Consider the following 57,671-nt stretch of genomic DNA (forward strand, 5'->3'; position numbering starts at 1 on the left):
AGCGGGAAGAGGATGGATCGCTGACGGCAATCGAGGACTCCATTGTTTCGCAGGAGCCCGAAGTGCACATGGGCGGTCATGGCCTGTTTTCGACTGTGAAGGATTATTGCCTGTTTATCCGTGCCTGGCTTAACGATGGGCAGGGTGATCACGGAAGGATCCTGAAACCGGAAACGATTCGCTTCGCTGAAAAAAATGGCCTTGAAAATCTGAAAGTCAAAGCCCTTCCCGGCGTTATTCCAAGCATCTCTAACACCGCGGAGTTTTTCCCGGGCATGCCCAAGTCATGGGCGTTGAGTTTCATGATCAACGAACAAGACGCCCCCACCGGCCGACCTGCGGGCTCTTTGGCGTGGGCCGGATTGGCCAACCTTTACTATTGGATCGACCGCAAGAACGGCATCGGTGGTTTTTGGGCCACCCAGATATTGCCATTCGCCGATCCTGTTTCGGTCAATGCGTATCTGGATTTCGAAACGGCGGCCTACCGCCATCTGATCCACCAAGCCAGTAGCTGATTCGCCTTAAGTCCTATGAGAGCCCGCCACGGGCTCCAGGCGATGGTGCAAAAAACTGTTCCCTCTCTGAAAACCAACAAAAACAAAAACGGTGACTCATGGAGCTCTCCATACGTACTCCTGCGCGCGTTCGATCCTTGGTATGCGCGTTTGACACTTCAATGTTTGGTGCCGGCCTTGCGATGGCCATGCTGGCGGGCAACGCCCAGGCCGTCGATGTGGATGCCGGCGAATACGCTGCTGCGCTGCCAGCCGGCAGCAACATCGGCTTGCTTTACCTGCAACATGCGCAGCGGCGCTCGCTTTACAGTGATGGCCACAAGGTTGCGGTCAAAGCGGGGCTCGACTCGGATATCGGCATACTGCGAGTCGCAAATTACCAACAACTGGGTGACTACACCGTCAATTCGCAGTTCCTGTTGCCCTTCGGTCGCCTGGAAGGTACACGCGATAACGACTCGTTGGGACAAACCAGTGGCGTGGGTGATCTGATCCTGGCGTCTACCCTGTGGCTGGTGAATGACCCGGCAAAAAACCGTTACTGGGGTATTGCTCCCTACCTGTACGTGCCGACCGGTAACTATGACCGAAACGATGCACTCAACCTTGGCGAAAACCGTTGGAAGCTGATATTGCAAACGGGTTATGTGACCGGTCTGACTGAAAAACTGTCCCTGGACCTCACCGCTGATGTGACCTTGTTTGGCAAAAATGACGACTTCTCGAGTCAAGGTCTGACATTGCGCCAGAAACCGCAATGGCAAGCCCAGACCTACCTGAGGTACGCCGTGACACCCAAGCTGTCGGTGCATGTCGGTGCGTCTCAACTCTGGGGTGGTGAGACACGCCTTGACGGACAGGATCAGAACGATGAACCCGACACCAGTAAGTTCCGTGTCGGGGGATCCTACTGGCTGACCCCTGCCTTCCAGGCCTTGGTCAATTACGGCCAGGACGTCTCGGTCGACAACGGTTTCAAGGAAAAGCAGCGGGTTAACCTACGGCTGTTGTGGGTGTTCTGATCCGCAGCAAATGACTGGATTCCTGGGCACCGAGAGCGGCTTCGACACAGCTCTCGGTGCCCTTGTCCTTCGTCAAATCGCTAGCGCAGCCGGCGCCGCAAGGTTTGGGAGGGTAACTCGCTGAAACGCTTGCGATAGCACCCCGCAAATTCACCCAGATTCAAATATCCCCAGCGAAAGGCGACAGACGAAACGGTCGTGCCCGACTCCGGATCCGTCGCCAATAAATCGCGCCGCGCCCCCTGCAATCGCTGCTCGCGCAAGAATGCACCGGGCGTCATACCGCGAAATCGTGAGAAGGCACCACTCAATGCCCGCACACTGGTCCCGACCGCACTGGCAACCTCTGCCATCGTCGGCAGGCTCGCGGCATTGGCACTCATGAACTCTTCGGCGGCTCTGACGTAACGGGGTGCAATCCGATTCATGGGACTACTGAAATCAAACCCGGCTTGCGCGGCGCGGCCAGCCCACTCTTGCAGCAGATGAACGCAAAGACTTTGCTCCAGGTGAGCCCCCATACGCCCTTTAGCCATGTGTTCGGGTGCCTCCGCCACACAACGAACCGTGTACTCCAGCAGACTTAGCCAGCTCGAACCAACGCCGCCAATGACGCACTTGTGTCTCCAGAACTGATCATCGGGCACGAACCCAAACCACTGCTGTGCCATCTGCTCCAAAAGCCCATGAGGAATGGTCAGATTCAGCTGCAAGTGATCCGGGTCAAGGTCGATCCGGTAATCGACACGACTGCAATCGGCGATGAAGGATCCTCCCACAGCCGTATCTTCAGTGACAGAACGCTGCACCCAGTGCCGGGCATTGCCGCGAATGGTCGTGAGCAAAAGTGCATTCCCGGCTTCTGGCGAAAAATCATCGACGCACACCGCCACGCCATAGGCAAAACGACTCAGCGTCAACTCGCCAATCCTGGACGAATGCATGGTTGCGTGGGGCTTGATTGCATGCCCTTTTGGGGACACACGATAGGGCATATAAACGCGGCTCGACCAGTCGCTGATTTCATCCCATTCGGTTGAATAACTTTTATGGTGCTGGCGTATCGGCATGCCACTGGCATCGATTAACAACGCATGGTCGAGAAGCATAGAGACACCTGTTTTTATTTTTTTAGGTTCGGGTAAATACGCAGCGGTGATCTTGGCGTTACCAAACACACTCGACCATTCCGAGAAGCTGAGGTTGGTGGCCTCGCAGTCGTTTGTCAGGAGTGGTCATGATTATGCAGTTAGCACACGCCATACCAAGAGGGGATATCTTGTTTTTATCTTTTTATAACAACTACTTAAATAGCAGCCTGCCAAGGCGCGGGATGCCTTGGCAGGTTAATACGCTGCCAGGATGGCAGTCATTGGCAGTCATTGGCAGTCATTGGCAGTCACTGGCAGTCGTGCAGCGTGAGCGCCAGATACTAGACCAAACCTTGTACTTTCAGTCGTCTGTACAAAGTACGCTCGCTGATACCCAGGTGCTTGGCAAGCTCACTGCGGGTACCTATAAAAGTAGCAAGTGCCTGTTCCAGCGTGCTGCCATCGAAAGGATTGGAAGTAGAGGCCTGCGCGGCCATCACGACGGATGCCTGAGGTAAATGTATGGAGCGGATCACACCATCGTCAGCAAACAGGCTCGCTCTTTCTAGAACATTGCGTAGTTCACGGATGTTGCCCGGCCAGGCAAAACACTGCAATTGCATCAGAGCATCAGCTTCTATCGTCATCCGGCGCTTGCCGGTACTGGCACGCTGTAGAAATGAGTTCACCAGCAAACCAATGTCTTCAACTCGGTTGCGCAAGGGTGGTAACTGAATTGGAAAAGCGCTGATGCGGTAGTACAGGTCCTGCCTGAACTCACCTTTCTCCATCATTTTTTCCAGTGGTTTGTGGGTCGCAGCAATTAACCTGAAGTTAGCATGAAGGGTCTCAACACTGCCGACACGGCGATAAGTGCCCGACTCAATCAGGCGCAAGAGTTTTACCTGCATTGCCAGCGGAACATCGCCAATCTCATCGAGAAACAACGTGCCGCCTTGGGCCGTTTCAACCAAGCCAGGCTTACGTGCGGTGGCACCGGTGAATGCTCCTTTTTCATGGCCGAATAGCTCGCTCTCAAATAACGTTTCGGTCAAACCAGAACAATCAACGACTACAAAGGGTCCAGTGGCCCGCTCACTGGTTTCATGTACGGCGCGGGCGAACAGTTCTTTGCCCGTGCCGGATTCGCCTAGCAGCAGTACCGGCAGCATTGATGGTGCCACCCGCTGCAGCTCCGACAGGGCAAGGTTAAAGGCTGGTGAATGGCCAACCAACCCTTCGTTGCTGGGTCGCGCGGATGCGCCGCGAACCAGTGTGAGACGCTCCACATAGGCGGTAATAACACCGTGCTCGTCTAGAATCGGGCGCAATTCGACGTCGACATGCTCTGGACCACGAGGCGTATGGTGAATGTGCAAAACACGATCCGGTCCGCGCATTTCCTGCGCCTTTTTCATCGGACAGTTCTCCCCCGCCTGATCACAAGGTACATCGTAATGGTGTGAAACCTGATAACACTTATGGCCGATAAAGGGTTTGTCAGCGCTGCCGAACTGCCGCTGATAGGCGGTGTTGGCAGCCAGGATGTTGTAGTCCGGATCGAGCACGATCATCGGATGTGGTTCGTGCTCAAGAAACGAAACAAGTGACTGCACTTGATCCGGGTGCAAGAGTGCGTTGGTTGGGGTGGGCAGGATAGTCTTCATAGTGGTTCCTAAGAATCCATCCATCCTGTTGTGGCATCGCCACTTCTGTCAACAAGCACTGCCAATGGCAGTGACTGGTCAGGTGCAATGCAAATGGGTGGTCAAGTAGGGTGTAATTTCCCAACCAAACACCTCAGGTACGAAAGCACCTTCCGATACCTGGGAATCGAGGTTGAAAGCATCCGATTTACGCGTTGCAAGCCCTCCTGGCAGGGCAAGCGTATTAAAGTGAATCGCTCCAGCCCTACCACTTATGCCTGAGTCGTTAATCATGGATGAAGTCACTGACATGCCCTCGGATGATGTACCTGACCTTCAACCTATAGTGCAGCGCAAGTTGGGGCGCTGCTTGTTGCGCTTGCAACAATACGAACTGCTGCTGAAAGCCCTTGTCGCGCATGGCGAGCTGAGTGGTCCTGCGGACCGACTGCCTATCATCCGTGAACAAAATATCGCATGTGCCCAGAAAAAGACCATGGGCACGTTGATGGGGATGTTGACCGAAAGCTTTCTGACCCAGTCGCCCCAAAATGAAGAATCACAGACGCAAGCCGAAGCCGGTGACCAGATCTGGTTCAGCTATCGACACCAGTTGGAAATGTCAGGCGAGCGCTATGAGGCAACGAAGGCCGCTCTCAAGGAGCTCGTTGACCTGCGCAATGAACTGGTCCACCACTTCATTGAGCGTTTCAATCTCTGGACTGAATCAGGCTGCCAGGCGGCGGATGGTTTTCTGGAGGACAGCTACGAAACCATCAATCGGCATTGTCTGAATCTGCAATCCTGGGCCAAACACATGAGTGAGGCACGAGATAAACTGGCTTCGTTTATGCAGAGCCAAGCATTTGAAGATGTGTTCGACGGTATCCGGGTGGATGGCTCAGTCGATTGGCCCGGCAGTGGGATATGCAGCTGTTTACGTGAAGCGGAAACCAAGCTTGCCGAAAGTGGCTGGACTCGACTGGAAGCAGCCATCCGCTGGATTGGTGATACCTATCCAGAGCAGATGCCCAAGCGCTACGGTTGCAGCAGCTGGAGGCATGTCCTGCACGAATCACGGCAGTTCGAAATACGAAAATCCCAACCTGATAATGAACGTACTGCCGTCTGGTATCGCAGCAAGGTCAGTTGAATGGGAAGCTGCATCGCCCCTCCTCTTGTAAGCGCGCTGACTGACTGCTGCTGGCCGCTTTCTGCTTGTCGCGAGGGGCTGCTCCACAGTCAAAAGCCGTCACTGGGATGCGCCAGGAAAACGAGTTGATTCAACGGGAATGTGTGTATGCCGACACGATGGCTGATATCTTTCCCGCGCACCTGATCGCGTCCAATCGACGCTGATCCCATCAAGGAAGATGAAAACAATGAAAACAGTGCTCGGCGCCCTGCCCTTTATCTGCCTGAAACTACAGGCATTCGCTGGCGACAACCCCATCGGCTTCCCGGCCTCGACGTTGCCAGACAAGCAAAATGACCGCCCGCTCGAGTTGGCCCTCTGGCACCTGAATACAACAACTGCCCGCTGACAACCTGATCAGTGTGTTTCGCCAGTCGACCTCTCGTGGGCGCGAGCACATTGCTGATGAACTGAGTGTTGCAATGGCAACTCCGGGGTTTGCCCTCGATTCAGATCTGATTTAAACAACAAGGCCACATAAAAATGAAAATATTATTCATCGTCACGCTCGGAATTTTATCGCTAGTTCAAACATCACTGTCCTTCGCGGATAATGTTAACGGGAAAAATCTCTACTCACAGAGATGTATCATGTGCCACGGAACAGATCTCAAAGGAACAGGGCCACTGGCTAATAAAAGCAATCCCCCAACACCTGACCTTACAACCTCCATTTTCAAAAAACGATTAAATGATTATCCGGGCGTTATTGTGTCATCGATAATACTTCGTCCAAATGGAGACTTGATCCCAAGAACTTTGCAAGAGAATGGTGTAAAGCTATCGCCATTCTCCTGGAGGATTAAGGATCTGCGCGATATAAATCAATACATGAGTGGTGTGATTTCAAAAAGTCGATGATGTTGGAATGTGAGGTGGGCACAGAAACTCAAGAGCCACTTCAAACTTGAGGGCTTGTGGGGCAATGCCAGTGAGCCCGTCGACCTCTCGCGGTCGCATAGCTGATGACCAATCTCTGATTAATACAAGTTCGGGCGGCGCTTCGCATCCAGCAGTCGTGACAGACAAATAGCGGCCAGGAGCGGCCTTTCTCGCTCAGAATCGAACACCTGTACCTGCACATATCCGACTGGATCCAATCGGCATGTACTGGCAAGCGCAAAAAATGCTGACTAGAGGGTATTGAAACTTGTTGTTACAAGCAGGAATACGTATCATTAATATTCAAAATCAGGACGCAGGGAGAGCATTGTCCATACAATAAGGTCAAAAAAAATAATGCTGAAAATGCTCCTCGTGTACGTTCATCTGCTCGCCAGCTGTATTGCCCTCGGCAGGGTATTGCTAGCCGATCACAAGCTTTGGAGTTGGCGCAAGGAAGCGCTGGATCAGGCGAAGCTTGAGTATCTGGAAGAAACCAGGAAAATCGCCACCCTCGCGTTACTGGCCCTTTGGGGCAGTGGTCTGCTGTTGGTCCTTCAGGGGTATCTCCTCGAGGGTACTGCGTACTTGCTCAACCAGAAGCTCTGGGCCAAGGTGGCGGTTGTCGCACTGCTGACTCTGAACGGAGGTCTGTTGCATCGCGTCGGCTTCCCGTTGTTGCAAAAAGCCCCCTTCGTCTTGTTACCGGGCTCCGACCGCGGTCGCCTTGCACTCTTGGGGGCGTTCTCCATGAGTGGCTGGCTGTTCGCCGCTTTCCTGGGGGTGGCTCGAGCCTGGAATCATGTCATGCCATGCTTGCATGTGATGGGGGTTTTCACGGCATTCGCATTGCTGGCTTGTGCCGTGGCGCTTGTGGTCGCCAGCACGGCGGGCACGATACGTGGTGAGGAGCCTACGGTTTCATAGTGGGTGTAGCACAAACTCAAGCGTGGATAGCATGAGACCTCCCTCGGCACAGGAGTCCACCCAGGCATCCATGCTTGAAGTCGTGGATTGACTCAGTACTGACACCTGATCGCCACACGCAGACCACCTGGCTGATTGATGAACCTTTCAGCCAACGTCTTGACCCGCGACCCGTTAACCCTTTCGGAGTGAGGAGCGGACTCTGCTTAAGGCCTCCCTCGTTGGTGATCTCATCCGCATTATGTTTACCTCCCGACATCGGCAGGCCAACGTCACTTCACCTTCTCGATGTCACCGGGCTTCCAGCTCTTATCGATAGCGGGTTCCCTCGGACCGTAGAGTCGGATGATGGCGAAATAACCTTTGCCTGGCACAGTGGCGAGCCAGTTGGCTTGCTTGCCTTCGGGTACTTTGGGTCCGAGGTAGAGGTCGGTGCTGCCGTCGGCGTTCTGCACCGGCTTGTCACGCGAACCGAGCGAGGGGAACGGCTGGCCGTTGTCGAGACCGGAAGCATTGGCGGCATCGTAAAGCGTCACCGACCAGAACAAGGCGGCAGGAATGTTGGCCGGCAGGTTCAGGTGATAGCTGGTGTCACCCGACAAGGGCGTGCCCCCGCTGTCGGTGAAACTGATCATATATTTGGCACCCTTGCCTGGGGTTTGAGACATCATTCCCGGGCTTATCGAGTAGTAGTTGGTGAACATCCAGATTCGAGCATCGAGGGCCAGGTACGGATAGGCTCCGGCGACATTTTCCCAACTATCATTCTTCGACCCGCCCGGATTCGCGGGAGTACCGTCGGCGAAAGGATTAAGCCACTGGCGGTCTGGATAGACTCTATACGAGAGACCATTCGCCTTGTCTGAAAAGCCAATGACACGGCTCATCTCGTAGCCGGTCCTGGCGGCCCGATCGAGGATCTCGCGTGTTTTCTTATCCGGATTGAACGGTTGCCCCTTGACGATGCCGATCGCCGCCAGCATGCCGAGCCAGTCGGGACCGGCGAGGTTGGCGCCTTCACTGTCCACAAGCCGCTTGAGTTGATCGAAGGCATTGCCGTCGCTGCTCGGCAGCATGTTGACCGGGACGCCGGAGGCATCGGGGTATGTCATCGGTTTCGCCCCGGCCGCGCCGTTCATTGGATATATCTTTGTCTGTTCAAGATGCGTAACCGCCGGCGTCAGATTCTTCGGGTCTTTATAGAACCCGCGCAGAAAGACAAAGACATTGTTTGTGGCAGAGCGGTACACGTAATAGCCCTCCGGCACTTCGCCCTTGTAGCCGGGTGGCAAGAGGAGAAACTTGCCGCCCTTTCCCTCATCCGGTCCAAACAGACCAACGTCACCGAAGAACTTGCCACCATCGACCGGGATGGGACGCTGCCAGACATCCAGCAGGATGCCTTGCAACTCAGGCGGCGCTTCCATCACCATCGGTCCATCCCTTCCCAAGTCGATGTAGCTCATCGCGTAAAGGACATCGGAGTTGGGGGTCGTCACCAGGGTCTTGGCATCAAGTCTGCGCTTCCAGATCGGCAAGACGTTGTAGCCGGCGCCGAATGTCTTTTCCGAGCCCACCTGCATGCCGAGGGTGTTGATCAAAGGCAGCGCCCAGAGATACGTCTGCGTCGCCCGTTGAAAAAGCAATTCGTCGCGTAGTATCTGCGCGGTCTCCTGTGTGGGTCGGCCTTGCGTGAACGGCAGGTCGGCGAGTTTATTGAAGCTGGCTTCCTGAGCGCAGGCCTGCGTTGCCAATTCGCTCATTACTAACGCGCTCACGAGCGCAGCGACGATCGAGCTCTTTGGATTCATGGTTGCGTCCTCTGCCGTTTGATCACTTCACCGTCGCGATGGCCGGTGGCTGCCACGTGCCGTCGAGTATGGCTTTGTCGGCCCAATAGGCACGGATGTAGAGCGAGAATGGGCCGCTGGGGGCCGGCAGCCAATTGCTTTCCTTGTCCTTGCCGGGCGTCCTGGCGCCGGCATAGAGCGTCAGCGACCCGTCCGGGTTGTATTTGAGATTCTTGTTCTTCGTGCCCAGCGAATTGCGCGTTAGCGCGTTGGGATGAAACAGGTGGACGTCGTTGTATAGCGTGAGCGACCAGAAGCCCTTGACCGGTGGCAGCTGGCCCTTGCCAAAGGTGACGGCATAGGTGTTGTTTCCGTTGAGTTGCTTGCCCTGGCTATCGTTGTCCGTGTAGATGTATTTCGTCTCTTCCGGGCGGTTGTCGTACATGTTCGACTTGGCGGAGGCGGTCCGGTTGAGGTAGTCGGTTCCCCATTGGGCATTGTTCACCGGCGAATTCCAACCATTGCCGGCGGCACGACCGTTGTTGCTCCACCGCAGGAACGGCGAAATCATCTCGTGCTCAGCCCCGACAGCGGTTGCCTTGAGCGTCTGCATGATTGTCGGGTCCTTGGCGGCGGCGTCCAGCACACTGCCGATCCAGTTATAGAGGGCTTCCTCGCCTGGCAGCGGCGGCACGCTTTTCATCACCGCAGGTAGTTCGTCGAAGAAGGTTTGCGGGTTCACCCACGAGGCTTCCCCTTTGCCGGTGGTCTTCGGCGTGGGGAAATGCGGTAGCTTGCTCCAGTCCTTGGACTTCATCTTGCCGTCGAACTCCGACAACGGGTAGTAGACGATCTGGCTGATCACCGGCTGGACGGCCTTTTGGTCCTCAGCGCTGTCATCGATGAAGATACGCGGAACGACAAAGGCCAGCGACGTAGAGGAGCGCACCACTGCCGTAATGCCGGCTGGAGTTTCGCCCTTCCAGTTTGGGCCGACCATCATGTAGAAGCCGGGTTTGGTGCCGTAGGCCTTACCGATCTCGGAGAACTCGTCGGTGCGCGCGTCATAGTGGGCGTAGACCCAGAAACGATCACCGAAATCCGGGACCTGGAAGACGATGGGCTCTTTGTCCAGCGTCATGAAGCCGGCGCCGTACGCGACATCCTGGTTGGGGCAAGCGATGAAGGTTTGGTCCGGGCTGACGTACCCGGTCAACATTGCATTCCGGTTGAATGCGATCGGTATCACGCCGCCCATCAAGCCGGGTTCGGGGGCCTTCGAAAAAGCGTTGCCGCGGTTGGCCATGTTCACCAGCGGCCAGCCCCACAGGTAGGCCATGCGCCCCACCGATTGCACGTACGCCTCGGTCATGGCGGTGCCGCTCGCCGGGCCGGGCACTTCGCTGGCGGTTGCAGGGATCGCCACCTGCTGCGCCTGAGCGTTACCCGCCAGCATCAGGAAGGCTGCCCCGACGCCCAGTAAAACGGTTAAGGATCGACGATCAGTTTCCTTGACCCGATAATTTCCTCGGCTGGTAGCGCAAGGTTCAGTCGACATGTTCAACCTCCAAACCCCGTGAATACGTGAATGGATGCCGAAAGACATGCGGAAAAGAAGGGGTCAAACTTTGTGGCGACTGAACCCCTGCGACAGCACCGCGGCGGCACGCCGTTTGATTGTAGCAGCCCGGAATCAGACAACTTTGGTTATTCGGCCAGCCCTCCACGGGTGCAGCCGCTACCGTTCGCCTCGGGCCTGCCTATGGCGCAACTGCTTCCCATTCATTGCCTGACTGCTTTCGGCGCTCTTGCTCAAGACTCCGATGGGCATCTGCGGGTCGGATACAGCTCTTCACGACAGGCAACAATCGGCCAGAAGCGGTCGCTATCGATGCTCATAAAGAACCACATGCAGCCCGTCTATCAGAAAGGAAGGGGCCTATCCTGGACGACCCGTTTCATGACGAGCGTCGAGGTCAGCCGTTGCACGTTGGGTAACGTCGAGAGGCTCTCATCGTAAAGCCTCTGGAAGGCCGGCAGATCCTGGGTTACCACGTGCAGCAGGTAGTCCGGCTCCCCAAACAGACGCTGGGCATCGACCACTTGGGGTATTTCGACGAGCGCCGTCTCGAAAGCTTCTACAGCTTGCCTGTCACCCTCCCGAAGTGTGGCAAACACCATGGCGGAAAAGTTCAGGCCGAGTGCGCCGGGGTCCAGCCGTGCGCGATAACCCAGCAACACCCCAGACTCCTCCAGGGCCCTGACTCGCCGATGGCACGGGGAAAGGCTCAGGCCCACGCGCTCGGCCAGTTCGGTGACAGACAGGCGACCATCCTTTTGTAGCTCAGAAAGAATTTTTCGATCAATCCTGTCCATATAGAAGAATCTCCCAACCAGAGCCGTTCTGATGACCATCTTTGAAAGTAAATTCTAACAAGATTTCATTATTCTTCCTTCACTCATTCATTGCCGCGCAGCGCTCGAAACGATGCAGATGCGGCCTTTGATTCAAGGATTAAATAGCGTCATGACCATTAGCGTTTTCGTTGCGTTCTGGGCCGTATCGATTCTGTTCATCATCACGCCGGGCGCCGATTGGGCCTACGCGATTTCGGCAGGGTTGAAGCATCGAGTCGTCCTGCCCGCAGTGGGCGGTCTGTTATCCGGCCATTTGATCGCCACAATGATTGTTGCCGGCGGTGTGGGCACATTGGTCGCCAACCATCCTGTGGCCTTGTCGGGGCTTACGATTGCCGGAGCGGGTTACCTGCTTTGGTTGGGCGCCAACATGCTTGGCCGCCCTTCTACACCTCACGCGGATGAAACTCAGGCGTCGGGCTCATGGAAGCGCTGGGCGCTCAAGGGGCTTTGCGTGAGCGGATTGAATCCAAAAGTGTTTCTGCTGTTCCTGGCGCTCTTGCCTCAATTTGCCGACGCGACCGCTCCCTGGCCCGTACCGATGCAAATGATTGCGCTGGGACTCGTCCACACTGTCAGTTGTGGCGTGGTCTACCTGCTGGTCGGATTTGGCTCGCAAGTTATTCTTCGGGCGCGCCCTGCGGCCGCTCAAGGAGTCAGCCGGTTTTCTGGAGCCGCCATGATCATCATCGCGCTGGTGCTGCTGATCGAACAGACCCGCGGTTGATCCTTTATCAGCAATACATTTTACGGTTTAGCCACTGCTTCACTGCTAACAGGGAGCGCTTATGAAAAGCCCGAGAGAACGTGCCGCCGAAGGTCTCCAGGTCGGTGAACGGTTCACCATAGTCCGCTGTTTCACAGAGGATGATATTCGTCAGTTCGCGCAAATCTCTCGAGACTACAACCCCGTTCACTGCGATGCGCACTACGCGGAACTGCGCAGGTTCAAGGCGCCCATTGCCCATGGCCTTCTGACCGCCAGCCTCGTCACCGAAATTGGCGGGCAAATCGGCTGGCTGGCGACAGGGATGAGTTTCGAATTCAAACGACCGGTTTATCCAGGCGAGCCAGTCACCTGTCACTGGCTCATTGCTGACATCGATGGACGTGGTCATGCAAAAGCCGAAGTCCGGATTCTCAACGCGCAGGGAGTCACGGTGCTGGAGGCGACGACGACTGGGGTGCTACCCGGTCCCGAAGAACGGGAGCGCCTCAAGCAAATGCTGGCTGAGGGCGATATCACTAACGGAGCTGTCATGCCCATGACTTGATGTCCTGGAATGGTTGGCGCCTGGTGGTTTCTTCGTGTGACAGCCAAGAGCCGGTTGGTCAGCCCAAAAAGGACACCCGGAAACTCACCCGCGCACCAGATAGGCCCCTGAAGGAACCCGATAGCGCAGCTTCTTGCATTTACCGGGTGCAGGCTGATGCCCTGGCGGACGATCAGGAAACCAGATTCGGCATTTGCCCGGAGGCGGCATATGGCCGCGGGGAATCTCAACCTCAGCGTACGCCCGCTCTGGCCCGATATTAACCATTTGCAATTGTCCTTCGGACCCTACTCTGCCAGCCGTCGGTACATCCGATACCCGACCTGCCTCTGCGCCAGTGAAGTTGCGAGCGTCACGCCCGGTGTCCGCAGTGGATTGCTCAACAACCGCCTGCGCTGCGCGGCGCCTTTGGGTCTCCTCTACCAGCCCCTTCTGAACGGCGACCACGTCCGCGTTGGGTGAGGTTCCCGAAGATTGGGCCTGCTGCGCCGCCTGGATCAATTGGAAGTTGCGGTTGCGCAACTGGACGTTGTTGCCCACCCGCATGTTCGAGCGCGCCGCCAAGGTTTCAGCCTGCTGGTACTGCCCCTGCTGCAGACGCAACACACCGAGGTAATGCAGCGTCGCGGGATTGTTCGGCTGGATATGCAGGGCACGCTCAAGCGTGGCGGCGGCCTGGTCCAGTTGACCGTTTTCATACTGCCGCGAGGCTGTTTCGATCAGGGTGGTTGATGCGCTGTTGCTCTGCGCGGGCGCTCTTCGCTCGGCAGCGACAGAACAAAACGACGCGACAGCGCAGAACACCAGGATGAGGACCGGCAGAGAACTCTTGTTTGGCATCAGGGGGCGGACTCGACTGAACTCGGACGGCACTGCCGATACAGGGCCGCTATAGACCCGGTCAATACCCTGAAGTTCCGGTTGCAACGGCCGTCGCAACCGGTACTTTTTTTACCACCCCACGACTGAGACCCCGCTGGCTATTTAAGCAACGGCCCCTAGAACTTTTCCCTATTTACCGGTCTATGTGGATAGGCACATCCGCTCGGTAAGCACGCCCCCCCGCAGGCTACCCGCCGCCAGATGGCCACACGTCCGATTGTCCATCAGAGGTTGTCTTCGCTCATGAAATTCCATGTCCCACGGATGGTGCTCTTCGGCCTGTTCGCGTTCGCGGCAGTGGGCTCGGCATCCGCCACACAGATGAAGGATTCAACCCCTGTTTCTGCAACTCAAGCCCCAGCCATCCAGACGCCCGTCCAGGCCGCCGGCAACCCTTGGCCGACCTTGGCCAGTATGGCCGGCAAGCAGCCAGGGCCGTTGCTTGCCCATGACGACCGATACTGGCATGACGGCCATTGGCACGATCGTAGAGACGATTGGCGCCGAGACGACTGGCGCAGGGATCAGTGGCGCAGAGATCAGTGGCGTAGAGAGCAAGCTCGCCGGGAAGCCGAGCGCCGTCGTGATTGGGAGCGCCACCAGGATCGGGCCATGCGGCACCGTTACGAGGACGATCGCCGTTACTATCGTCGCTAGTGCGAAGCCCCGGAACAATCCGGGGCGCAAGCAACCCTTCGTGACAAGCCGCAATCGGCTGTGGATTCAACCGGTCGACGCAACAGACTGGCTGTTTGGCAGGACGAAGCGGTCACCCATGTTCCGCTGCCAACATTGACCTGAACTGAGAAATGATCTCTGAAGATAACCCGGCACCTTCGAACACTGCGCAGGTGAAGCTAACGGGCGCAGGGCCTGGGGCAGTTATAATGCGGTCCGCAACCACAGCGACTGGACTGCTTCGATAAAGCGTGCGCCCTTCATAACCTGCGGCATTCTGTTGTAAGAAGTCAGCGCTGTTCGAGGTATGAGGAACCGAGTCGAGAAGCCCGGCCCTCGCAAGTGCCAGCGTTCCCCCACAGATACCGGCAATTGTCGCCCCACTTGAGCGACTGGCATGAAGAAAGTCTCGAATATCCGGTGCTTCTGCACGTTCCCAGACCGTTCCTCCAATGACGACAACAACGTCCGGTTTCCAGTCCAGACATTGCTGCAAACTGCTATCGACAGTGACAGCCAATCCACCCTGCGAGCGGAACTGCCCCGTAGCACTAGCGAAAAATCTGACATCGATCCCGTAAAACGGGGACGCAGTTCCAGCAATGAAAGCATATTCCCAGTCCGCAAAACCGGGTGTCAGTATCAATCCTATGCGTGCCATCAGTCAGAATCCTCCATGAATGCCAATAACATATGGCGACAATAAACAGACATCAAGGGCTGCTTCGGGTCGATTGTGTTGAAAAAGTCGGCCATGGTTTCCACGGCAGAAAAGTACGCGCTTGAGATTGAAATCTTTACTTTAAGCAGAGGATTCCGGGCTCAGATTTCGCGTAGCTACGCGCAAAAAAGGCATTTTCAGCAGTCAGTACGCGGGCAGTCTGGAAGGACCGACTTTTTCAACACAATCGGTCGCAAGCAGCCCTTCGTGACAGGCCGCAATCGGCCACGAGGATACATTCTCCGCCTGGCTTGATCAGACTGTCCTCAGGCACCAGCCCTTCTCATGCCGATTGTCTGCGCCAGGTACCGGGTGATGTGCCGAACTGGCGTTTGAATGCGCGACTGAACGCCGCTTCGGATTCGTAGCCCACTGCAAAGCCGATTTGCGCCACATTACCGCGACCTTCGCGCAGGTGTTGAGCCGCCACGTGCATCCGCCAGAGCGTCAGGTATTGCATCGGTGGCTGCCCGACCAATGCCGTGAATCGCTCCGCGAATACCGAGCGCGACATGCCCACTTCAAGCGCCAGGGCTTCCGCCGTCCAGCCCTCGGTTGGACGGGCATGGAGCAGCGCCAGTGCGCGCCCGATATGCAGGTCTCGCAGACCCGCCAGCCACCCGCGCCGTTCAGGAGGGAGGTTCGCGACATACTGGCTGACGGCTTCGACGAACAGCAGTTCGGAGAGCTTGGCGATGACCGTTGCCGAGCCCACGCGCCCCGCCGCGATCTCACTGACGGCGAAACGGAATGAGCTTTCAATCCAGGCGCCCGAAGCCGTCGCGCGGACATCCAGCTTCAACAAGGATGGCAGCGACGAAAGCAACGGGCTGAACGGTGTTTCAGAGCCGAGAAATCCGCACAGTAGCTGTGTAGCCTCACCGCCCCCACCGCACTTGATGCGTGATATGCCGCCGACTTCCGGCGGCTGAATGACTTCGCGTGCCGACATGGGCGCAATGCCCAGATCACTGCCAAAGGTATGAACGTCGTTGCGAGGAAGCAGAATGAGTTCACCTGCCCGCACCTCGAGGGTGGCACCATCGTCGACTCGCAATTGCATGTGCCCCGCCGCGACAAAATGCGAGGCGATGATATGTCGAGGGGCGGCCAGGAACGGTTTGCAATCGTCGGCGGAGATTCTTCCGCTCAGACACCAGGGCGCAGTGAACTCCGCCTCGAGGAAGACCCCTCCAGACAGCCGGATCACCCGCAATACATCAGATAGCGCATCCAGCAATTGCCAGCCCTCCTTTCCGGAGTCCCGAGCATGTAATCAGGCGCACTGGTCATTCGCCGCCTGAACGGCGAGGCCTAGATTAGCACCAACGCGGACTCAGTGATCGAGACGATCCCCAGACTCTTCACCGATTGTCATTGACTCCCGCGCTAACCGTAATTGGCCCATTCCAACTCGACCACGCCAGCCGGAGATCAGTATGAACACCGCCGCTACCCTGCCCCGCCCGGACTCGGGCAACGCCGCCCGTTATGCGCAACTCGTCAGATCCTCGAAGAAAGCGGAATGGCAGATCGACCGCGACTTGCTGCAGGACCGCAGCTTCGACTTCTCGCGCAAATTCCTGCCCGACGGACTCTCGAGGATCGACCGCCTGACCTTCCTCGGCGCAGACGAGGCGCGCCTGCTCAGCCAGATTCAGGGTCGAACCTATGCGTACATTTTTGGCCTGGTCGAGCGCTTTATCAGTGCCAAGATGCTCGACCAGGGTCGGGCCCATGTATTTGACGATCAGCTCGCACTCGAAGCGCTGGTGCGTTTTTCCAACGACGAGATCAAACATCAGGAACTGTTCCGGCGCATCGAGACGATGATGGGAACTCGATTGCCGGCGGGATATCGTCAGGTTGCCGATCCGAACGATGTGGCCCGCGCGGTACTGGCGGCCAGCACCTGGGCGGTACTGGCGCTGACCTGTCATATCGAGCTGTTCGTTCAGACGCACTACGTACAGAGCATCGCCCCGCGCGAGGAGTTGTGCCCACTGTTCAAGGACGTCTTCAAGTTTCACTGGAAGGATGAAAGCCGCCACGTCGTACTCGATGAACTGGAGTGGGAGGCGGAGCACGCGAAACTCTCCCCGGCCGAGCGCGACCAGGCCGTGAACGATCTGATTGCCCTGGTGGCGGCCGTCGACGCGATCCTGCAGGCACAATCGGCAGCCGATGCCGACTACTTCATGGGAAATGCTTCACGATCGTTCAGTGCCGATGAGACCGCGCAAATCAGGGCCTGCGTGCTGAGCGCCTACCGCTGGCAATACATTGTCTCGGGCGTGCAGCATCCACACTTTGGCCGGCTGCTTGCGCGCATGACAACCCCGGCACAGATGTCCAGGGTTCAGACCGCACTGGCACCGATCATGGGCCAGTGATCGACAAGGGGCGACCGACCGCGCGTCGGTCGCGCGACATCGGGATGACGTGTTGAAAATGATTGATCGAGGATGGCAGCCATGACGACTCCGATGTGGATGCTGCTTGGCTTTGCGACCTGGACCTTGCTGCTGTTGATGGCAACCGTCGGGGTCTATCGCTGGGTCAGAATCCTGTTCTCGAAGGTTCCGATCGCTTCTTTCCGAAGCGATCAGCTCGAAGGCGAGGATTGGTACCGGCGCGGGACAAGAGCACACGCCAACTGCGTGGAAAACCTGCCGGTCTTTGGCGTCATCGTGTTCGTGATTTCCGCCCTGGGTATCGACGGCCCTGCGGTGAGCTACTTGTCCATCATCGTCCTGATCGCTCGTGTGTGTCAGTCTCTGGTTCACGTATCCCATGTGCAGACCGACAGCTTCGTGGCGGTTCGATTTACTTTCTTTTGCCTACAATTGATCTGTTTTCTCGCACTCATTGTCATCGCCGCTGGTTACGGCGCAGGCATATTCAAATAGAGGTACGACCATCCGGCAGGGAATCTCTCGACTGATCGCAGACGCCCCTGTCCAACCTCCTTCACCAGGACGAATCAGGAGAAAAACATGCGCACACTGACCGTTGCCGCGTTCATCAGCCTGGACGGCGTCATGCAAGCGCCCGGCGGGCCTGAAGAGGACACCAGTGGCGGATTCCGCTTCGGTGGCTGGATCGTGCCCTACGCCGACCAGACAACCGGCCAGGCCGTACAGGACCTGTTCTCGCAACCGTTCGAGTTACTGCTGGGGCGTCGGACCTACGACATCTTCGCCGCCTATTGGCCGCACGCTTCGGCCGACTCCCCCCACCACACCATTGCCGACCTGTTCAACGGCGTGCCCAAGCACGTGGCCACCCATCGCGGCGATTCACTGGAATGGCACAACAGTCATGCGCTGCAGGGCAACCTGATCGACGCGATCAGCGCGCTCAAGCGCCAGGACGGTCCTCGGCTACTGACCCAGGGCAGCGGCGACCTGGTGCGCCAACTGCTCGCCGCCGGCCTGGTGGACGAGTTGCGGCTGATGATTCACCCCATCCTGCTGGGACGCGGCAAGCGCCTGTTCGACGACAACGCACAGGCGTCGGCCTTCACCTTGCTGAACTCGATCAGCTCGCCCGGGGGTGTGCTGATCGCCCACTATACCCGCAGCGGCGAGGTGCGCACAGGTACGTTCTAACGTGGCGGGCGGCGATAGCCTCGCGGTTGGGGTATGCCTCACGCCACCTGCATCAACTTCGCGTAAGCCTGCAAATGGTGATCGTCATCGCCAAACTGACGCGCCACCATCAGCAAATGCCTGGCGTGGTGCGACAGCATGTACTCCCAGGTCAGGCCGATGCCGCCGTGCAACTGGATACCCTGGTCGGCGACAAAGCGGCTGGCGCGACTGACGATGAACTTGGCGGCAGCCAGGATGCGGCTGCGTTCGGCGCTGTCCGCCTGATCGGCCACGCAGGCGGCGAGCAGTGTCATGGACGTGGCCTGGTCCAGTTCGATGCGCATGTCCACCATACGGTGTTGCAGCACCTGGAACTTGCCAATGGGCTGACCGAACTGCTGGCGGGTTTTCAGGTAGTCGAGGGTCAACGCGCACGCCGCTTCCATGCTGCCGACGGCCTCGGCGCATTGCGCGGCGATGCACCGGCCCTGCTGATAACGCAGCGCCGGCAAGGCCTGCCCCACTGCGCCGAGTACCGCACTGCTTTTTACGAACACGTCGTCCAGGTACAGCTCGCAGGCCATCCGCCCATCCTGGGTGGCGAAGTCGCGTCGACCGACGCCGCGGTCTTGCGGGTCGACCAGAAACAGCGTGATGCCCTTCTCGTCCCGAGCCCCGTGGCTGGTGCGCGCCGACAACAGAATCAGCCCGGCGCTCTGACCGCCGATGATCACCGACTTGCGGCCATTGAGCTTCCAGCCGCCGCTGACCGCCTCGGCGGTCGTCTGAACGTCGTGCAACTGGTAGTGACTCTGCGGCTCATCGAGGGCCACGGCCAGTTGCAGGCTGGCGCTGCCGACCTGCGGCAACAGCGTGTCTTTCTGGGCGGCGGTGCCCAACTGGTCGACCAGGCCACCGGCGAAAATCACCGAATGCAGGAAAGGCTCCAGGCACAGGCCGCGGCCCAGCTCGGTCATGATCAGCATGTTCTCCACACCGCTGCCACCATAGCCGCCATAGGCTTCGGCAAAGGGCACGGCGCAGAGGCCGAGGTCGCCCAGTTGCTGCATGAACGGGCCGCTGAAGCCGTGTCTGCTCTGGCGGTATTGCTCGCGATGCTCGAAACCATACACGTCGCGCACCAGGCGCGCGGCGGTTTCCTGCAGCATCAGTTGCTCTTCTGTCAGTTTGAAGTCCATGATCGGGGCGCCTTACAGTTCGAGGATCATTTTCGCGATGATGTTCTTCTGGATTTCGTTGGCGCCGCCATAAATCGAGGCCTTGCGCGCATCCAGGTACTGGTAGGTGGCCGCGCTGCTGTAGTCGGTGTACAGCAAGGGTTCGCTGCCGTAACCCAGTTCATCCTCAATGAACGGCAACGCGTACGGCCCCACGGCCTTGCTGATCAGGTAGGTAATCGCCTGCCGGATCTCGGTGCCCTTGATCTTCAGGAACGAGCTTTCGGCACCGGGTACTTCGCCGTTTTGTGTCGCCGCCAGGGTTCGCAGGTTGCTCATTTCGGCCGCCATCAACTGCATCTCGACTTCAGCGATCTGCGTGCGGAACAACGGGTCGTCGATCAGTGGCCGGCCATCGCGGACTTCCTGGCTGGCAATTCGCTTGAGCCGGGTGAGCAATGCCTTGTTCTGCGCGATCCCGCCGATGCTGGTGCGCTCGTGGGTCAACAGGTACTTGGCGCAGGTCCAACCCTCGTTCTCCTGCCCGACCCGATTCGCCACCGGCACCCGCACGTTGTCGAAGAACACTTCGTTGACTTCATGCTCGCCATCCAGGGTGATGATCGGCCGCACGGTAATGCCGGGGGTTTTCATGTCGATCAGCAGGAACGAAATGCCCCGTTGCTGACGCGCCTCGGGGTCGGTGCGCACCAGGCAGAACATCCAGTCGGCGAAATGCGCCAGCGTGGTCCAGGTTTTCTGGCCGTTGACCACGTAGTCGTCGCCTTCGCGCACCGCACGGGTTTTCAATGACGACAGATCAGAACCGGCACCCGGTTCGGAGTAACCCTGGCACCACCAGTCCTCACAGGAAAGAATCCGCGGCAGGAAGTGTGCTTTCTGCTCGGCGGTGCCGAACTTGATGATCACCGGGGCAACCATTTTCAAACCGAAGGAGGATACTTTCGGCGCCCCGGCAGCGAAGCATTCCTCGTCGAAAATATGCTTTTGCACATCGCTCCAACCGGTACCACCGAACTCGACAGGCCAGCCCGGTGCAAGCCAGCCCTGCCGGTTGAGTGTGCGCATCCATTGCACCTGATGCGCTTTGCTCAGGCGCTTGCCCAGTGCGATCCGCTCGGCGAATTCAACGGGTAGGTGATCACGAAGAAATGCACGCACGTCCTCGCGAAACGCGCGCTCGTGCGCAGTGAAATCAATGTCCATCCATCCACTCCAAAAGCATTGGGGCTTACCCACACCCCCTGTAGGAGCGAGCTTGCTCGCGATGGTCTCCAACGATAACGCTGGCTTCCTGACTCCCCGCGGCGTTCTCGGGTTTTTCGCGAGCAAGCTCGCTCCTACAAGGAAATGACGGGGCTTATCAATCGAAAACAATCACCGAACGCGCCAGCTCACCGCGACGCAGCTCATCGAACGCCTCGTTGATCTGGTCCAGACGGATGCGCTGGGAAATCATTTCATCGAGCTTGAGCTTGCCGGCCATGTAGAAGTCGACCAGGCGCGGCATGTCGACCGGGAAGCGGTTGGAACCCATCAACGAACCCTGGATACGGCGTTCGTGCAGCAGTTGCAGCGGGTCCAGCTCGATTTTCAGGCCTGGCTTGAGCATGCCGATCACGGTGGCGGTACCGCCGCGCGCCAACATGGCAAAGGCTTGCTCGGCGGTCTGCTTGAGGCCGATGCATTCGAAGGCGTGGTGTACTCCGCCACGGGTCAGCTCCATCACTTGCTTGGCGGCATCGCCGTCCCGACCGTTGATCAGGTCAGTGGCGCCGAACTGTCTGGCCAGTTCCAGCTTCGAGTCGAGCATGTCGATGGCGATGATCCGCCCTGCCCCGGCCAGTGCCGCGCCGTTGATGGCCGCCAGACCGATGCCACCGCACCCGATCACGGCCACGGTTTCGCCCGGCCGCACTTTGGCCGTGTTGAATACCGCGCCGGTACCGGTGGTCACGGCACAACCGAGCAGCGCCGCACGGTCCAGCGGCATGTCGCGGCGGATCGCCACACAGGCGTTTTCGTGCACCAGCATCTGCTCGGCGAACCCGGACAGGTTGACGAATTGCGGCATCGGTTTGTGCACGTAGGTCAGGCGTGGTTCTTCATCCTTGTCGCGCTTTGTTTCCGGGGAAACGCAACGCGCCAGATGGCCGGTCACGCAGTGTTCGCAATGGCCGCAGAACACCGTCAGGCAGGTGACCACATGATCGCCCGGCTTGACCGAACGCACTTCGCAACCGACCTGTTCGACCACGCCGGCGGCTTCATGACCCAACACCATCGGGCCGGGATACGGAAACGAGCCGTCAATGACGTGCAGGTCGGAGTGGCACACCCCCACGGCTTTGGTGCGGATCAACACCTCACGCGGGCCTGGTTTGCTGATGCCCACTTCTTCAATGACCAGCGGGACTCCAACCTGATGGAATACGGCAGCTTTCATGACAGTTCTCTCGACAATGATGTGGGGTTCAGGCCGGGTTGGCCGCTGTACGCAAAACAGCTTTGGCATGGCTGAAGGTGCGGAAACCGTCGATGCCGTGATAGGCCCCCATGCCGCTCTGGCCGACGCCGCCGAAGGGCAGGCCTTCGGTGCTGGCATGGCTCATCACGCCGTTGAGGGTCACGCCGCCGGAACAGGTACGGGTCAGCACCAGGGCTTCTTCGGTGGCATCGTTGCCGAAGTAGTACAAGGCCAGCGGACGCGGTCGCGCATTGATCTGGGTGATGACTTCGCTGAGGGTTTCGTAGGGTTTGATCGGCAGCAGCGGACCGAAGATTTCGTCCTGCATCACCTGCAGGTCGTCGCCGGGATTGCGCAGCAGCGTCGGTACGATCTTGTTCAGCGGCGACTGGCTGAAATCTTCAGCGCCGGCATTCAGTTCGATCAGCTCGACACCGGCGGCGCGGGCCTCGCTCAGGTAACCCTGCAAGCGCTCGAAATGACGGGTGTTGATGATGGAGGTGTAGTCCGGGTTGTCCTTGAGCGTCGGGAAGAACTTCGCCACCACGGCTTTGGCCACGGCGATGAAAGCCTCTACCGACTCCTGCGGGACAAACACGTAGTCCGGTGCCACGCACAACTGACCGGCATTGAGCAGTTTGCCGATCACGACCTTGGCCACCGCGTCGTTGAAGTTCGCCGAACGCGAGATGATCGTTGGCGACTTGCCGCCCAGTTCCAGGGTCACCGGTACCAGGTTTTCCGCCGCAGCCCTTAGCACGTGCTTGCCGATGCTGGTGGCACCGGTGAACAGCAAATGGTCGAACGGCTGGCCGCAGAACGCCTGCCCGACGTCGGCACCGCCCAGGACCACCGCCACTTCGTCTTCGGCGTAGACCGAACGGATCAGCCGCGCGATCAGCGCCGACGTATGCGGGGTGAATTCCGAGGGTTTGATCATCACCCGGTTGCCCGCCGCCAATGCGCCGGCCAGCCCGCTGAACACCATGTAGCCAGGTACGTTCCAGGCCGTGACGATGCCCACGACACCCAGCGGCTGGTATTGCACCCAGGCTTCGCCGGCGCGGGCCTGACGTTGTTCCGGGCGCATCCATTGGGCCAGTTCGGCCTTGGTCTGCTGCAGTGTCGCCAGTGGCGACAGCACTTCACTGCCCTTGGAGAAACCCGGGCTGCGATGGCCGAAATCGGCGGTCAGGGCCTCGATGATGTCCTGTTCGTGATTGACCAGCAAACCGATGGCCCGGTCGAGCAACTCACTGCGCTCTTCAAGGGTATAGGGTTCGCGGCCTTGGAAGGCCGCGCGTTGTTTTTCCAGGATCGTGCGGATGTCACAGCTCGTCGAACTCTCGATGGCGCTCATCACTACCTCTCTTGTTTTTGTCAGGCCGCGGCCACGGCCGGGCGGTAATGCACAGGGTCTGGCTGCATGGTTGATCATCGCGGGCGCCGCGCCGCCACCCGGATCAGGTGGGTGGTGTCACGGCGATGGATTCAGGCGAGGATGCCCATGGCCTTGGCGCTGTTGATGGCCTGGGTGCGACGGCAGGCGCCGAGCTTGACGTTGATGTTCTTGGCGTGGGTTTTCACGGTGTTTTCCGAGATGAACAAGCGGCTGCCCACTTCGCGTACCGACATGCCCTCGGCCAGCAACTTGAGCACTGACACCTCGCGAGGGGTCAAGTCGTCCTGGTAATCCGGCACACCAGCACAGAGACGAGTGACAGAGGCCTGGCCGGTTTCAGCGGGCTGTTCACGGGCCAGAATGCGATTTTTCTGCCGGGCAATCGGTGCCAGGTAAAAAGCACTGTCGATCTTGCCCCACTGCATGCGCCGCTCGGCCTCATGCAGCAGCAGATGAGCCTTTTGTGGGTCGTGGTTGCGCGAGGCAATCTCCGCGAGCAGCAGATAGGCATTGAGTACAAAGGGTGCGCAGCAATCGCGGACCTGCAGCAACCCCGCCTGGATCACCACTTCGGCTTCGCTGCAATGCCCTTGTTGCAGCAACAACTCGCCGCGCAGGAACAGCAGCCGACCGAGCAACGGATAAGGCTGTGACGGGACCGGGGCCAGCCGGTCCAGCTCAGTGCGCAACAGTGCCTGGGCAAAGCCCGATTGCCCCCTGAGCATCATCAGGCGGACCCGGTCGGCATTGACCAGCACTTCCGATTCATGACTGCCCTGGCGCCGGGCCAACTCCAGCGACTGATCGAGCAAGGTTTGAGCTTGTGCAAGATCGCCTGTATCCATGGCAAGGCGCGCCAGGATGCAATGGCACAACAACACCGACAACCAGTCCTCGCCCCCAAGATAATCAAGGGCTGCACGGCAATGCAGGCGCGCCGGCCCGGTCTGTCCACGCAAGGCCTGCAAGGTGCCGAACAACGCCTGCCAGTTCGCCAGCAGGCGTTGATTGCGTACCGGGTCGGGCAACGGCAAAAAATGCCCCAGACGCGCCAGGCACTCGGCGGCTTCGTCCAGCCGCCCACTGAACAGCAAGGCCTTGGCGCACAGATAGATCAGACGCGGGCTGCTGTGCAACAACTGCGGCTCGATGCGCTCACGCCAATCCATCAGTTTGCTCAAGTGCCGTTCTCTGAGAATCCAGCTCAGCCACAGGCGCTCCATGTAATTGGCAGCTACCTCAGGTTGATCGGCACACAGTGCCTGCTCCACCGCGTCGTCGACATGCCCGAGCACACTGAGCAGCTGACAGGCCCGCAAGCGCAGCCGGTTCAACGGCGCACCGCTCAATTGGCTTTGCAGGGCTTGCGCCACCGCGGGTAGCAGGCGGAACCAGCCGGGTTGTTGCTCGATCGGGAACACAAAGGCCTGGCATTGCAACAGACTGTTGAACAACCGCGCTGCTTGCCGGCCTTCCCATAACTGTTCGCAGAAGTCCGCACTGACGCGGGACAAATGTGCCAGCCCGCCCATCACTTCGCGCTGCTCGTCACTCAAGCGCGACAGCAGTTCACGTTCCAGGTATTGGCCGAGCAATGGCGATGGCTGGGCATGATCCAGCGAAAGCGACAGGCGAACACCGGCGCACCACCCGCCTGTCTCATGCCAGAGTTTTCCCCTGGCCAGCGCATCGGTGTGTGGCGCAAGGGTGCCAATCAGCGATTCGAACTCATCGGGGCGAAGGGCCAGTTGTGGGGCACCGAACTCCTGCAACTGACCGGTCAGCATCAGACGCGGCAGATTCCAGTCCGGACGCTGGCGACAGGTGACCAGCACCTGCATCTGCGGGTTTTTGAGGGACAGGAGTTGGTCGAACCAGTGGTTGAGGTCGGCGGGCATATCCACGGGAAGGTCGTCGAACACCAGGCGGATCGGGCTGGATTCGTTTGTTTTTTCTGCCGACAGGAATTCGTTGCCTGCAATGGCCCCTTCGCGGGCAAGCCCGCTCCCACAGTTGACCGCGTTCCCCTGTGGGAGCGGGCTTGCTCGCGAAAGCGATAGGTCAGTCGCCGGATTACTGGAATCAAGAAACGCCAATACCCCATCCGGTGCAGTATCAACCGGCAACCCAAGCGCCCCCGCCAACGTTGCAATAAAGCGCTCCAGCGTCTGCCGCTGTCCGCCCAAAGCCATCCAGACCACCGCTCCCGGCGGCGCAATGCCTTGCAAGTACTGCTGCAACAAGGACGTCTTTCCATACCCGGCAGGCGCACAAAGCAGTTGCAAGCGACACGGCTTGCCCTCAAGTGCATCGATCAGATGCGGCCGTGGCACAAACATGGCGGACCTCGCTGATGGGGAGTAGGCACCATCATTGAGCCCGCCGCCGGATAACGCGCCACCCGCATCAGGTGGTAGGCGCCGCACAAAGCACAACGCCCTGCGAACAGGGCGTTGTCTGAAGCGCGGCAACGGGTCAGCGAATGCCGTCGTTGCGCAGCGCAGCCGGGGTGAAGTCGGTCATCTTCGCGGTCATGCCGTAGGTCGTCGCATGTCTGGACTGGTTGGTCATCGCCAGGACGTTGTAGCGACCGGCAATCAGGTCGTAGATGCCGAGCATGGAAAAGTTCGACGAACCGCGCTCGTAATCGTTGACCGCATAACCTTCCGCCACTCGCCACAGCTGCCCGCGACCGTCGTAGTGATCGACCTCGGCCAGTTGCCAGGTGTCCTCGTCGAAGTACATGTCGCGCTTGGCGTAGACGTGGCGTTGACCGGGCTTGAGCGTGGCCTGCACATGCCACACGCGGTGCAACTCGTAACGGGTCAGGTCCTGGTTGATGTGCCCCGGCTTGATGATGTCGTCGTATTTGACCTTCGGCGACTGCAACTTGTAGTTGTTGTACGGGATGTACAGTTCCTGTTTGCCCACCAGTTTCCAGTCATAACGATCCGGCGCGCCGTTCATCATGTCGGTGTTGTCGGCGGTGCGCATGCCGTCGGAACCGTTGCCCGGGCCGTCATACGCCACTTGCGGTGCACGGCGCACGCGGCGCTGACCGGCGTTGTAGACCCATGCCAGGCGCGGCTCCTTGACCTGGTCGATGGTCTCGTGGATCAGGACCACACTTCCGGCCATGCGCGACGGCGCGGTGATTTCCTGTTTGTAGTAGTACAAAACGTTATCGGCCTGCCCGGCATCGATGCCTTCCATCAACTGCGGAAAGGCCAGCTTGTCTTCGTACTCGACGATGGAATAGGAACCGTTGGTTTGCGGTGCCGCCTGGGCCGCGATACGTTCCATGTTGCCGCCGCGATAGCGGTTGGTGTGGTTCCAGTACACCTCCACACCGTTCTTCGGAATCGGGAACGGGTAATAGCGAGTCTGGGTGAAGTTCACCAGGCCGTTGCCGTCGGGGGTCAGTTCGGTGGTCACCGCACTCTTTTTGGCGAGGTCATAGATGCTCTGTGGCGACGCGGCCGTGCGTTGGGTCTTGTACACCGGGATCTTGTAGCTGTCCGGATAGCGCTTGAACATCGCCAGTTGACCCGGGGTCAGCTTGTCCTTGTACTGCTCGACGTTGGCTGCCGTGATCACGAACTGCGGCTTGTCACTGGCAAACGGATCGCCAAGAAAACCATTGTCGAGCGGCGCCGCACCGGGCTTCAGGCCACCGGTCCAGGCTGGAATGCTGCCGTTGGCATTGGCCTCTTTCTGCGCCCCCAACGGCGTCAGGGTGGTGCCCAGCTGGGCCGCTTCCTGCGGGGTGACAGCGGCCATGACCCCAGTGGCCAGCAACGACAGACTCAGTGCGCCGGCGCGCAGAATTAAACGTGCGTTCATGTTCAGTTTCCTCTGGCAGGGTTGCATCAGAAATTCACGCCGAAACTCAGCGCGGCGTAATCGCGGTCGACGTTGGTATTGAAATCACCACCGAAGTAGTTGGTGTAACTCAGGCTGGCGGTGTAGGTGTTCAGGTAGTCGGCATCGACACCGAGGCTGACCGCCTTGGAACCTTCATCGAAGTTCGGGCCGTAACCCTGGACGTCGTGGGACCAGGCAATGTTCGGCGACAGGTTGATACCGGCGATCACGTTCGGGTAATCGAGCTTGCCACGCAGGCGATAGCCCCAGCTGCTGCTGGTGTAGAAGCCATCGTTGTTGCATTCCTGCGCCGGGTTGCTGGCCGTCGCAGTGCCGGCGGCGGTGCCGCGACAGGTGGCCGCGCCTGCGACGCCCGGCAGTTCGCCAGAACCGAAGGCCGGGCTGCGACCGAAGCGCAGGTCCGTACCGTCCGCCTTGCCCAGGCCGTTGATCTTGTTGTAACCCACCTCGCCCACCAGGGTCAGGCGACTGGCACCGAACACCTGATCGAAGAACTGCGTCGCGGTCACCTGCGCCTGGGTCACCGGCATGCGCTTGTAGCCATTGACCTCGCCACCCAGGGTTCGCCCGGCGAAACCGGTGGTGATCAAGGGCGATGTGGCGCCGAAGGTCGCGGCGGACAACAGGTCGGCAGTGTTCAGTTGCAGCGGCATGTTCGGCCGGTAGCTGAGTTCCCCCCCCAGCGAAACGCCCGCGACGTTGGTCTGGAAGCTCAAGCCATACAGGCGAATGTCTTCCGGATAATCGATGAAGTAGCGGGCACTGCGCGCCGAAGCCACGCCCCCGGCCGGGTTGCTCATCTGGTTGATGCTCAGGTACGGGTTGCGGCTGTGATAGTTCATCGTATAGGCGCCGAACTCGGTGTCGTTGGCTTCCGGCACGTACCAGCGCAGGGCCAGGCCGTACTGGCCGCTGTCGCGCGCATCGTTGTCGTTGAGGCGCGGGATAAAGGCGTCATCGGTGCCTGCGGCAATGGCCGCCAAACCACCGGTGTTCTTCGCCACGCCCGGTGGCAGGTCGAGACCGGCGATCACCAGGCGGTCGTCACAGCCTTGCGGTACGCCGTCATTGCCAAAGAAGGTGCCGCAGTTGTCCACCACCGACTTGTCCCATTGCAGCTGGTAAAACGCTTCGGCGGTGATGTTGTCGGCCAGGCCCTGGGACACGTACAGCAGGTTGACCGGAATCAGGCCTTCCTTGACTTCCGCACCGGGACGACGCAAGGCGGCGACGTCGATCGGGTTGATGCTGTTGATCGAGTTGCCGATGAAGGTACTCTCGCCCCAGCTCACCACTTGCTTGCCCAGGCGCACGTTGCCGACCTGATCGCCAATCGAGTAGTTGTGGTAGACGAAGCTGTCGAGGAACATCGCGCCGGAGGACTTGGCCGCGCGATCACGCCCCGAGTCGTTGATGTCATAGAACGGGCGGCTCTCGTCCATCAGCTCGAAGTCATACCAGTATTTACCGCGCACGAAGGCACCGCTGTCACCGTACTTCAACTCCAGGTCATGCACGCCCTTGAAGATCTTCGAGAAGGTTTCACCCTTCTTGAAATTCAGGCGGTTATCGTCGGTGGTCCGGGAGGCGGACTCGCCACCTTTAACGCCCTGGGAGTTGAAGTTGGAGATGAATTGCTTGTCTGGATCAGCCGTCGACCAACTCGCCCCCATCGACAGCGACGAATCGAAATTGCCCTGAACTTCCCCGATGTTGAATTCAACAGCGTGAGCCTGATTGCTCGCACAAGAGGCAACCATCACAGCGACGGCCAGCAGACTCGGCTGGAAGACTCCGCGCATTGTTTTTGTTGTCATGCGGTTTCTCCGGTTAAGGATTAAGTGTTGGAGCGCCCATGCTAGTGGGGCTGCGGCCCGTCCCTCACACCCGAACGGGTGATTTGGGGGGGTGTTGGTCGCGAGGTTTCACGCGCTGTAACAACCTGGTATTTGCCGGGCGTTACGCTCGGTGACATTCACCCGGTAAAGCTCGGTACGCGCTTGTCGATAAAGGCCGCCACGGCTTCGCGGTGGTCGGCGGTCTGGTGCGACAGCACCTGGAACGTCGCGGACATTTCCAGCAGCGTGTCGAGCCGGGTGTGCAAGGCCTCGCGCAGCAAACGCTTGGCCAGACGCACGGCGTGAGGCGGGTTGGCAGCAATCGCACTGGCCATTTCCCGCGCCGTTTCCAGTAGTTGTCCGGCCGGTACGACGCGGGACACCAGGTTCCATTGCTCGGCCTGGCGAGCGTCGATCATTTGCCCGGTCAGGGTCAGTTCGGTGGCACGGGACAGACCGATGATCCGTGGCAACAACCAGGCGCCACCGTCCCCCGGAATGATCCCCAACTTGACGAAGCTCTCGGCAAACTTCGCCTGTTCGGACGCCACGCGGATGTCGCACATGCACGCCAGATCCAGCCCCGCGCCGATGGCCGCGCCATTGACCGCGGCGATCACCGGGACCTCCAGATTGAACAGCGCCAAGGGCAGGCGCTGAATGCCGGTGCGATATTCCTGACGCAATTGCATGCCCGACATTTGCCCATAGCGGTCCATGTCGCGCACGTTGCCGCCGGAACAAAACGCCGTGCCGGCGCCGGTGATGATCACTGCACGCACGCTGCTGTCGCGCTCAATGCGTTCGATGGCTTCGAGGAACTCCGGCACGGCACTGTTGCCGGTCAACGGATTGCGTCGCTCGGGGTCATTCATCGTCAGGGTGACGACATGACCCTCCTGTTCGTACTTCAAAAACGGGTTCATGGCTGATCCTCAAGCAGTTGGAGACGGGGTGACGTGACGCACGAATTCGCAGGCCGTGACGTTCGGCTGCGTCAGCAACGCCTGGCCGACAATCCCGTTCCAGTACGTTTCCGAACCTTCGCTGATGCGCCACTCGTGCAGGCGCCGGGTGAACAGTTGCAGGTCCAGTTCTTCGGTCACGCCGATGGCGCCGAACAATGCATGGGCGATGGCCGTGACTTGAGGCACCGCCATGCTGGTTCGCGCTTTGGCAATGGCCGTCGCCATCAGCGGCGGCACCTGCGAATCGCCGACAAACGCCAGTTCAGCGGCGATGCGCGAAGCGGCAACCTGCTCCGCCATCACGCTGAGCTGATGCTGCACCGCCTGGAACTTGCCGATGGCCTTGCCGAACTGCACGCGGTCGTTGCAGTACTCCAGCGTCATCGCAAGTGCCTGCTCCATGGCCCCGGCGATGGCGGCGGCGTGGATGGCGGCGTTGAACACCCGTACTTCCTCGCCGTTATTGCCGATGGCGCTACCGAGTGAGTCCTGCGTCCAGTACAAGGTGGCGCATTGACTGCCGTGAACGCCCGTGGGCTGACGGCGGGCCAGGCTGCAATCGAGCAGCAACAACTGGCCTTCCAGATTGACCAGCGCAAAATCGGCCATCAAGCCAAACACCACACGTGGCACGCACAACAGGCCATCGGGCTGGCGATGGGCTGTACCGGCCAGGGTCAACATGCCGCTCGGTGGCGCGCTCGGGCAGTCACGCATCAACGCGCGAGCGGCCATGCTTTGCGCCGCCGGGACCGGCAGCGCGCAGCGACCGAAGGCGACAAAAATCGGCAGCAGTGCATCGAGCGCAAGGCCCGCGCCACCGGCGACTTCCGGCGTCAGCAATTCGAGAAAACCGCTGTCTTCCAGGGTGCTCCACAACGTCGTTGCGCTGTCTGCGCTTTCCACGGCACGGACCCGCGCCGGCGTGCACAAGTCGCTGAGGATCTTTTCAATGGCTTCAGTGAACATGAAGTATTTCCTGTTGGAGGTGCATCAGCGCAGGCCAAGGCCGCGGGCGATCATGCCGCGCAGGATTTCCCGGGTGCCGCCGCGCAACGAGAAGGTCGGCGCGACCTGGTTCAGGTAGGCGACCGTGCTGTAGAGCGCCTCATCGACCGGTACATCCGGATCGGCGCTGATCGCCGCGGCAATCGCCGCCGGGATCGCCTGCTCGAATTCGGTGCCGATGTCCTTGACCAGTGCGGCTTCCACCACCGGGCTTTGACCCCGTGCGAGCAGTGCGGTCAGTGCCAGCGACAGGTTGCGCAGGCAGGTGAGCTGGCTGAGAAAACTACCGAGCAACGCAGTCTCCTGGGCCGTCGCGCCTGTGCGCCGCAACGTCTCGGCCCACAGGTCGAGCAACACGATGCTGGAGTAGAAACGCTCCGGCCCGCTGCGCTCGAACGCCAGTTCGGCGTTGACCTGTTTCCAGCCACTGCCCTCCTCGCCCACCAACGCGTCTTCGCCGAGCAAGACGTCGTCGAAGGCCACTTCGGAGAAATGCGCGTCACCGGCCAGGTCAACGATGGGACGCACGCTGATGCCCGGCTGCTTGAGGTCGATGATGAATTGCGACAGCCCGTTTTGACGGTCCTCGGGCGCACCACTGGTGCGCACCAGGGCGATCATGTAGTCGGCGTGATGGGCGTTGGTGGTCCAGATCTTGCGCCCGCTCAGGCGCCAACCTTCCGGGCAACGGGTGGCACGGCTGCGCACACTGGCCAGGTCCGAACCCGAGTTCGGTTCGCTCATGCCGATGCAGAAAAACGCCTGGCCGGCGCAGATGCGCGGCAGGAAAAAATCCTTCTGTGCATCGCTGCCGAACTTCAGGATCAACGGCCCGCTCTGGCGGTCGGCGATCCAGTGTGCCGCCACCGGAGCACCGGCAGACAGCAGCTCCTCCACCAACACAAAGCGACTGAACGCATCCAGTCCGGCACCGCCATAAGCGGCGGGCAAAGTCAGGCCGACCCAGCCGCGCTGCGCCAGTTGCCGACTGAAACCTGCATCGAAGCCGGTCCAGCTGCGCGCTCGCACACTCGCCGAAACCCTTGGCAGATGCTCGGCCAGAAAAGCCTTGACCTCAGCACGAAAGGCTTCTGCGTGTGGCGGCAGCGCGGTCAGGCGAAAGGCGTCGAGCAAGCTGCTCACCGGGCACCTCCACTGACTTTGCCGTACAGCGTCACTACGCATGCACCGCCCAGCCCGAGGTTATGGGCCATGGCCAGGCGCGCACCGTCGACCTGCCGCTGCTCGGCATTTCCACGCAATTGCTGGGTCAGCTCGTAGCACTGCGCCAAACCGGTCGCACCCAACGGATGCCCCTTGGAAAGCAGACCGCCGGACGGATTGATCACGATCTGCCCGCCGTAGGTGTTGTCGCCATCCATCACGAACTTCTCGGCCCCGCCCTCGGGGCAGAAACCCAGCGACTCGTAGCAGATCACTTCGTTCTGGGCGAAGCAGTCGTGCAGTTCGCAGACGTCGATGTCCTGTGGACCGACGCCAGCCTTCTCGTATACCTGGCCCACGGCGGCGTGGGTCATGTGGGTGCCCACCCAGTCGAGCATCGACGGTTTTTCGAAGTTGAAGGCTTCGGGGGTGTCGGTGGTCATGGCCTGGGCGACAATTTCCACATCGCGGCGCAGGCCATGTTTTTTCGCAAAACGCTCGGACACCAGGATCGCCGCCGCGCCGCCACAGGTCGGCGGGCAGGCCATCAAGCGGGTCATGACGCCTGGCAGAATCACCGGGTCGTTCATCACGTCTTCGACGCTGAGCACCTTGCGAAACAATGCAAGCGGGTTGTTGGCGGCATGACGGCTGGCCTTGGCGCGCACAGCGGCGAAGGTTTCCATTCTGGTGCCGTATTTCTGTATGTATTCGCGCCCGGCACCACCGAAGGTACGGATGGCCTGAGCCATGCCATCCATATCGGCGGTAAGACCATGCAGGATCGGCAGGAAACGTTCGCGGGTCGGCGGGCGGTCGTCCCAATGGGATTTCAACGCACCGGCCTGCATCTGCTCGAAACCCACCGCCAGTACGCAATCTACCGAGCCGGATTCGATGGCCTTGCGCGCCAGGTACAACGCGGTGGAGCCGGTCGAGCAGTTGTTGTTGACGTTGACCACCGGGATCCCGGTCATGCCGACTTCGTAGAGCACCGTCTGGCCGCAGGTGGAATCGCCGTAGACGTAACCGGCGTAAGCCTCCTGGACCAGGTTGTAATCGATCGCCGCATCGGCCAGGGCGCGACGCACCGCTTCGGCGCCCATCTGCACATAGGTCGGGCTCTCGCTGGGCTTGCGGAACGGGATCATGCCGACGCCGGCAACCAGTACTTTTTCGCTCATGGTGTCACCTGAAAAAATGCGGGAAAAGGAATCACAACTGGCGCGCGATGAGTTCGCGCAGCACTTCGCTGGTGCCACCGAAGACACGCGTCACGCGCATGTCGACGAAGGCGCGGGCGATCGGGTACTCCATCATGTAGCCGTAGCCGCCATGCAGCTGGACCATGTCGTCGATGCACTTCCACAGCGTTTCGGTGGCCAGGAGCTTGGCGATGGCCGACTCCTGCACCGTGAGGCGACGACGCATGTGCTCACTGATGTAGTGGTCGATGGTCAGGCGCACGGCCGTGGCCTGCGCCTTGATGTCCGCGAGCTTGAATTTGGTGTTCTGGAAGTCCCAGACGGTCTGGTTGAACGCCTTGCGGTCCTTCACGTACTCGACGGTCTGCTCCAGCAGGCGTTCGAGCTTGGCGGCGCTGTACAGGGCGATCACCAGGCGCTCTTGCGGCAACTCTTCCATCAGGTGCATGAAGCCCTTGTTCTCTTCACCGAGCAGGTTGCCCACCGGCACACGGACATCGTCGAAGAACAGCTCGGCGGTGTCGGCGGCATGCTGGCCGACCTTGTCCAGCTTGCGCCCGCGGCGGAACCCTTCACGGTCGCACTCGACCATGATCAGGCTGCAGCCCTTGGCCCCGGCACTCGGGTCGGTCTTGCACACGACCACCACCATGTCGCAGGTCAGGCCGTTGCTGATGAAGGTCTTGCTGCCGTTGATCACCCACTCGTCGCCGTCACGCACGGCGGTGGTGCGGATCGCCTTGAGGTCGGAACCGGTGCCCGGCTCGGTCATCGCGACGGCCAGTACGGTTTCGCCGGTGCAGATTTTCGGCAGCCATTTCTGCTTCTGCTCTTCGGTGCCCAGACGCACGATGTAGGGCGCGACGATGTCCGAATGCACGCCCAGGCTCCAGCCCGAAACCCCGGCGCGGTACAGCTCTTCGATCAACACCGCCGAGTGCCCGAAATCACCACCGCCACCGCCATATTCGGTGGGCACGGTGAGGCACAACAGGTTATGGCGGCCAGCCTTGAGCCAGGTTTCCCGGTCGACCTGCCCGGCCTCGTCCCACTGCGCCTGTTTGGGCAGGCACTCACGCTCGAAGAAACGCCGCGCGGTGTCGCGCAGCATTTCGTGGTCTTCACGGTAGACGGTACGGTTGATATGCATCAGGATCTCCAGTGGGTTGCCAGGCAAGGCTTGCGCCTGGTTCGTGGAACCACTGTATTGGCGGGGGGGGGGGTCGTGAAGCCACCCGGATCGGGTAGCGAATTGAAGGTGGTTGAACAGTGAAGTTCGGGGATGCAAATCGGCCCCCTGTGGGAGCGGGCTTGCTCGCGAAAGCAGTGTGTCAGTCGACGCACATCTTGAATGTGGGTCCGCCTTCGCGAGCAAGCCCGCTCCCACAGGGTCTTGGTGGTGCAGTTAGGGGGGCTACTTGCGCAGTTCGCGCTTGAGGACTTTGCCGGCGGCCGACAGCGGCAGTTCGTCGCGAAACTCAACGGTTTTCGGGCATTTGTAGGGGGCGATGAACTCGCGGCAGTACCTGCGTAATTGCTCGGCATCGACCTGGGCACCGGGCTTGCGCACCACCACCGCGTGCACCGCCTCGCCCCACTGTTCATGGGGAACGCCGATCACCGCGCACAGCGCCACGGCCGGGTGCCGCGCCAGGACGTTTTCGACTTCCGCCGAGTAAACATTTTCGCCACCGCTGACGATCATGTCCTTCAAGCGGTCGACGATGAACAGGTATCCCTGCTCATCCATCCGCGCGGCATCGCCGGTGTACAACCAGCCATCTCGCAATGCCTTGGCCGTTTCCTCGGGCTTGTTCCAGTAACCCTGCATGATGTTCGGCCCGCGCACGATGATCTCGCCCACCGTGCCACGCGCAACTTCCTGACCTTGCGGGTCGACGATCTTCACGTTGACCCCCAGCCCGCCGCGCCCGACCGAACGCGACAAACCACTCTTGCGTGCCTGCGGCGTGTGATTGCACGGCAGATTGCTCGACACCACCGGGCAGGCCTCGGTCAGCCCGTAGGAATGAGAAAGCTCGAGATCCGGAAGCCGGACCAACACCTGTTCCACCATTTCGCCAGCGCTGGGTGACGCTCCGTAGGTCAGGCGTTTCAGGCAACTGAGGTCATGGCGATCGAAGTCCGGATGGGCCAGCAGCGCCAGGATCATGGTCGGCACCAGCAGCGTCTCGGTGATCCGTTCCCGCTCGATCACCTGCAGCACTTGGGCCGCGTCGAAACTCGACAGCAGCACATGGCTTTCACCGGCCATGAACTGAATCAGTGCCCGAGCCATGCCAGCGACATGGAACAGCGGCGCCACGTGCAGCAGTCGACCGTCACGGATAGGCGGCATGTCGACCATGCGCGGCATGCACGCTGACCACAGGTTCAAATGCGACTGCATCACGCCCTTGGGAAAGCCGGTGGTGCCGCCGGTGTACATGATGCAGGCGAGGTCTTCACCGCCGCGCCCGGCGTCTTCGACCGGCGCGGCCTGGGCAATCAGTTGCTCGAAACCCAGCATGCCCACCGGCACTTCGCCCTCGCCGGCATAGATAAACCGTGGCACATGGCGGGCACTGATGCGGATCTTCTCGGCCAATGGTGCAAAGTGTTCGTCGACGATAAGGATGCCGGTACTGCAATCGTCCAGCGAATAGACGATCTCCTGCACGCTCCAGCGGATGTTCACCGGGTTGAGCACCCCGCCGCCCCACCACACGCCCATGATGTACTCCAGATAGCGGTCGGAGTTGAGCGCCAGCATGCCGACCCGATCGCCGGCCGTCATGCCCAGACTCTGCAAGGCACCCGCCAGGCGAGCGACGCGATCACCAAACTGGCGATAGGTCCGACGGCGATCACCGAAAACCGTCGCGAGCTGAACCGGGTTCTGTTGCAACGTGCGTTGCAGGCATTGGGTCATGTACATGGCATCTGGCCCTTCCAGGGGGTGAAGACGCCGTTGGCACGTAACACCAGGCGCTCGCCGACCTTCAACAGGCAGCTGGCATTGATGAAGGTGCCGCCGCTCTTGAGCACTTGCACATGCGCCTCCAGCCAGTCTCCTTCGCGCACCGGACCGAGGTAATCGACGTTCAGGTTGACCGTCACGGCCACCGACTGCGACACCGAAAGGCGCCGCAAAATGACGCCGAACGCGCTGTCCGCCACCGTGGCGAGAAAGCCGCCGTGGGCGATGCGCACGTAATTGAGATGCTGCGGTTCGAGGCGCACCGCCAGGATCGGCAGCGTTTCATGCACATAAAAGTCGCCGCAACAGCGCAAAAAACCCGAGCGTTGTTCCAGCGCGCAGAAGCCCTCGGGAATCAATGCGCCACCGTTCACTTGTGGCATCAGCTGACACCCCGATCCTTGCCGGCCCAAAACGGTTCGCGCAGATCGCGTTTGAGCACCTTGCCAGCGCCAGACAGCGGCAACGCGGTGCGGAACTCGACCGACTTCGGCGTCTTGTAGCCCGCGATCTGCCGCCGGCAATGCTCGATGATCGCGGCGCCCGCGGCTTCGTGATCGGGCTTGAGCACGATCACCGCATGCACCGCTTCGCCCCACTGCGCGCAGGGAATGCCGATCACTGCGCAGGCGGCGACGGCCGGGTGACTGGAAATCGCGCTTTCGACTTCACCCGAATAAACGTTTTCGCCACCGCTGACGATCATGTCCTTGAAGCGGTCGACGATGTAGATATAGCCGTCGTCGTCCATGTAGGCGCCGTCACCGGTGTGCATCCAGCCGCCACGCAGCGCCTGGGCGGTTTCTTCGGGTTTGTTCCAGTAGCCGAGCATGATGTTCGGGCCACGGACCAGCACTTCACCGACCGTGCCGCGCGGCACCTCGTTGTCGTGTTCGTCGACGATGCGCACGGTCACGCCCAGCCCTGGCCGCCCGGCCGAGCGCAGGCGACCATTGGCAATGCCTTCGGCGCTGTGGTTTTGCGGACCGTTGGCGCAAATCGGCGGCGCCGCTTCGGTCATGCCGTAGCCCTGGGTGAACTCGACGTTGGGCAACGCCTTGAGCGCCAACTCCAGCAAGGGCACGGCAATCGGTGAGGCGCCGTAGGTGAGGCTGCGCAGGCAGCTCAGCTCATGCCTGGCGAAATCCGGGTGCATGATCAAGGCCTGTAGCATGGTCGGCACGATCAGGATGTCGGTGATGCGCTCGCGCTCGATGGTACGCATCACGTCCAGGGCATCGAAGGCCGGGACGAAAATGCTCGGCAGACCGAGCAGCGAGATCAGGATGACCCGCGACAGCGCCGCCAGGTGGAACATCGGCGCGATGTGCAGGGTCAGGGCATCCGCCGGCACTGGCACATCGGCCGCACGGGCCACGGCAGCGGTCCACAGGTTCATGTGCGACTGCATCACGCCCTTCGGCCGGCCGGTCGTGCCGCCGGTGTACATGATGCTCGCCAGGTCATCACCGCCGCGAAAGGCGTCGTCCACCGGCGTAGCTTCACGAATCAGTTGCTCATAGGACAGCATGCCTTGCGGCAATGGACCGTCGCCGATATGAATCAGCATTGGCCGTACCTTGGCGCTGCCGGCGATGTCTTCGGCCATGGGCAGGAAGGTGTCGTCGATCAGCAGGATGCGCGTGTCACAGTCGTCCAGCGAGTAGACGATTTCCGGCACGCTCCAGCGAATATTGACCGGGTTGACCACGCCGCCGCCCCACCAGGTTGCCAGGAAATACTCAAGGAACCGGTCGGAGTTCAGGCCCAACAGGCCGACGCGGTCGCCGGTCTGCATCCCCAGTTGCTGCAAGGCCCCGGCCAGACGAGCCACCCGCTCGGCCAGTTCGGCATAGGTGCGGCGGCGGTCGCGAAAGACCGTCGCCACGGCATGGGGACGTTGCTGCAACACGCGGTGCAGGCCTTGGGTCAAATACATGGGGTTCTCCTGTGAATTATTGTTGTCAGGTCAGGACGAATGCGGCGCTTGCCTGTTGCGTCAGGTGCCGGTGTACTTCGGTGAACGCTGCTCGGCCTGGGCCATGCGCCCTTCGGCGTGATCTTCACTGTCGCGCAGCAACCCCCAGTGCAGATGGGCCTGGGTGACAAAGTCCCGGGGTGCGAGGTGGGCGGTCTGCAAGGCCAGGCGCTTGATCGACTGCACCGCCAGCGGGCCATTGGCGGCAATGCGCCCGGCCAGATCCAGCGCCGCCGGCAGCAGACGGTCCTGGGGCAGCAGCTCTATGATCAAACCGATGTCCAAAGCCTCCTGCGCGCCGATCGACTCCCCGGTCAGGGCCATTTTCATCGCGTGTGCCGCCGGGATCGCACGAAGCAGGTACTGCACGCCGCCGGCCGCCGGAATGGTCGCGTCGCACACTTCAGGCAAGCCGAAGGTAGCGCCGCACGAAGCGATACGCAGATCGCATTGCAGCGCCAGTTCAAGACCGCTTCCCAGGCAGGCACCATTGATGGCGGCAACCACCGGTTTCCAGATGTCCAGGTCGCTGAGGTCGAACAGTCGGCTGTAGCCACCCTCCTCGGCTTCGGTCTCGCGACTCTTGAGGGTGCCGGCGACGAAACCCGATGCGGCCAGCAGCGACTCCTTGTGGCTCGCGCCGCTGCAAAATGCACGTTCGCCGGCACCGGTCAGGACGATGACCCGCACCTGTTCGTCATCCTGGCAGGCGCCCAGGGTCTTGCGCAGGTGCATCAAATCGCTGAGGGTCAGCGCGTTGTTCGACTGTTGCGCATCGAGCGTGACAAGTGCCACGTGATCGATGATCTTGAACTGAATGGCCATGGGTGACTCCTGCGCTGCACGGATCTTTATGTTTTTTCGGGGCGAACGCGCTCAGGCGCGCCATCCCAGACCCAGCGCACGCAAGCGCTCGATGGCCGCTGCGTCGTAGCCCCAGTCGCGCAGTGCGTCGCCGCCGTGTTCGCCACGCTCGGGAGCGGGTTTCGGTTGCGCCGATGGCGTGCCAAGGAAACGCGGAGCCGGGACCGGCTGCACCACCCCGTCGACCTCGATGAAGCTGCCACGGGCAACGCCGTGGGGATGCCGGGCGGCTTCGACAAGCCCCAGCACCGGTGCAACGCAAGCATCGCTGCCTTCGAACGCGGCCACCCACTGCTCGCGGGTACGGTCCAGGAAGGCAGCGGTGAAGGCCTCACGCAGCCGAGGCCAGCCAGCCTGGTCGTGCTGATTGGGCAAGTCGGCGTTGGACAGTCCGAGAATTTCCAGCATCTGCGCATAGAAGCGCGACTCGATCGGCCCGATTGCCATGTACTGGCCGTCGCGGGTTTCGTAGGTGTCGTACCAGGGCGCGCCGCCGTCGAGCAGGTTGCTGCCGCGCTGTTCTTTCCAGTGCCCGCCGGCGAGCAGGCCCCAGATCACCGAACCCAGTTGCGCCGCACCTTCGGTCATGGCCGCGTCGACCACCTGGCCGGCGCCGCCGCGCTGCACGTTGACCAGCGCCGCCAGCACGCCCATAGCCAGCAGCATGCCGCCACCGCCGTAGTCGCCCACCAGGTTCAGCGGCGGCACCGGTCGCCCACCGGCCGGGCCGATGCTCGACAACACACCCGCCAAGGCGATGTAGTTCAGGTCATGCCCGGCGCGGTCGGCCATCGGGCCGGTCTGGCCCCAACCGGTCATCCGCGCATAGACCAGGCGCGGATTGCGTTCGAGCGCGATGTCAGGGCCAAGACCCAGGCGCTCCATCGTGCCGGGGCGAAACCCTTCAATCACCACATCGGCACGTTCGATCAGTTCCAGCGCAGCGGCGACACTGTCCGGGCGCTTCAAGTCGAGGGTGACCGAACGCCGATTGCGCCCAGTAATATCGGCACGCTTGCCTTCCAGCTTCGGCCCCAGGTCACTGGCCTTCTGCGGGCGGTCGATGCGCACCACGTCGGCCCCCATGTCGGCCAACAGCATGGTGCCAAACGGCGCCGGCCCGATTGCCTCAAACTCCACCACCCGAATGCCACTCAGTACGCCCATTGCCAACGCTCCACTGTTCTGACGGAGCGCCACAGCACTCCTATTCTTGTGCCTTCCAGTAGACCAATCCGTTGATCGACGACCACCACCCACATCGGGTGGTGGCCGCCAAAGACAGGGTCATGCCACCCATGCCCTGGGTTACACTCGATGAGATTCGACGCACCCACAAAACAAGAAAGAATCGGACAGCCCCATGGATAAACACCGCAAGTCCAATGCATCGGCCCCCCATGCCAGCCAGGTCTTCAATCCGGTTCAGTCCCCGATCGTCAGCACCAAACTGATTCCGCCGCGCAGCACCGGGCGCCTGATTTCCCGCGAACGCCTGCAGGATCAAATGCTCAAGGCCCGACGCCTGCGCTGCATCGTGCTCAAGGGGCCGGCCGGCTGCGGCAAGACCTCGACCCTGATCGCCTGGCGCCAGGCGCTGTTGCCGTTGGGGTTCGACGTGGCGTGGCTGACGCTGTCGGCGGACGACAACGAACTGACGCGTGTTCTTGACTACCTGCTGGCAAGCCTCGGCCAAATCGACCCGGCGCTGGTGCGGGACGCGACTCAACTGGAAGGTCGCGGCATCGACAGCGAGGCCGTTGAGCGCACCGTCATCACCCTGGTGCGCAGCATTGCCAGCCGTGGCCGTGAACTGGTGCTGGTACTCGACGACCTGCACCACCTGACCGACGTGGGCATTCACCAGGCCCTGCAATGGCTGATCGACTACGCCCCGGCCAACCTGCACCTGGCGCTGGTATCGCGCAGTGCCGTGCCTTTGTCCCTGGCGCGGTTGCGCAGCCAGGAACTGGTACTCGAGTTGAACCTGCGGGACTTGCGCTTCACGGCGGTCGAGTCCGAACAGTTCCTCAAGGCGCAGTTGGGCGAGGTCAATGCCCGCGACGCCAGGATGATGCATGAGCTGACCGATGGCTGGGTCGCCGGCCTGCAACTGCTCGCCGTCAGCCGCAAAAAGAACCGCCCGCCTGCCACCCCTGACGCCACGTCAGTGCACACGCAACTGCGGGACGATCAAGCCTTCGCCAAATTTTTCGAAGTCGAAGTGCTGTCTCACCTGTCGCCGACCGACCTCGACCTGCTGCTGCTCATGGCCGTGTGCAATCGATTCTGCGCCTCGTTGTGCGCCGCTCTCAGCGGCCACCCCCAGGCGGTTGCCGAAGCGAATGCGCTACTGACGCGCATGGAGCGGGACAACCTGTTCCTGATCCCGGTGGACAGCGCCGAACGTGAAACCTGGTATCGCCTGCACCCGTTGTTGCGCGAAACCCTGCTCAAGTATTTCGACTCCCGCAGCCAGGCCGAGCAACATGCGGTGCACGTGCGGGCGTGGCACTGGTTCCGTGACCATAATCACCTGGATGAAGCGGTGCACCATGCGGTCATGGGCGGCGACCCGGCTGCCGCCGCCGACCTGGTGGAGCAACACGCCGAGGCGCTCTACGCCCATGGCGACCTGCGCATGTTGATCGAGCTGGTACGGCTGTTGCCGGTCGAACAGGTACAGGCCCGGGTCAAGCTGCGCATCCTCAAGGCGCGGATGCAGCTGTATGCCAGGGATTTCGTGGCCTGCAGCGCCAGTCTCGAACAGCTGTTTCGCGACGTTCCCGAGAGCGAAGTCCATGACCACTTCATGATCTCGCTGCTGCGCGCCTCCCTGGCCCTGCAACGGGATGACACCGACGCGGCCATGACGGTCCTGCCGCAACTGCTCAACCCGCCGCCGGGCAGCAACAGCGTGGCCATCGGCTCCTGCGCCAACATCCTGTCCTGGCTGTACATGCACCGCGGCGAATACGAAAAGGCCCGGCAGGTACAACTCGACCGGCCGAACCTGCTGATCAATGGCGAACCGCTGCTGGGGACCACGGCCGGCAGCCTTCAGGGTCGTTGCATGATTGGCTTGAGCCTGGCCCTTGAAGGCCAGATGACTCAGGCGGAAAGGGTTTACCGCGACGTGCTGCATGAGGCCGGCCAATGTGGCAAGGCCGGTGCCGACGCGACTTATCTCTCCGCCGCGCTGCTCGGTGAGGTGCTGTACGAAACCAACGATGTCGACGCCGCGTTCAAAATGCTCTCGGGCTGGATCGACATTCTCGAACGGATTTCGATTCCCGATTCCGTCCTGCGTGTGCTGCAAGTGTTATGGAATGTGCAATGGCTGGCAGGTAACCATCAAGAAGCCCTGGCGTTTGTCGAGCGGCTGGATGAGTACGCGATCAAACTCGGTCTGGAGCGCCTGCAAGCCTACTGCCTGACCTGGCAAGTGCGCTGGTTGCTGATTCTCGGGGAGACGGCACAAGCCCAGACCAAACTGGCGCGCCTGGAAGCCATCGACGCGCGTCACCCGGATGCCGGGCACACGGCCCTGAAGGAAATCCACATCCTGGCCGAGAATGCCCGCGCTCGCTGGCAATTGGTCCAGGGTGATCTGGACGGGGCTTGCGATCGCATAGAACGATTGATCGAAACCTGCGACCGGCATCGTCGCCAACTCGGGGCAACGCGCCTGCTGGTGCTCAGCGCCGTGATCGAGTCCGAACGCGGCAACCATGAACAGGCACGGATCAAAGTCATCGAAGCCTTGCGCCGAGGTCAACGCTTTGGCCTGGTGCGCAGCCTCCTCGACGCCCATCCGGATGGCTTGAAACTGATCTGCGATATCGCCGCCCGCGAAGTCCTGGACCCGGTGCTGGCGTTTTATGTCGAGCGCTTGCAGGCGGCCGAGGCCACGACCCCGGCGATCTCGAAGGTCAAACCTGCGACAACGGCCACCAGCAAACCGTTGACGGCCGGGATCGAACCGTTGAGCGAGCGGGAAATCGAAGTCGTGCGCCTGCTGGCCCAGGCCCTGCCCAACAAGAAAATCGCCCGCGCCTTGGGGCTCTCGCCGGAAACCGTGAAATGGCACCTGAGCCATATCTACAGCAAGCTCGGCGTCAGCAGCCGCGATGAAGCGGTGGCCCGGGTGCGCGATCTGGAATCCCAGGATGACAGCAACGTCCACCCCTGAAATCCTGTAGGAGCTGCCGCAGGCTGCGATCTTTTGACTTTGTTTTTCAAGAACAAGATCAAAAGATCGCAGCCTGCGGCAGCTCCTACATGGATTATTTGGCACCTCCGCCGTCGTGTTTTTTTCCCTGCCACCCGGCTCGGGTGGCGTTCGTATCAGCCCCCCAACCTATCGTAACCCTCAGATCACAGGCGCAGTCCGCGCCTTGCGTAAGCGCTCGGCCCAAGGCCGGCCTGCCATGTTTGAGGAGACTTGCGTGCACATCGCCCGAACCGTTTTCCGCGACGACCATGAGATGTTCCGCACCACCGTGCGACGCTTTTTCGAACGCGAATGCCTGCCGCGCCAGGCCGCCTGGGACAAGGCCGGCCAGGTCGACCGCGAGACCTGGCTCAAGGCCGGCCGCGAAGGCTTGCTCGGCATCACCCTGCCCACCGAATACGGTGGCGGCGGCGGTGATTTCGGTCACTGCGCGGTGTTCAACGAGGAGTTCGCCCGGGCCGGCGTGAGTGGCGCCTACTTCGGCATGCATTCGGACGTCATCGCCCCGTACATCAATCGCTGCGGTAACGAAGAACAGAAACAGCAGTGGCTGCCGGGCATTTGCTCGGGCGAGATCATCCTGGCCATCGCCATGACCGAGCCCGGCACCGGCAGCGACCTCAAGGCCGTGCGCACCACCGCCGTGCGCGATGGCGACGAATACGTGATCAACGGCAGCAAGACCTTCATCAGCAACGGCCTGACCGCCGACCTGGTCATTGTCGTGTGCAAGACCGACCCGGCCGCCGGCGCCAAGGGCATCAGCCTGATCGCCGTGGAAGCCAGCCGCGCCGGCTTCAAGCGCGGGCGCAAACTGGAGAAAGTCGGCCAGGCCGCCGCCGACACCGCCGAGCTGTTCTTCGACAACGTCCGCGTGCCCGTCGGCAACCGCCTCGGCGAGGAAGGCCTGGGCTTTACCTACCTGATGGGCGAACTGCCCCAGGAGCGCTTCTCCATTGCCGTGTCCGCCGCCGCCAAGCTGGAGCGCCTGCTGGAGCAGACCCTCGAGTACGTGAAGGACCGCAAGGCTTTCAACCAGACCGTCTGGGACTTCCAGAACAGCAAATTCAAGCTCGCCGACATCAAGGCCCAGGCCACCGCCATGCGGGTGATGGTCGACTACTACCTGGGCGAGCACATGCGCCGGCGCCTGACCCTGGAAGAAGCGGCCATCGCCAAGCTCTTCACCACCGAGACCCTGTGGAAATGCATCGATGACATGGTCCAGCTGCACGGTGGCTACGGCTACATGATGGAGTACCCGATCGCCCGCGCTTTCGTCGACTCACGGGTCAATCGCATCTACGGCGGCACCAGTGAAGTCATGCGCGAAATGATCGCGCGCAAGCTCTGAACCTCTCAAACAACAAGGAAAACAACGATGAGCAATAAAGTGTTCGTTGCTGGCGTCGGCATGATCCAGTTCAAGAAACCGGGAACCAACGAGCCCTACGACGTCATGGGTGAACAGGCGATCCGCCAGGCCCTGGCCGATTCGGGTGTGGATTTCAATGACATCCAGCAGGCCTACGCCGGTTATGTCTACGGTGACTCCACCTGCGGCCAGAAAGCCCTGTACCGCGTGGGCATGACCGGCATTGCGCTGATCAACGTCAACAATAACTGCGCCACCGGCTCCAGCGCCCTGTTCCTCGCTCGCCAGGCGGTACAAAGCGGCGCGGTGGACTGTGCCCTGGCGTTTGGCTTCGAACACATGAACCCGGGCGCCTTGAAATCCGCCTGGACCGATCGCGCACCGGCCACCGAACGTGCCCTGGTGCTGGCCAACGAACTGATCGGCATGCCTGACCTGCCCAATGCCATCCGCCAGTTCGGCGGCGCCGGCTACGCGCACATGCACAAGTACGGCACCCGACTGGAAACCTTCGCCAAGATCCGCGCCAAGGCCAGCCGTCACGCCGCCAATAACCCGCTGGCGGTGTTCCGCAACGTGGTGAGCAGCGAAGAAGTCATGGCCGCCCCGATGTTGTGGGAAGGCGTGATGACGCGATTGATGGCCTGCCCGCCGACCTGTGGCGCTGCCGCGGCCATCGTGGTGTCCGAAGCGTTCGCGAAAAAGCACGGCCTGCGCACCGACGTATTGATGGCAGGCCAGGCGCTGACCACTGACCTGCCGAGCACCTACGACGCCAGGGACATGATCCGCGTGGTCGGATTCGACATGACGCGCATGGCGGCGGATATCGCCTACAACCAGGCCGGCATCGGCCCCCAGGACATCGACGTCATCGAACTGCACGACTGCTTCGCGCAGAACGAACTGTTGACCTATGAAGGCCTGGGCCTGTGCGCCGAAGGCGGCGGCGAGCGACTGGTCAACGATGGCGACAACACCTATGGCGGCAAATGGGTGACCAATCCGTCCGGCGGCCTGCTCTCCAAGGGCCACCCGCTGGGCGCCACCGGACTGGCCCAGTGCTTTGAACTGACCCACCAATTGCGCGGCACCGCCGAACAACGCCAGGTGCAGGACGCGCGTATTGCGGTGCAGCACAACCTCGGCCTGGGCGGCGCCTGCGTGGTCACCGTTTACCAGAAAAACTGACGCGCCCGCAGAGCTTAGGAGCCATGCAGATGATCGACAAGAAACACATCGGCAGACAACTGCCCGCTTTCCTCGTGACCGCCGAAGCCGGGCAATTGCGCTTCTTCGCCAAGGCCACCGGTGAAAGCAACCCGGTTTACTTTGACGAACAGGCCGCACGCGATGCCGGGTATCCCAACCTGCCGCTGCCGCCGACCTTTCTGTTCTCGCTGGAGTTCCAGATTCCTTCGAACGCCTGGCGTGACGAACTGGGCATCGTCACCGCGCGCATTTTGCACGGCGAAGAATCCTTCCGTTATCACCGCATGGCCCATGCCGGCGACACCTTGCGCTTCGATGTGCGCATCGCCGACATCTACGACAAGAAAGGCGGCGCCCTGGAATTCGTGGTGCGCGAAACCCGAGTCACCAATCAGCACGGTGAGCACGTTGCGGACCTGCGCAGCGTGCTTGTGCAGCGCAACAGCTGAAGCGGAGAACACTGATGAACGCGATTAGCCTGGAAAAAATCAACGTCGGCGACACCCTGCCAGCACTGGCCCTGCCGCCGATCAACCGCACCACCCTGGCCCTGTTCGCCGGTGCATCGGGTGATCACAACGCCATCCACATCGACACCGATTACGCCCGCCGGGCCGGCATGCCCGACGTGTTCGCCCACGGCATGCTGTCGATGGCCTACCTCGGTCGCCTGCTGACCCAGTGGGTCGATCAGCGCCAGTTGCGCGAGTTCGGCGTGCGCTTTCTCGGCATCACTCACCTGGGTCACCAAATCACCTGCACCGGCACGGTCGTCGAGCGCTTCGAGGTCGAGGGCGAGCAACGGATCAAGGTCGAAGTGCGCACCACCAATCAATACGGCGAGACCAAGATCGTTGGCGACGCCGTGATCGCTCTGTAAACAAAACTGATCACTGAGGAGCAACACCCCATGGCAAAACTCGAAGGCAAAGTCGCACTGGTCACCGGTTCCGGTCGTGGCATCGGTCAACAGATCGCCCTGAAACTGGCGAGCGAAGGCGCGCGCATCGTCATCAACGACCTGGACGCCGACCCGGCCCACGAGACCGCTGAAATGATCCGCAAGCTGGGTGGCGAAGCCGCCGTCTGCCACGGTAACGTCAGCGCCCCGGACTTCGGCGACCGCTACGTCAAGACCGCGATGGACAACTTCGGCGCCATCGACATCATCGTCAACAACGCCGGCTACACCTGGGACGACGTGATCCAGAAGATGAGCGACGAGCAGTGGTACGCCATTCTCGATTGCCACATGACCGCGCCCTTCCGCATCCTGCGGGCGGCCTACCCGATCATCAAGGCCCAGGCCCAGGCCGATGCGGCGGCAGAGCGCGAGGTGTTCCGCAAAGTGGTGAACATTTCTTCGGTGTCGGCCCTCAACGGCAACGCCGGGCAGATGAACTACTCCTCGGCCAAGGCCGGCGTCATCGGCATGACCCGTGCGCTGGCGCGTGAATGGGGTCGTTTCAAGGTCAACGTCAACGCCGTGGCCTTCGGTTTCATCGAAACCCGCATGACCAAGGCCGACGCCCATGCCGGCGCCACGGTGAACATCGAAGGTCGTGACATCCGTGTCGGCATCAGCCCGGAAGCCGCCAAGTCGTTCGCCCAACGCAACCCGTTGGGTCGTCCGGGCACCGTGCAGGAAGCGGCCGATGCGGTGTACCTGTTCTGCTCGCCGGAGTCGAACTACATCACGGCGCAGACCATCGCGGTGGCCGGCAATCTGCAATAAGCACAAAGCGATAAGCAGCAGGTAAAAACCACTGTGGCGAGGGAGCTTGCTCCCGCTGGGGCGCGAAGCGGCCCCGAAAAAACGGGCCTGCTTCGCAGCCCAACGGGACGGTGCGGCGATCCGACAAGCTCCCTCGCCACAAAAAGCTCCTGCGCCACAACTTCGCTTGAGTTTTGATGACCGCAGGATCACTCCCATGAACATGACTGAAAGCAACATCCGCCTGGCCGCCATCAAACTGATCTCGCGCAACGGCTTCGGCTCGATGAGCCTGCGCCAGCTCGCCACTGAAGCCGGCATCAACGCCTCGACGCTGTACCTCTACTACAAAGGCAAAAACGAACTGCTGCTGGAGCTGATTCTCGAGTATTTCCAGGGGGTGTCCCGGGAGTGGGCACGACATCGCCCCAAAAAGTCCGTGACCGCCGATATCAAACTGCTCGCCTTTATCGCCTGCCACGTGCGTTATCACCTGGAACACCAGGACGAGGCCATGCTCGGCAATCTGGAGTTCAGAAGCCTCGCCGAGGATGATCTGGAGCAGGTCCGCCAGGCCCGGCGCCAGTATCTGAACGCCCTGCAGGAACTGCTGGAACAAGGGGTCAAGGAAGGTTCGCTGAGCTGCGCCGAACCCAAATTGATGGCCCGCACCCTGTTCAACATGCTCACCCATGCCTGCGTCTGGTACCAGGCCGATGGCCGCTGGAGCACCGATGCCGTCATCGGCCATTACTCGGAACTGGTGTTGAAAATGCTCGGCGCCGCGCCTGTTCCATCGCCCGGGATACCTGTCCCACGAGCCCTGATCACCCGTCGCCCGATGCCCGCGCAGGTACGTCCATGAGCGATCTCATGCAACCGTTTTCCATGGCCGGCAAGACCGTCCTGGTGGCCGATGCCACCACCCGCCTGGGCGCGCATTTCGCCCGTCTGATCAGCCGCGCCGGCGCCCGTGTCGCCCTCGGTGGCCAGCACCCTTCGCAGTTGGAGCAACTGGCCGCCGACCTGCACTGGGAAGGCGGTGAAGTCCTGGTCGTCAGCCTCGACAGCGCCCGCAGACCGAGCATCGAAGCGGCACTGAACACCATGCAGGAGCGATTCGGCAGCGTCGATGTGCTGATCAACAACAGCGCCGAGCGCGAACATGTTGCCCTGAACAATCACATCGTCCACTGCACCAGCCTGCACATGATCCGGGCCGAACGCGGTGGCAGCATCGTCAACATCGACCCGCCGCCGCGCCCCATCAGCGAGCCGAACCCGTGCCTGCGCGCCAATAGCAGCCTGATCCGCATGAGCCGCGCCATGGCCCAGTCACTGACACCGCACCGCATTCGCGTCAACGTCATCGCGGCCGGTCGAGGCAAGGACGCCGGCCTGCAAGAACTCAACGGCCCCTTGTTGCTGCTGGCCAGCGGTGCCGGCGCCAGCGTCACCGGCGCGGTGCTGCATATCGACGACCACGCCACCTGATACGGGTGGCGCGAACCTTTTGACGACGTTCGAACATGGCCGCTGGTCGCCCTGCGCGACGCCCGTCAACAAGGAGCCAGTCAGATGACTCGCATAAAAAAGTGGCTGCCGAAACTCGCCCTGGTGGCGACAACGGTCATGGCAATGGCGGCGAATGCCGCTGACAAACCCAACATTCTGGTGATTTTCGGCGATGACATCGGCCAGACCAACATCAGCGCCTATTCCATGGGCGTGGTCGGCTACAAGACGCCGAACATCGACCGCATCGCCCACGAAGGCATGCTGTTCACCGACTATTACGCGGAGAACAGCTGCACCGCCGGGCGCTCGTCGTTCATCACCGGCCAGTCACCGCTGCGCACCGGCCTGACCAAGGTGGGCGTGCCGGGCGCGCCGATCGGCCTGCAAAAACGCGACATCACCATCGCCCAGGCGCTCAAGTCCCAGGGTTATGCCACCGGCCAGTTCGGCAAGAACCACCTGGGCGACAAGGACGAGTTCCTGCCGACCAACCACGGTTTCGACGAGTTCTTCGGCAACCTCTATCACCTCAACGCCGAAGAGGAACCCGAGCGCCCTTACTGGCCCAAGGATGACCCGGACTTCGTCAAGTCCAGGACGCCACGCGGCGTGATCCACAGCTACGCCGACGGCAAGATCCAAGACACTGGCGCGCTGACCGCCAAGCGCATGGAAACCATCGACGATGAAACTACGGCGGCGGCGCAGGCGTTCATCGAGAAGCAGGCCAAGGCGGACAAACCGTTCTTCGTCTGGATGAACACCACACGCATGCATTTGTTCACCCACGTGCGCGATTCGATGAAGGGCCAGAGCGGCATGCCCGGCAACGATTACGCCGATGGCATGCTGGAACACGACGGCGACGTCGGCAAACTGCTGAAGACCCTCGACGACCTGAAAATCGCCGACAACACCATCGTCGTCTACACCACCGACAACGGCCCGAACCAGTTCTCCTGGCCGGACGCAGCGACCACGCCGTTCCGTAACGAGAAGAACTCCAACTGGGAAGGCGCCTACCGCGTGCCGGCGATAGTCCGCTGGCCGGGCAAGATCAAGCCGGGCGAAGTGTCCAACGAGATGTTCTCGGGCATGGACTGGTTCCCGACCCTGCTGGCAGCCGCGGGCGAAACCGATGTGAAGGAAAAGCTGCTCAAGGGCTGGGCACCGACCTCAGGCGGTACGCCTTTCAAGGTGCACCTGGACGGCTACAACCAGCTGCCCTACCTGACCGGCCAACAGCCTAAAGGTCAGCGCCGCGAGTTCTACTACTTCAACGACGACGGCGTGCTGGTGTCCATGCGCTTCGACAACTGGAAAGTGGTCTTCGCCGAACAGCGCGAACCCGGTGGCTTTGCGGTGTGGAGCAGCCCGTTCGTGCCACTGCGCGTGCCGAAGCTGTTCAACCTGCGCATGGACCCGTATGAACGGGCTGACCTGGTCTCGGACCAGTACAACGACTGGCTGGTGAAAAACTCCTACCTGATGGCCGCGGCTGTGGCCAAGGCGGCGCGCTTCCTGCAGACCTTCATCGAGTACCCGCCGAGCCAGAAGCCTGCCAGTTTCAGCGTTGACCAGATTCGCGCGGCAGTCGATGCGAAAATCGAAGAGAAGCTGAAAAACCAGGCCAAACCCTAGGCGTATCGAGACCGCCTGAATGCCAACGGCCAACCCGCCCAGGTGAAATTAAGCTTGGGCTAAGGTTGCTTGTTTAGTCTTCGAGGCTTTCAGGTAGTCGAGCATTTCGAAGATGGCCCGTGTCGATACAAGCGCCAAACCGCCGTTCAGCATCGTGCTGGTGAATTACAAAACCCTCGATCTGACCAGGATCTGCCTGGACCTTTTGCGTGAGCCTGCACGCAAAGCCGGCATACCCGTCTGGGTGGTGGACAACGATTCGGCGGACGCCAGCGTCGAGTATCTGCGCTCACTGGACTGGATCAACCTGATCGAACGCGATGCCCCCACCAAAGAACCCGGCCACATCGCCCATGGCAAGGCACTGGACATGGCGCTGGCCAGGATCAATACCGACCATCTGTTCCTGATGCACACCGACACCTTCGTCTTCGATGCCAGCATCTTTACGATGATGATGGATCACTGCACCAGGGACCGAAATGTCATCGCGGTCGGCTGCACCGAACAACTCAATCGTGGATTGCCAAGAACTGTCTGGCGCTTCACCTCACGCTTCGCGAAGCACCAATTTCGCCGCCTGAAACTCTCCTTGGGCCTGCGCTCAAGAGAGCCGAAGCCCTACACCGAAACCCACCTGAAAAGCTTTTGCACCCTGTGGAATTGCAGGCTGATGAAGCAGCAGGGTCTGCATTTCCAGATCGATGACCGGGTGCCCGGTTATGAGCTGCAAGACCGCGCGATCGGCCTCGGCTACAAGGTGGTGTTTCTGTCGCCCGGCAAAATCTTCAAGTACCTGGACCACGTCCAGGCCGGCACCGTCGCCGCTGCGGGGGGATATGGCCGCAATCACCGGCGGACCAAGATGTACCAGGACATTCTCAGGCGCTTCAGTGCCGTCAACCCCTCGATGGATTGAACAAATCGCACTCACCCAAAAGCCCACTGAACCGGCGATGGTCAGTGGGCTTTTTTGCGTCAGGCTCACTGGCTCATGATGAACGTCGCCAGGCTTTTCAGGTCGTCCGGGCTCAACTGCGCGAAGGGCGGCATGGGCACCTCCCCCCACTTCCCGCTGCCGCCGTGCTGAATGCTGGACATGATCCGAACCAGCGCCTGCGGGTCATTGGCATATTTGGCCGCCACATCGTGATAGGCCGGGCCAACGACCTTATGGTCGATTACATGACAGGACAGGCACGCGTTGTCCTTGAGCAAAACCGAAGCCTCTTTTGCCACCGGCACCTTCGGCGGCTCCATCGGCGGATTCGAGGCCGCCTGGACATCGGCGTCGCTGGCCTTGGCACTGCCGTAGGTGGCCGCCAGGTAGGCACCGATCACACTCACGTCCTGGTCGCTGATTGGAGCACCGTAGACGTGCTGCATCTTGCCCGCTTCGGCGGTCCACTGCGCCAGGCTCATGCCGGGCGGCTGGAAGCTGACGTAGTCGGCCGAATGGCAGATGGAGCACTTCTGCTGCGCCAAAGGGTAGCCAGGCAGCGAACTGGGCTTGAACGCTGCCGTTTCGGGCGGCAAGGTGATCGAGAGTGGCGCGGCGTCAGCCAGGGTCATCAGGCAAACCTGGGCGGCGCACAGCAGGGAGGTCAAAAATTTCATGCAGCCCTCCTCAGGCGACGGTCACGTGGCGGGTTTCGACGACGTGGCGGCGGTAGCCACCGGGGTTCCAGTCCGCTTGCAGGGGCTGCGTCTCGCCGGCCCTGTTGCTGGCTCGCACCATCAACTGAGTGGCGCCCTTGTTGGTAAAGGTGATCGGCAACGTCCACTCACGAAAGGAGAAACGGCCCAGGTCCTGCCCGAGGGTGGATTCGCGCCAGCTGGCTGCGCCGTCGATCGATACCTCGACCTTGTTGACCCCGGCGCCGCCGTCGAACGCGATGCCCTTGAGCACCAGGCTTTGGTTCAGCGGCAATACATCGCCGTGTTTGACGCTGGTGATGAAACTGCGCACCGGCAATCTGGAAATCGGTTGGGTGTTCGCCGCCGTGGTGCCGGGGGCAATGCACAGGCAATCGTTATCCGGAACCCGATACCCCTTGGCCATGAAGAAGCCGTCATAGGTATGGTCGACGACTTCGATCTCACTCAGGTGCTTGACCCAGTACGTGCCGAAATAACCGGGCACCACCAGACGAATCGGGTAACCGTTGAGAAATGGCAGGTCGGTGCCATTCATCGACCAGGCGATCATCGGCTCGCCGTCCATGGCATGGCTGATGTCCAGCGCCTTGATGAACTCCGGCGTGCTCGGCAGCACCGGCTTATCGACTCCACGGAAGGTCACTTGCATGGCACCGGCTTTCACTCCGGCCTTTTCCAGTACCGCCTTGAGCGACACCCCCAGCCACCGCGCATTACCCATCGAGCCATTGCCCAACTGAGCCCCGAACACCCGCGGCATCGAGAAGCCACGGCTGTTGCCCGAACACTGATTGACGGCCACCACCTCCACCGGCTCGGCAAGCGCCTTGAGTTCGGCAAGGGAAAGCGACAACGGCGTGTCGACCAGGCCCTTGATCGTCAGGCGGTAGCTGTCCGGATCGATGCTGGTCGGAAAATTGGCCAGGTGGTAACGCACGAAAAACGCGTCATTGGGCGTGATGGCCCCTTCATTGAAGACAGAGAACGGCGTCTCCAGGTGCGGCGGGCGCGTGGTCACCAGGGTCAACGGGCGTTTTTGCGGGTATTGCACCAATGGTCGCGGGCCCGCGGCAAAGGTCACTTCTTCAGTGTTTTCCTCGGCGGCCCTGGCGAGATTTGCCACCGGCGAAGCCGCCAATGCCAAGGTGAAAGCATCGCGTAAAACCCGCCGGCGGCTCGGCTGGCGGCTGTCTATAAAACTGAACTTCATTCTGCGCTCTCTATGATTGTTTTATCGAGATGCAACTGACTACTGTGGGAGCTCGCTCCTGCAAATTCCCGCCAGGGCGAAGAGATATCAGGCTTACGGTTTCGCGTTACCCAGGTCGGTAAACAAACCAGTATCCTCAGGGCCAAACTGCCTGCTTCTCATTGAGCGTCAACGACTTGACAATTGATGACAGAAAACCCCCGTAAAGGCCGACGTAGACACTCCGGACTCAAAGCATTGCCTGTACCATCGCCCACAAAAAAACCCACTGACCGTCGCCGGTTCAGTGGGCTTTTTTTGATCCGGCGTCTAGTTACAGAGCCATATCACTCGCAGCACTAGCCTTCGGCGCTTTCGCATCCGTGTCGACAGTCACTGGTTTCACAGCCGGTGCAATCACCGCTGGTGGCGGAGTCAGTTCCAGCACCTTGGCAGTGTAGGCCCACTCTTCGGCAACCTTCTCGGGGCTGTTGTTCAGCTGGGTGCCGTAGCTCGGCACGATCTTGTGCAGTTTTGCCTGCCACTCAGGGCTCGCGACCTTGTCCTTGAACACTTTCTGCAGCACGGTCAGCATGATCGGTGCGGCGGTCGATGCGCCTGGGGAGGCGCCCAGCAGGCCGGCGATGCTGCCGTCTTGCGAAGCGACGATTTCGGTGCCCAGTTTCAGCACGCCACCGGCAGCTTCGTCACGCTTGATGATCTGCACGCGCTGGCCGGCTTGCCACAGGCGCCAGTCTTCAGCCTTGGCGTTCGGGAAGTATTCCTTCAGGGCGTTGAGGCGGTCTTCGTCAGACAGCATCAGCTGGCCGGCGAGGTACTCGACCAGCGGGTATTCCTTGATGCCGACCTTGGTCATTGGCCACACGTTGTGGGTGGTCGTGGTGGTCAGCAGGTCCAGGTACGAACCTTCCTTGAGGAACTTGGTGCTGAAGGTCGCGAACGGGCCAAACAGGATCACGCGCTTGCCGTCCAGCACGCGGGTGTCCAGGTGCGGAACCGACATCGGCGGTGCGCCCACCGAAGCCTTGCCGTAGGCCTTGGCCAGGTGTTGTTCGGCGATGGTCGGGTTCTCGGTCACCAGGAACGAGCCGCCGACCGGGAAGCCTGCGTATTCCCGGGCTTCAGGAATGCCGGACTTCTGCAGCAGGTGCAGGGCACCGCCGCCGGCGCCGATGAACACGAACTTGGCGTCGGTTTCGGTCTTGCTGCCGTCTTTCAGGTTTTTGTAGCTGACGCGCCAGCTGCCGTCTTCGTTGCGGGTGATGTCCTGCACTTCGCTGGACAGCTTCAAGTCGAACTTCGGCGTGGTTTGCAGGTGTGCAACGAACTGACGCGTGATTTCGCCGAAGTTCACGTCAGTACCCAGCGGGCTCCAGGTGGCCGCGACCTTCTGGCTCGGGTCACGCCCTTCCATCATCAGCGGCACCCACTGCTTGATCACAGCCGGGTCTTCGGAGTACTGCATGCCAGCGAACAGCGGGCTCGCCTGCAGGGCGTCGTAGCGTTTTTTCAGGAACTTGATGTTGTCATCGCCCCACACGAAGCTCATGTGCGGCGTGGAATTGATGAACGAACGCGGGTTCTTCAGCACGCCTTGCTGAACCTGCCAGGCCCAGAACTGACGGGAGATCTGGAAGGCTTCGTTGATTTCAACGGCCTTCGGAATCGAGACCTTGCCGTTCTCGTCTTCCGGGGTGTAGTTCAGCTCGGCCAGGGCGGAGTGACCGGTACCGGCGTTGTTCCAGCCGTTGGAGCTTTCCTGGGCGACGCCGTCGAGGCGCTCGATCATTTCCATCGAAGTGCCAGGTTCCAGCTCGTTGAGCCAGACACCCAGGGTCGCGCTCATGATGCCGCCGCCAATGAGCAGTACGTCGACTTTCTTGGCTTCTTCAGCCTGGGCTGTCGTCATCCCCAACGACAAGGCCAGCCCCAGCAGGGCTGTGTTCACTTTCTTAAACATCTGTAGCACCTATGATAAAACGCCATCCGCCCTTCCATCCTCACGCGCACAGCCCCGTGTTTCACGGCAGTCACGGATGCGGCACTCAAGGATTGCAGGGTGGGCACACAAGGCCGATGAACCGCATCGACCCCAGTTTTTTGTCCCTTCTGAACTGACTTTTTATCTTTATTGGCTTCAGCTACTTGAGCGACAGTGATTCGTTCGCCCGTCGCGAGGACAGGTAAACAGAATAGGTCAAACCAAGTTGTTGCGAAGAATATCACGACAAGGCTAACCCGCGCGTCTGTTCCCGACTCGATGGTCCGGTCACTGATAGTGCCGTAGAAGCCGGTGCACGAGGTGACGGCGGATCGGCGACTATACTCAGTGGTCTTCAGATGAGCCGGTGAGGACAAGTCATGAGCGACAAAGACGATCTGCGCAAGTACTCCTCTCAAGTGATCGACGGCGTGGAGGCCGCACCGGCACGCGCCATGCTGCGGGCCGTGGGCTTTACCGATGCAGACTTCGACAAGCCGCAGATCGGCATCGCGTCCACCTGGGCCATGGTCACGCCCTGCAACATGCACATCGACAAGCTGGCGCTCGAGGCCGAAAAAGGCGCGAATGCCGCCGGTGCCAAGGGCGTGATCTTCAACACCATCACCATCTCCGACGGCATCGCCAATGGCACCGAAGGCATGAAGTATTCGCTGGTATCGCGCGAGGTGATCGCCGACTCCATTGAAGTGGTCACCGGTTGCGAGGGTTTCGACGGCCTGGTGACCATCGGCGGCTGCGACAAGAACATGCCGGGCTGCCTGATCGGCATGGCGCGGCTCAATCGTCCGTCGATCTTTGTCTATGGCGGCACCATCCAGCCGGGGGCCGGGCATACCGACATCATTTCCGTGTTCGAGGCCGTGGGCCAGCACGCGCGGGGCGACATCAGCGAGATCCAGGTCAAGCAGATCGAGGAAGTGGCGATTCCCGGCCCCGGCTCCTGTGGCGGCATGTACACCGCCAACACCATGGCCTCGGCCATCGAGGCGCTGGGCATGAGCCTGCCCGGCTCCAGCTCCCAGGACGCCATTGGCGGCGACAAGGCCTCGGACAGTTTCCGCGCCGGGCAGCAGGTCATGGAGTTGCTCAAGCTCGACCTCAAACCCCGCGACATCATGACCCGCAAAGCCTTCGAGAATGCGATCCGCGTGGTGATCGCCCTCGCCGGCTCGACCAACGCCGTGCTGCATCTGCTGGCCATGGCCAACGCGGTGGATGTCGAGCTGACCCTGGATGACTTCGTCGAGCTGGGCAAGATCTCCCCGGTGGTCGCCGACCTGCGTCCCAGCGGCAAGTACATGATGAGCGAACTGGTGGCCATCGGCGGCATTCAACCGCTGATGAAGCGCATGCTCGATGCCGGCATGCTGCACGGCGATGTGCTGACCGTCACCGGCCAGACCCTGGCGCAAAACCTCGCCGGCGTGCCCGACTACCCGGCCGGCCAGGACGTGATCCGGCCGTTCGACCAGCCGATCAAGAAGGACTCGCATCTGGTCATCCTGCGC

General features: G+C 60.8%; 50 protein-coding genes and 1 pseudogene (2 of these 51 cut by a window edge). 23 read left to right on the forward strand and 28 right to left on the reverse strand.

Annotated features, from left to right (window positions below):
* Both BSF40_RS24705 and BSF40_RS24710 read left to right on the forward strand, forming a co-directional pair.
* Positions 1-518 carry the 3' portion of a serine hydrolase gene (locus BSF40_RS24705; RefSeq protein WP_095967186.1) on the forward strand. Its footprint begins 679 nt before the window's first position, so the window shows 518 of its 1,197 coding nt (coding positions 680-1,197); its start codon lies beyond the left edge, outside the window; it ends in the stop codon at positions 516-518.
* A gap of 98 nt (positions 519-616) precedes the next feature.
* A complete protein-coding gene (locus BSF40_RS24710; protein ID WP_095967187.1) occupies positions 617-1,540 on the forward strand; it encodes a transporter in 924 nt (307 codons plus the stop codon).
* A gap of 80 nt (positions 1,541-1,620) precedes the next feature.
* Here BSF40_RS24710 and BSF40_RS24715 read toward each other — a convergent pair whose 3' ends face one another.
* Positions 1,621-2,649 (reverse strand): AraC family transcriptional regulator, encoded by a 1,029-nt coding sequence (locus tag BSF40_RS24715; RefSeq protein ID WP_095967188.1) that lies wholly within the window; start codon positions 2,647-2,649, stop codon positions 1,621-1,623.
* Positions 2,650-2,972: 323 nt separating this feature from the next.
* Entirely contained in the window at positions 2,973-4,298 is a 1,326-nt protein-coding gene (locus BSF40_RS24720) for a sigma-54-dependent Fis family transcriptional regulator (RefSeq protein ID WP_095967189.1), read from the reverse strand.
* Positions 4,299-4,569: 271 nt separating this feature from the next.
* Between BSF40_RS24720 and BSF40_RS24725 the strand changes: the two genes are divergently transcribed.
* The 4 genes from BSF40_RS24725 to BSF40_RS24735 all read left to right on the forward strand — a co-directional run bounded on the left by BSF40_RS24725 (position 4,570) and on the right by BSF40_RS24735 (position 7,281).
* Positions 4,570-5,430 carry an OST-HTH/LOTUS domain-containing protein gene (locus BSF40_RS24725; RefSeq protein ID WP_095967190.1) on the forward strand — a complete coding sequence of 287 codons (861 nt, stop codon included), beginning with the start codon at positions 4,570-4,572 and terminating at the stop codon, positions 5,428-5,430.
* Between the two features lie 229 nt (positions 5,431-5,659).
* Positions 5,660-5,821, forward strand: a complete 162-nt coding sequence (locus BSF40_RS32785; protein ID WP_158247845.1) for a hypothetical protein — start codon at positions 5,660-5,662, stop codon at positions 5,819-5,821.
* A gap of 134 nt (positions 5,822-5,955) precedes the next feature.
* On the forward strand, positions 5,956-6,333 hold the full coding sequence (locus BSF40_RS24730; RefSeq protein ID WP_207258417.1) for a c-type cytochrome: 378 nt from the start codon (positions 5,956-5,958) through the stop codon (positions 6,331-6,333).
* Positions 6,334-6,711: 378 nt separating this feature from the next.
* Entirely contained in the window at positions 6,712-7,281 is a 570-nt protein-coding gene (locus BSF40_RS24735; RefSeq protein ID WP_015094646.1) for a hypothetical protein, read from the forward strand.
* Between the two features lie 272 nt (positions 7,282-7,553).
* Here the strand turns inward: BSF40_RS24735 and BSF40_RS24740 are convergent, their stop codons facing one another.
* From BSF40_RS24740 to BSF40_RS24750, 3 genes are all read right to left on the reverse strand, one after another.
* Positions 7,554-9,092 (reverse strand): DUF1254 domain-containing protein, encoded by a 1,539-nt coding sequence (locus BSF40_RS24740; RefSeq protein WP_095967192.1) that lies wholly within the window; start codon positions 9,090-9,092, stop codon positions 7,554-7,556.
* Positions 9,093-9,114: 22 nt separating this feature from the next.
* Positions 9,115-10,629: a DUF1254 domain-containing protein gene (locus BSF40_RS24745; protein WP_095967193.1), complete on the reverse strand. Its 1,515-nt coding sequence runs from the start codon at positions 10,627-10,629 to the stop codon at positions 9,115-9,117.
* A 365-nt stretch (positions 10,630-10,994) separates the two neighbouring features.
* Positions 10,995-11,447, reverse strand: a complete 453-nt coding sequence (locus BSF40_RS24750; protein ID WP_095967251.1) for an Lrp/AsnC family transcriptional regulator — start codon at positions 11,445-11,447, stop codon at positions 10,995-10,997.
* Between the two features lie 151 nt (positions 11,448-11,598).
* On the opposite strand from BSF40_RS24750, the gene BSF40_RS24755 reads away from it, so the two are divergent.
* Complete coding sequence (locus BSF40_RS24755) at positions 11,599-12,216, forward strand: LysE family translocator (RefSeq protein ID WP_095967194.1); 618 nt, start codon at positions 11,599-11,601, stop codon at positions 12,214-12,216.
* 61 nt (positions 12,217-12,277) lie between these two features.
* Positions 12,278-12,763, forward strand: a complete 486-nt coding sequence (locus BSF40_RS24760) for a MaoC family dehydratase (protein WP_095967195.1) — start codon at positions 12,278-12,280, stop codon at positions 12,761-12,763.
* A gap of 84 nt (positions 12,764-12,847) precedes the next feature.
* Here BSF40_RS24760 and BSF40_RS24765 read toward each other — a convergent pair whose 3' ends face one another.
* Positions 12,848-13,603 carry a tetratricopeptide repeat protein gene (locus BSF40_RS24765; protein WP_095967196.1) on the reverse strand — a complete coding sequence of 252 codons (756 nt, stop codon included), beginning with the start codon at positions 13,601-13,603 and terminating at the stop codon, positions 12,848-12,850.
* Between the two features lie 285 nt (positions 13,604-13,888).
* Between BSF40_RS24765 and BSF40_RS33175 the strand changes: the two genes are divergently transcribed.
* Complete coding sequence (locus BSF40_RS33175; RefSeq protein ID WP_095967252.1) at positions 13,889-14,302, forward strand: hypothetical protein; 414 nt, start codon at positions 13,889-13,891, stop codon at positions 14,300-14,302.
* A gap of 112 nt (positions 14,303-14,414) precedes the next feature.
* Here the strand turns inward: BSF40_RS33175 and BSF40_RS24775 are convergent, their stop codons facing one another.
* Together BSF40_RS24775 and BSF40_RS24785 are read right to left on the reverse strand one after the other, a co-directional pair.
* Positions 14,415-14,984 (reverse strand): DJ-1/PfpI family protein, encoded by a 570-nt coding sequence (locus BSF40_RS24775; protein ID WP_095967197.1) that lies wholly within the window; start codon positions 14,982-14,984, stop codon positions 14,415-14,417.
* Positions 14,985-15,327: 343 nt separating this feature from the next.
* Positions 15,328-16,284 carry an AraC family transcriptional regulator gene (locus tag BSF40_RS24785; protein ID WP_095967199.1) on the reverse strand — a complete coding sequence of 319 codons (957 nt, stop codon included), beginning with the start codon at positions 16,282-16,284 and terminating at the stop codon, positions 15,328-15,330.
* A 199-nt stretch (positions 16,285-16,483) separates the two neighbouring features.
* Here BSF40_RS24785 and BSF40_RS24790 point away from each other — a divergent pair, with 199 nt between their 5' ends.
* From BSF40_RS24790 to BSF40_RS24800, 3 genes are all read left to right on the forward strand, one after another.
* The gene (locus BSF40_RS24790; RefSeq protein ID WP_095967200.1) at positions 16,484-17,437 is read left to right on the forward strand and encodes a diiron oxygenase; all 954 of its coding nucleotides are present in this window, start codon (positions 16,484-16,486) and stop codon (positions 17,435-17,437) included.
* A gap of 81 nt (positions 17,438-17,518) precedes the next feature.
* On the forward strand, positions 17,519-17,953 hold the full coding sequence (locus BSF40_RS24795) for an MAPEG family protein (protein ID WP_095967253.1): 435 nt from the start codon (positions 17,519-17,521) through the stop codon (positions 17,951-17,953).
* Between the two features lie 87 nt (positions 17,954-18,040).
* Positions 18,041-18,655, forward strand: a complete 615-nt coding sequence (locus tag BSF40_RS24800) for a dihydrofolate reductase family protein (RefSeq protein WP_095967201.1) — start codon at positions 18,041-18,043, stop codon at positions 18,653-18,655.
* Positions 18,656-18,693: 38 nt separating this feature from the next.
* Here BSF40_RS24800 and BSF40_RS24805 read toward each other — a convergent pair whose 3' ends face one another.
* The 17 genes and pseudogenes from BSF40_RS24805 to BSF40_RS24885 form a co-directional block, all read right to left on the reverse strand.
* Positions 18,694-19,836: an acyl-CoA dehydrogenase family protein gene (locus tag BSF40_RS24805; protein ID WP_095967202.1), complete on the reverse strand. Its 1,143-nt coding sequence runs from the start codon at positions 19,834-19,836 to the stop codon at positions 18,694-18,696.
* Positions 19,837-19,848: 12 nt separating this feature from the next.
* Complete coding sequence (locus BSF40_RS24810) at positions 19,849-21,042, reverse strand: acyl-CoA dehydrogenase family protein (protein ID WP_095967203.1); 1,194 nt, start codon at positions 21,040-21,042, stop codon at positions 19,849-19,851.
* 157 nt (positions 21,043-21,199) lie between these two features.
* A complete protein-coding gene (locus BSF40_RS24815) occupies positions 21,200-22,282 on the reverse strand; it encodes a Zn-dependent alcohol dehydrogenase (RefSeq protein WP_095967204.1) in 1,083 nt (360 codons plus the stop codon).
* Positions 22,283-22,310: 28 nt separating this feature from the next.
* Positions 22,311-23,663: a coniferyl aldehyde dehydrogenase gene (locus BSF40_RS24820; RefSeq protein WP_095967205.1), complete on the reverse strand. Its 1,353-nt coding sequence runs from the start codon at positions 23,661-23,663 to the stop codon at positions 22,311-22,313.
* Between the two features lie 131 nt (positions 23,664-23,794).
* Complete coding sequence (locus BSF40_RS24825) at positions 23,795-26,044, reverse strand: LuxR C-terminal-related transcriptional regulator (protein WP_095967206.1); 2,250 nt, start codon at positions 26,042-26,044, stop codon at positions 23,795-23,797.
* A 136-nt stretch (positions 26,045-26,180) separates the two neighbouring features.
* Positions 26,181-27,548 carry a DUF1329 domain-containing protein gene (locus BSF40_RS24830; protein ID WP_095967207.1) on the reverse strand — a complete coding sequence of 456 codons (1,368 nt, stop codon included), beginning with the start codon at positions 27,546-27,548 and terminating at the stop codon, positions 26,181-26,183.
* Between the two features lie 26 nt (positions 27,549-27,574).
* Entirely contained in the window at positions 27,575-29,407 is a 1,833-nt protein-coding gene (locus BSF40_RS24835; protein WP_095967208.1) for a DUF1302 domain-containing protein, read from the reverse strand.
* A gap of 158 nt (positions 29,408-29,565) precedes the next feature.
* Positions 29,566-30,354, reverse strand: coding sequence for a crotonase/enoyl-CoA hydratase family protein (locus BSF40_RS24840; protein WP_095967209.1), 789 nt, complete (start codon positions 30,352-30,354; stop codon positions 29,566-29,568).
* Positions 30,355-30,363: 9 nt separating this feature from the next.
* A complete protein-coding gene (locus BSF40_RS24845; RefSeq protein ID WP_095967210.1) occupies positions 30,364-31,365 on the reverse strand; it encodes an acyl-CoA dehydrogenase family protein in 1,002 nt (333 codons plus the stop codon).
* Between the two features lie 24 nt (positions 31,366-31,389).
* Complete coding sequence (locus tag BSF40_RS24850) at positions 31,390-32,547, reverse strand: acyl-CoA dehydrogenase family protein (protein ID WP_095967211.1); 1,158 nt, start codon at positions 32,545-32,547, stop codon at positions 31,390-31,392.
* A complete protein-coding gene (locus BSF40_RS24855; protein ID WP_095967212.1) occupies positions 32,544-33,752 on the reverse strand; it encodes a lipid-transfer protein in 1,209 nt (402 codons plus the stop codon). The genes BSF40_RS24850 and BSF40_RS24855 overlap by 4 nt, the downstream gene beginning before the upstream one ends.
* Before the next feature lie 31 nt (positions 33,753-33,783).
* On the reverse strand, positions 33,784-34,923 hold the full coding sequence (locus tag BSF40_RS24860) for an acyl-CoA dehydrogenase family protein (RefSeq protein ID WP_095967213.1): 1,140 nt from the start codon (positions 34,921-34,923) through the stop codon (positions 33,784-33,786).
* Positions 34,924-35,187: 264 nt separating this feature from the next.
* Complete coding sequence (locus BSF40_RS24865; protein ID WP_095967214.1) at positions 35,188-36,711, reverse strand: long-chain-fatty-acid--CoA ligase; 1,524 nt, start codon at positions 36,709-36,711, stop codon at positions 35,188-35,190.
* Positions 36,702-37,136, reverse strand: coding sequence for a PaaI family thioesterase (locus BSF40_RS24870; protein ID WP_095967215.1), 435 nt, complete (start codon positions 37,134-37,136; stop codon positions 36,702-36,704). Before BSF40_RS24870 ends, BSF40_RS24865 begins: the two co-directional genes overlap by 10 nt.
* A pseudogene (locus BSF40_RS24875) lies at positions 37,136-38,695 on the reverse strand (long-chain fatty acid--CoA ligase); the annotation flags it as partial. The gene BSF40_RS24870 and the pseudogene BSF40_RS24875, both read right to left, overlap by 1 nt.
* Positions 38,696-38,752: 57 nt before the next feature.
* A complete protein-coding gene (locus BSF40_RS24880) occupies positions 38,753-39,556 on the reverse strand; it encodes an enoyl-CoA hydratase/isomerase family protein (protein ID WP_095967217.1) in 804 nt (267 codons plus the stop codon).
* 51 nt (positions 39,557-39,607) lie between these two features.
* Complete coding sequence (locus tag BSF40_RS24885) at positions 39,608-40,762, reverse strand: CaiB/BaiF CoA-transferase family protein (RefSeq protein ID WP_095967218.1); 1,155 nt, start codon at positions 40,760-40,762, stop codon at positions 39,608-39,610.
* A gap of 196 nt (positions 40,763-40,958) precedes the next feature.
* Between BSF40_RS24885 and BSF40_RS24890 the strand changes: the two genes are divergently transcribed.
* From BSF40_RS24890 to BSF40_RS24935, 10 genes are all read left to right on the forward strand, one after another.
* Positions 40,959-43,787, forward strand: coding sequence for a LuxR C-terminal-related transcriptional regulator (locus tag BSF40_RS24890; RefSeq protein ID WP_095967219.1), 2,829 nt, complete (start codon positions 40,959-40,961; stop codon positions 43,785-43,787).
* 238 nt (positions 43,788-44,025) lie between these two features.
* Positions 44,026-45,183: an acyl-CoA dehydrogenase family protein gene (locus BSF40_RS24895; protein ID WP_256589588.1), complete on the forward strand. Its 1,158-nt coding sequence runs from the start codon at positions 44,026-44,028 to the stop codon at positions 45,181-45,183.
* 27 nt (positions 45,184-45,210) lie between these two features.
* Positions 45,211-46,395: a lipid-transfer protein gene (locus tag BSF40_RS24900; protein WP_095967221.1), complete on the forward strand. Its 1,185-nt coding sequence runs from the start codon at positions 45,211-45,213 to the stop codon at positions 46,393-46,395.
* A gap of 29 nt (positions 46,396-46,424) precedes the next feature.
* The gene (locus tag BSF40_RS24905) at positions 46,425-46,865 is read left to right on the forward strand and encodes a MaoC family dehydratase N-terminal domain-containing protein (RefSeq protein ID WP_095967222.1); all 441 of its coding nucleotides are present in this window, start codon (positions 46,425-46,427) and stop codon (positions 46,863-46,865) included.
* Between the two features lie 14 nt (positions 46,866-46,879).
* On the forward strand, positions 46,880-47,296 hold the full coding sequence (locus BSF40_RS24910; protein WP_095967223.1) for a MaoC family dehydratase: 417 nt from the start codon (positions 46,880-46,882) through the stop codon (positions 47,294-47,296).
* Positions 47,297-47,326: 30 nt separating this feature from the next.
* Positions 47,327-48,151: an SDR family NAD(P)-dependent oxidoreductase gene (locus BSF40_RS24915; RefSeq protein ID WP_007974186.1), complete on the forward strand. Its 825-nt coding sequence runs from the start codon at positions 47,327-47,329 to the stop codon at positions 48,149-48,151.
* A gap of 196 nt (positions 48,152-48,347) precedes the next feature.
* A complete protein-coding gene (locus tag BSF40_RS24920; RefSeq protein WP_095967224.1) occupies positions 48,348-48,995 on the forward strand; it encodes a TetR/AcrR family transcriptional regulator in 648 nt (215 codons plus the stop codon).
* Entirely contained in the window at positions 48,992-49,624 is a 633-nt protein-coding gene (locus BSF40_RS24925; protein ID WP_095967225.1) for an SDR family NAD(P)-dependent oxidoreductase, read from the forward strand. Before BSF40_RS24920 ends, BSF40_RS24925 begins: the two co-directional genes overlap by 4 nt.
* 84 nt (positions 49,625-49,708) lie before the next feature.
* Positions 49,709-51,289: an arylsulfatase gene (locus tag BSF40_RS24930; protein WP_095967226.1), complete on the forward strand. Its 1,581-nt coding sequence runs from the start codon at positions 49,709-49,711 to the stop codon at positions 51,287-51,289.
* A gap of 112 nt (positions 51,290-51,401) precedes the next feature.
* Positions 51,402-52,208 (forward strand): glycosyltransferase family 2 protein, encoded by an 807-nt coding sequence (locus BSF40_RS24935; RefSeq protein ID WP_095967227.1) that lies wholly within the window; start codon positions 51,402-51,404, stop codon positions 52,206-52,208.
* A 65-nt stretch (positions 52,209-52,273) separates the two neighbouring features.
* On the opposite strand, the gene BSF40_RS24940 is transcribed toward BSF40_RS24935, so the two are convergent.
* From BSF40_RS24940 to mqo, 3 genes are all read right to left on the reverse strand, one after another.
* The gene (locus BSF40_RS24940) at positions 52,274-52,906 is read right to left on the reverse strand and encodes a c-type cytochrome (RefSeq protein ID WP_095967228.1); all 633 of its coding nucleotides are present in this window, start codon (positions 52,904-52,906) and stop codon (positions 52,274-52,276) included.
* 10 nt (positions 52,907-52,916) lie between these two features.
* Positions 52,917-54,158 carry a molybdopterin-dependent oxidoreductase gene (locus BSF40_RS24945; protein ID WP_095967229.1) on the reverse strand — a complete coding sequence of 414 codons (1,242 nt, stop codon included), beginning with the start codon at positions 54,156-54,158 and terminating at the stop codon, positions 52,917-52,919.
* Between the two features lie 313 nt (positions 54,159-54,471).
* A complete protein-coding gene (gene mqo / locus BSF40_RS24950) occupies positions 54,472-56,118 on the reverse strand; it encodes a malate dehydrogenase (quinone) (RefSeq protein WP_095967230.1) in 1,647 nt (548 codons plus the stop codon).
* Positions 56,119-56,519: 401 nt separating this feature from the next.
* Between mqo and ilvD the strand changes: the two genes are divergently transcribed.
* On the forward strand, positions 56,520-57,671 hold the 5' portion of the coding sequence (ilvD, locus tag BSF40_RS24955) for a dihydroxy-acid dehydratase (RefSeq protein WP_095967231.1). 531 nt of this gene lie beyond the right edge of the window; the window shows 1,152 of its 1,683 coding nt (coding positions 1-1,152); the start codon lies at positions 56,520-56,522; its stop codon lies beyond the right edge, outside the window.

It is taken from the genome of Pseudomonas sp. ACN5 (genome assembly GCF_002303975.1).
GTDB lineage: Bacteria > Pseudomonadota > Gammaproteobacteria > Pseudomonadales > Pseudomonadaceae > Aquipseudomonas > Aquipseudomonas laurylsulfatiphila.

Coding starts and splice junctions, on each gene's coding strand:
- mqo (WP_095967230.1), bottom strand. CDS start 56,118: ATGTTTAAGAAAGTGAACACAGCCCTGCTGGGGCTGGCCTTGTCGTTG.
- BSF40_RS24865 (WP_095967214.1), bottom strand. CDS start 36,711: ATGTACATGACCCAATGCCTGCAACGCACGTTGCAACAGAACCCGGTT.
- BSF40_RS24730 (WP_207258417.1), top strand. CDS start 5,956: ATGAAAATATTATTCATCGTCACGCTCGGAATTTTATCGCTAGTTCAA.
- BSF40_RS24720 (WP_095967189.1), bottom strand. CDS start 4,298: ATGAAGACTATCCTGCCCACCCCAACCAACGCACTCTTGCACCCGGAT.
- BSF40_RS24750 (WP_095967251.1), bottom strand. CDS start 11,447: ATGGACAGGATTGATCGAAAAATTCTTTCTGAGCTACAAAAGGATGGT.
- BSF40_RS24725 (WP_095967190.1), top strand. CDS start 4,570: ATGGATGAAGTCACTGACATGCCCTCGGATGATGTACCTGACCTTCAA.
- BSF40_RS24900 (WP_095967221.1), top strand. CDS start 45,211: ATGAGCAATAAAGTGTTCGTTGCTGGCGTCGGCATGATCCAGTTCAAG.
- BSF40_RS24820 (WP_095967205.1), bottom strand. CDS start 23,663: ATGAGCGCCATCGAGAGTTCGACGAGCTGTGACATCCGCACGATCCTG.
- BSF40_RS24840 (WP_095967209.1), bottom strand. CDS start 30,354: ATGAACCCGTTTTTGAAGTACGAACAGGAGGGTCATGTCGTCACCCTG.
- BSF40_RS24870 (WP_095967215.1), bottom strand. CDS start 37,136: ATGCCACAAGTGAACGGTGGCGCATTGATTCCCGAGGGCTTCTGCGCG.
- BSF40_RS24915 (WP_007974186.1), top strand. CDS start 47,327: ATGGCAAAACTCGAAGGCAAAGTCGCACTGGTCACCGGTTCCGGTCGT.
- BSF40_RS24835 (WP_095967208.1), bottom strand. CDS start 29,407: ATGACAACAAAAACAATGCGCGGAGTCTTCCAGCCGAGTCTGCTGGCC.
- BSF40_RS24800 (WP_095967201.1), top strand. CDS start 18,041: ATGCGCACACTGACCGTTGCCGCGTTCATCAGCCTGGACGGCGTCATG.
- BSF40_RS24815 (WP_095967204.1), bottom strand. CDS start 22,282: ATGAAAGCTGCCGTATTCCATCAGGTTGGAGTCCCGCTGGTCATTGAA.
- BSF40_RS24755 (WP_095967194.1), top strand. CDS start 11,599: ATGACCATTAGCGTTTTCGTTGCGTTCTGGGCCGTATCGATTCTGTTC.
- BSF40_RS24945 (WP_095967229.1), bottom strand. CDS start 54,158: ATGAAGTTCAGTTTTATAGACAGCCGCCAGCCGAGCCGCCGGCGGGTT.
- BSF40_RS24740 (WP_095967192.1), bottom strand. CDS start 9,092: ATGAATCCAAAGAGCTCGATCGTCGCTGCGCTCGTGAGCGCGTTAGTA.
- BSF40_RS24715 (WP_095967188.1), bottom strand. CDS start 2,649: ATGCTTCTCGACCATGCGTTGTTAATCGATGCCAGTGGCATGCCGATA.
- BSF40_RS24805 (WP_095967202.1), bottom strand. CDS start 19,836: ATGGACTTCAAACTGACAGAAGAGCAACTGATGCTGCAGGAAACCGCC.
- BSF40_RS24925 (WP_095967225.1), top strand. CDS start 48,992: ATGAGCGATCTCATGCAACCGTTTTCCATGGCCGGCAAGACCGTCCTG.
- BSF40_RS33175 (WP_095967252.1), top strand. CDS start 13,889: ATGAAATTCCATGTCCCACGGATGGTGCTCTTCGGCCTGTTCGCGTTC.
- BSF40_RS24935 (WP_095967227.1), top strand. CDS start 51,402: ATGGCCCGTGTCGATACAAGCGCCAAACCGCCGTTCAGCATCGTGCTG.
- BSF40_RS24710 (WP_095967187.1), top strand. CDS start 617: ATGGAGCTCTCCATACGTACTCCTGCGCGCGTTCGATCCTTGGTATGC.
- BSF40_RS24890 (WP_095967219.1), top strand. CDS start 40,959: ATGGATAAACACCGCAAGTCCAATGCATCGGCCCCCCATGCCAGCCAG.
- BSF40_RS24895 (WP_256589588.1), top strand. CDS start 44,026: ATGTTTGAGGAGACTTGCGTGCACATCGCCCGAACCGTTTTCCGCGAC.
- BSF40_RS24825 (WP_095967206.1), bottom strand. CDS start 26,044: ATGTTTGTGCCACGGCCGCATCTGATCGATGCACTTGAGGGCAAGCCG.
- BSF40_RS24910 (WP_095967223.1), top strand. CDS start 46,880: ATGAACGCGATTAGCCTGGAAAAAATCAACGTCGGCGACACCCTGCCA.
- BSF40_RS24845 (WP_095967210.1), bottom strand. CDS start 31,365: ATGTTCACTGAAGCCATTGAAAAGATCCTCAGCGACTTGTGCACGCCG.
- BSF40_RS24765 (WP_095967196.1), bottom strand. CDS start 13,603: ATGCCAAACAAGAGTTCTCTGCCGGTCCTCATCCTGGTGTTCTGCGCT.
- BSF40_RS24790 (WP_095967200.1), top strand. CDS start 16,484: ATGAACACCGCCGCTACCCTGCCCCGCCCGGACTCGGGCAACGCCGCC.
- BSF40_RS24860 (WP_095967213.1), bottom strand. CDS start 34,923: ATGCATATCAACCGTACCGTCTACCGTGAAGACCACGAAATGCTGCGC.
- BSF40_RS24920 (WP_095967224.1), top strand. CDS start 48,348: ATGAACATGACTGAAAGCAACATCCGCCTGGCCGCCATCAAACTGATC.
- BSF40_RS24885 (WP_095967218.1), bottom strand. CDS start 40,762: ATGGGCGTACTGAGTGGCATTCGGGTGGTGGAGTTTGAGGCAATCGGG.
- BSF40_RS24880 (WP_095967217.1), bottom strand. CDS start 39,556: ATGGCCATTCAGTTCAAGATCATCGATCACGTGGCACTTGTCACGCTC.
- BSF40_RS24735 (WP_015094646.1), top strand. CDS start 6,712: ATGCTGAAAATGCTCCTCGTGTACGTTCATCTGCTCGCCAGCTGTATT.
- BSF40_RS24810 (WP_095967203.1), bottom strand. CDS start 21,042: ATGGACATTGATTTCACTGCGCACGAGCGCGCGTTTCGCGAGGACGTG.
- BSF40_RS24795 (WP_095967253.1), top strand. CDS start 17,519: ATGACGACTCCGATGTGGATGCTGCTTGGCTTTGCGACCTGGACCTTG.
- BSF40_RS24830 (WP_095967207.1), bottom strand. CDS start 27,548: ATGAACGCACGTTTAATTCTGCGCGCCGGCGCACTGAGTCTGTCGTTG.
- BSF40_RS24745 (WP_095967193.1), bottom strand. CDS start 10,629: ATGTCGACTGAACCTTGCGCTACCAGCCGAGGAAATTATCGGGTCAAG.
- BSF40_RS24855 (WP_095967212.1), bottom strand. CDS start 33,752: ATGAGCGAAAAAGTACTGGTTGCCGGCGTCGGCATGATCCCGTTCCGC.
- BSF40_RS24930 (WP_095967226.1), top strand. CDS start 49,709: ATGACTCGCATAAAAAAGTGGCTGCCGAAACTCGCCCTGGTGGCGACA.
- BSF40_RS24905 (WP_095967222.1), top strand. CDS start 46,425: ATGATCGACAAGAAACACATCGGCAGACAACTGCCCGCTTTCCTCGTG.
- BSF40_RS24940 (WP_095967228.1), bottom strand. CDS start 52,906: ATGAAATTTTTGACCTCCCTGCTGTGCGCCGCCCAGGTTTGCCTGATG.
- BSF40_RS24775 (WP_095967197.1), bottom strand. CDS start 14,984: ATGGCACGCATAGGATTGATACTGACACCCGGTTTTGCGGACTGGGAA.
- BSF40_RS24760 (WP_095967195.1), top strand. CDS start 12,278: ATGAAAAGCCCGAGAGAACGTGCCGCCGAAGGTCTCCAGGTCGGTGAA.
- BSF40_RS32785 (WP_158247845.1), top strand. CDS start 5,660: ATGAAAACAGTGCTCGGCGCCCTGCCCTTTATCTGCCTGAAACTACAG.